Source organism: Streptomyces sp. NPDC058741 (genome assembly GCF_042746715.1).
Taxonomy (GTDB): Bacteria; Actinomycetota; Actinomycetes; order Streptomycetales; family Streptomycetaceae; genus Streptomyces.
Genome location: NZ_JBHYQH010000022.1, coordinates 1 through 55089, shown reverse-complemented (window position 1 = coordinate 55089; position 55089 = coordinate 1). Strand labels below are relative to the sequence as shown.

At 73.4% G+C, this 55089-nt stretch carries 52 protein-coding genes and 8 pseudogenes; 32 read left to right on the top strand and 28 right to left on the bottom strand.

The window, feature by feature from the left end:
• The first annotated feature begins 48 nt into the window (after positions 1-48).
• Positions 49-789 (top strand): LysR family substrate-binding domain-containing protein, encoded by a 741-nt coding sequence (locus ACFW6P_RS19335; protein WP_386424219.1) that lies wholly within the window; start codon positions 49-51, stop codon positions 787-789.
• Positions 790-805: 16 nt separating this feature from the next.
• Here the strand turns inward: ACFW6P_RS19335 and ACFW6P_RS19330 are convergent, their stop codons facing one another.
• The gene (locus ACFW6P_RS19330) at positions 806-1567 is read right to left on the bottom strand and encodes a DUF4142 domain-containing protein (RefSeq protein ID WP_386354071.1); all 762 of its coding nucleotides are present in this window, start codon (positions 1565-1567) and stop codon (positions 806-808) included.
• Positions 1568-1926: 359 nt separating this feature from the next.
• Complete coding sequence (locus tag ACFW6P_RS19325) at positions 1927-2403, bottom strand: Lrp/AsnC family transcriptional regulator (protein ID WP_386354070.1); 477 nt, start codon at positions 2401-2403, stop codon at positions 1927-1929.
• Positions 2404-2599: 196 nt separating this feature from the next.
• On the opposite strand from ACFW6P_RS19325, the gene ACFW6P_RS19320 reads away from it, so the two are divergent.
• Entirely contained in the window at positions 2600-4090 is a 1491-nt protein-coding gene (locus ACFW6P_RS19320) for an FUSC family protein (RefSeq protein ID WP_386354068.1), read from the top strand.
• A gap of 136 nt (positions 4091-4226) precedes the next feature.
• Positions 4227-5249, top strand: coding sequence for a lactonase family protein (locus ACFW6P_RS19315; protein ID WP_386424217.1), 1023 nt, complete (start codon positions 4227-4229; stop codon positions 5247-5249).
• A gap of 85 nt (positions 5250-5334) precedes the next feature.
• Here ACFW6P_RS19315 and ACFW6P_RS19310 read toward each other — a convergent pair whose 3' ends face one another.
• The 4 genes from ACFW6P_RS19310 to ACFW6P_RS19295 all read right to left on the bottom strand — a co-directional run bounded on the left by ACFW6P_RS19310 (position 5335) and on the right by ACFW6P_RS19295 (position 9358).
• Positions 5335-6258, bottom strand: a complete 924-nt coding sequence (locus ACFW6P_RS19310; protein WP_386424215.1) for a sirohydrochlorin chelatase — start codon at positions 6256-6258, stop codon at positions 5335-5337.
• Positions 6259-6455: 197 nt separating this feature from the next.
• The gene (locus ACFW6P_RS19305; RefSeq protein WP_386354062.1) at positions 6456-7439 is read right to left on the bottom strand and encodes an N-acetylglucosamine kinase; all 984 of its coding nucleotides are present in this window, start codon (positions 7437-7439) and stop codon (positions 6456-6458) included.
• Positions 7436-8113: a uracil-DNA glycosylase gene (locus ACFW6P_RS19300; RefSeq protein WP_386354061.1), complete on the bottom strand. Its 678-nt coding sequence runs from the start codon at positions 8111-8113 to the stop codon at positions 7436-7438. Before ACFW6P_RS19300 ends, ACFW6P_RS19305 begins: the two co-directional genes overlap by 4 nt.
• 87 nt (positions 8114-8200) lie before the next feature.
• Complete coding sequence (locus ACFW6P_RS19295) at positions 8201-9358, bottom strand: WD40/YVTN/BNR-like repeat-containing protein (protein WP_386354059.1); 1158 nt, start codon at positions 9356-9358, stop codon at positions 8201-8203.
• 166 nt (positions 9359-9524) lie between these two features.
• On the opposite strand from ACFW6P_RS19295, the pseudogene ACFW6P_RS19290 reads away from it, so the two are divergent.
• A pseudogene (locus ACFW6P_RS19290) lies at positions 9525-10116 on the top strand (hypothetical protein).
• Between the two features lie 63 nt (positions 10117-10179).
• On the opposite strand, the gene ACFW6P_RS19285 reads toward ACFW6P_RS19290, so the two are convergent.
• Together ACFW6P_RS19285 and ACFW6P_RS19280 are read right to left on the bottom strand one after the other, a co-directional pair.
• A complete protein-coding gene (locus ACFW6P_RS19285) occupies positions 10180-12354 on the bottom strand; it encodes a HEAT repeat domain-containing protein (protein ID WP_386354141.1) in 2175 nt (724 codons plus the stop codon).
• Positions 12355-12663: 309 nt separating this feature from the next.
• A pseudogene (locus ACFW6P_RS19280) lies at positions 12664-13123 on the bottom strand (IS110 family transposase); the annotation flags it as partial.
• A 335-nt stretch (positions 13124-13458) separates the two neighbouring features.
• Here ACFW6P_RS19280 and ACFW6P_RS19275 point away from each other — a divergent pair.
• Positions 13459-13599 (top strand): annotated as a pseudogene (locus ACFW6P_RS19275) (cellulose binding domain-containing protein); the annotation flags it as partial.
• Between the two features lie 21 nt (positions 13600-13620).
• On the opposite strand, the gene ACFW6P_RS19270 reads toward ACFW6P_RS19275, so the two are convergent.
• Positions 13621-14700, bottom strand: a complete 1080-nt coding sequence (locus ACFW6P_RS19270; protein ID WP_386424214.1) for an NADH:flavin oxidoreductase/NADH oxidase — start codon at positions 14698-14700, stop codon at positions 13621-13623.
• A gap of 120 nt (positions 14701-14820) precedes the next feature.
• Here ACFW6P_RS19270 and ACFW6P_RS19265 point away from each other — a divergent pair, with 120 nt between their 5' ends.
• Complete coding sequence (locus tag ACFW6P_RS19265) at positions 14821-15171, top strand: ArsR/SmtB family transcription factor (RefSeq protein WP_386354055.1); 351 nt, start codon at positions 14821-14823, stop codon at positions 15169-15171.
• Between the two features lie 83 nt (positions 15172-15254).
• On the opposite strand, the gene ACFW6P_RS19260 is transcribed toward ACFW6P_RS19265, so the two are convergent.
• Positions 15255-16589, bottom strand: coding sequence for an FAD-dependent oxidoreductase (locus tag ACFW6P_RS19260; RefSeq protein WP_386354053.1), 1335 nt, complete (start codon positions 16587-16589; stop codon positions 15255-15257).
• A gap of 211 nt (positions 16590-16800) precedes the next feature.
• On the opposite strand from ACFW6P_RS19260, the gene ACFW6P_RS19255 reads away from it, so the two are divergent.
• Both ACFW6P_RS19255 and ACFW6P_RS19250 read left to right on the top strand, forming a co-directional pair.
• Positions 16801-17253, top strand: a complete 453-nt coding sequence (locus ACFW6P_RS19255; protein WP_386424212.1) for a DUF6214 family protein — start codon at positions 16801-16803, stop codon at positions 17251-17253.
• Positions 17254-17335: 82 nt separating this feature from the next.
• Positions 17336-17749 (top strand): annotated as a pseudogene (locus ACFW6P_RS19250) (hypothetical protein); the annotation flags it as partial.
• Here the strand turns inward: ACFW6P_RS19250 and ACFW6P_RS19245 are convergent.
• From ACFW6P_RS19245 to ACFW6P_RS19225, 5 genes are all read right to left on the bottom strand, one after another.
• Positions 17737-18423, bottom strand: a complete 687-nt coding sequence (locus ACFW6P_RS19245; protein WP_386354049.1) for a TetR/AcrR family transcriptional regulator — start codon at positions 18421-18423, stop codon at positions 17737-17739. The pseudogene ACFW6P_RS19250 and the gene ACFW6P_RS19245 sit on opposite strands and share 13 nt — an antisense overlap.
• 187 nt (positions 18424-18610) lie before the next feature.
• Entirely contained in the window at positions 18611-19300 is a 690-nt protein-coding gene (locus tag ACFW6P_RS19240; protein WP_386354047.1) for an HAD family hydrolase, read from the bottom strand.
• A 9-nt stretch (positions 19301-19309) separates the two neighbouring features.
• Positions 19310-20005: a phosphatase PAP2 family protein gene (locus ACFW6P_RS19235; protein WP_386424210.1), complete on the bottom strand. Its 696-nt coding sequence runs from the start codon at positions 20003-20005 to the stop codon at positions 19310-19312.
• A gap of 79 nt (positions 20006-20084) precedes the next feature.
• Entirely contained in the window at positions 20085-21020 is a 936-nt protein-coding gene (locus tag ACFW6P_RS19230) for a M56 family metallopeptidase (RefSeq protein WP_386354043.1), read from the bottom strand.
• Between the two features lie 131 nt (positions 21021-21151).
• Positions 21152-21715 carry a DUF5134 domain-containing protein gene (locus ACFW6P_RS19225; protein WP_386354041.1) on the bottom strand — a complete coding sequence of 188 codons (564 nt, stop codon included), beginning with the start codon at positions 21713-21715 and terminating at the stop codon, positions 21152-21154.
• Positions 21716-22019: 304 nt separating this feature from the next.
• Between ACFW6P_RS19225 and ACFW6P_RS19220 the strand changes: the two are divergent.
• A pseudogene (locus tag ACFW6P_RS19220) lies at positions 22020-22445 on the top strand (FUSC family protein); the annotation flags it as partial.
• Positions 22446-22633: 188 nt separating this feature from the next.
• Positions 22634-23179 carry a MarR family winged helix-turn-helix transcriptional regulator gene (locus tag ACFW6P_RS19215; RefSeq protein WP_386354139.1) on the top strand — a complete coding sequence of 182 codons (546 nt, stop codon included), beginning with the start codon at positions 22634-22636 and terminating at the stop codon, positions 23177-23179.
• A gap of 144 nt (positions 23180-23323) precedes the next feature.
• On the opposite strand, the pseudogene ACFW6P_RS19210 reads toward ACFW6P_RS19215, so the two are convergent.
• Positions 23324-24062: pseudogene (locus ACFW6P_RS19210) on the bottom strand (VOC family protein); the annotation flags it as partial.
• A gap of 393 nt (positions 24063-24455) precedes the next feature.
• Positions 24456-24848, bottom strand: coding sequence for a VOC family protein (locus ACFW6P_RS19205; RefSeq protein WP_386354039.1), 393 nt, complete (start codon positions 24846-24848; stop codon positions 24456-24458).
• Positions 24849-24920: 72 nt separating this feature from the next.
• Between ACFW6P_RS19205 and ACFW6P_RS19200 the strand changes: the two genes are divergently transcribed.
• Positions 24921-25466, top strand: coding sequence for a GNAT family N-acetyltransferase (locus ACFW6P_RS19200; RefSeq protein ID WP_386354037.1), 546 nt, complete (start codon positions 24921-24923; stop codon positions 25464-25466).
• On the opposite strand, the gene ACFW6P_RS19195 is transcribed toward ACFW6P_RS19200, so the two are convergent.
• Complete coding sequence (locus tag ACFW6P_RS19195) at positions 25463-26149, bottom strand: glycerophosphodiester phosphodiesterase (protein ID WP_386354035.1); 687 nt, start codon at positions 26147-26149, stop codon at positions 25463-25465. The genes ACFW6P_RS19200 and ACFW6P_RS19195 overlap by 4 nt on opposite strands.
• Positions 26150-26399: 250 nt before the next feature.
• On the opposite strand from ACFW6P_RS19195, the gene ACFW6P_RS19190 reads away from it, so the two are divergent.
• From ACFW6P_RS19190 to ACFW6P_RS19175, 4 genes and pseudogenes are all read left to right on the top strand, one after another.
• Positions 26400-27797 carry a DUF6421 family protein gene (locus ACFW6P_RS19190; protein WP_386354033.1) on the top strand — a complete coding sequence of 466 codons (1398 nt, stop codon included), beginning with the start codon at positions 26400-26402 and terminating at the stop codon, positions 27795-27797.
• Between the two features lie 50 nt (positions 27798-27847).
• A complete protein-coding gene (locus tag ACFW6P_RS19185) occupies positions 27848-28597 on the top strand; it encodes an SDR family NAD(P)-dependent oxidoreductase (protein ID WP_386354136.1) in 750 nt (249 codons plus the stop codon).
• Entirely contained in the window at positions 28594-29664 is a 1071-nt protein-coding gene (locus ACFW6P_RS19180) for a threonine aldolase family protein (protein WP_386424208.1), read from the top strand. Before ACFW6P_RS19185 ends, ACFW6P_RS19180 begins: the two co-directional genes overlap by 4 nt.
• Before the next feature lie 158 nt (positions 29665-29822).
• A pseudogene (locus ACFW6P_RS19175) lies at positions 29823-30524 on the top strand (B3/4 domain-containing protein).
• A 17-nt stretch (positions 30525-30541) separates the two neighbouring features.
• Here ACFW6P_RS19175 and ACFW6P_RS19170 read toward each other — a convergent pair.
• The gene (locus ACFW6P_RS19170; RefSeq protein ID WP_386354029.1) at positions 30542-31270 is read right to left on the bottom strand and encodes a lysophospholipid acyltransferase family protein; all 729 of its coding nucleotides are present in this window, start codon (positions 31268-31270) and stop codon (positions 30542-30544) included.
• A gap of 390 nt (positions 31271-31660) precedes the next feature.
• Between ACFW6P_RS19170 and ACFW6P_RS19165 the strand changes: the two genes are divergently transcribed.
• The 4 genes from ACFW6P_RS19165 to ACFW6P_RS19150 all read left to right on the top strand — a co-directional run bounded on the left by ACFW6P_RS19165 (position 31661) and on the right by ACFW6P_RS19150 (position 34617).
• Positions 31661-32038 carry a TlpA family protein disulfide reductase gene (locus ACFW6P_RS19165; protein WP_386354027.1) on the top strand — a complete coding sequence of 126 codons (378 nt, stop codon included), beginning with the start codon at positions 31661-31663 and terminating at the stop codon, positions 32036-32038.
• Positions 32039-32100: 62 nt separating this feature from the next.
• On the top strand, positions 32101-32592 hold the full coding sequence (locus ACFW6P_RS19160; protein ID WP_386354025.1) for a flavin reductase family protein: 492 nt from the start codon (positions 32101-32103) through the stop codon (positions 32590-32592).
• Between the two features lie 218 nt (positions 32593-32810).
• Complete coding sequence (locus ACFW6P_RS19155; RefSeq protein WP_386424207.1) at positions 32811-33599, top strand: electron transfer flavoprotein subunit beta/FixA family protein; 789 nt, start codon at positions 32811-32813, stop codon at positions 33597-33599.
• A gap of 55 nt (positions 33600-33654) precedes the next feature.
• On the top strand, positions 33655-34617 hold the full coding sequence (locus tag ACFW6P_RS19150; protein ID WP_386354022.1) for an electron transfer flavoprotein subunit alpha/FixB family protein: 963 nt from the start codon (positions 33655-33657) through the stop codon (positions 34615-34617).
• Positions 34618-34678: 61 nt separating this feature from the next.
• Here the strand turns inward: ACFW6P_RS19150 and ACFW6P_RS19145 are convergent, their stop codons facing one another.
• Positions 34679-35584, bottom strand: coding sequence for an endonuclease/exonuclease/phosphatase family protein (locus ACFW6P_RS19145; RefSeq protein ID WP_386354020.1), 906 nt, complete (start codon positions 35582-35584; stop codon positions 34679-34681).
• Positions 35585-35777: 193 nt separating this feature from the next.
• On the opposite strand from ACFW6P_RS19145, the gene ACFW6P_RS19140 reads away from it, so the two are divergent.
• Positions 35778-37079 carry a DUF6986 family protein gene (locus ACFW6P_RS19140; RefSeq protein ID WP_386354018.1) on the top strand — a complete coding sequence of 434 codons (1302 nt, stop codon included), beginning with the start codon at positions 35778-35780 and terminating at the stop codon, positions 37077-37079.
• Here ACFW6P_RS19140 and ACFW6P_RS19135 read toward each other — a convergent pair.
• Both ACFW6P_RS19135 and ACFW6P_RS19130 read right to left on the bottom strand, forming a co-directional pair.
• Positions 37076-37928: pseudogene (locus ACFW6P_RS19135) on the bottom strand (hypothetical protein). The gene ACFW6P_RS19140 and the pseudogene ACFW6P_RS19135 sit on opposite strands and share 4 nt — an antisense overlap.
• 7 nt (positions 37929-37935) lie before the next feature.
• Complete coding sequence (locus ACFW6P_RS19130; protein WP_386354016.1) at positions 37936-38973, bottom strand: LacI family DNA-binding transcriptional regulator; 1038 nt, start codon at positions 38971-38973, stop codon at positions 37936-37938.
• Positions 38974-39192: 219 nt separating this feature from the next.
• Between ACFW6P_RS19130 and ACFW6P_RS19125 the strand changes: the two genes are divergently transcribed.
• The 7 genes from ACFW6P_RS19125 (at position 39193) to ACFW6P_RS19095 (ending at position 45642) form a co-directional block, all read left to right on the top strand.
• The gene (locus tag ACFW6P_RS19125; RefSeq protein WP_386354014.1) at positions 39193-40146 is read left to right on the top strand and encodes an ROK family protein; all 954 of its coding nucleotides are present in this window, start codon (positions 39193-39195) and stop codon (positions 40144-40146) included.
• Positions 40147-40403: 257 nt separating this feature from the next.
• Positions 40404-40850, top strand: coding sequence for a helix-turn-helix transcriptional regulator (locus ACFW6P_RS19120; RefSeq protein WP_386354012.1), 447 nt, complete (start codon positions 40404-40406; stop codon positions 40848-40850).
• Between the two features lie 10 nt (positions 40851-40860).
• Positions 40861-41277, top strand: a complete 417-nt coding sequence (locus tag ACFW6P_RS19115; RefSeq protein WP_386354010.1) for a VOC family protein — start codon at positions 40861-40863, stop codon at positions 41275-41277.
• Between the two features lie 139 nt (positions 41278-41416).
• The gene (locus ACFW6P_RS19110; protein WP_386354008.1) at positions 41417-43822 is read left to right on the top strand and encodes an ATP-binding cassette domain-containing protein; all 2406 of its coding nucleotides are present in this window, start codon (positions 41417-41419) and stop codon (positions 43820-43822) included.
• A gap of 145 nt (positions 43823-43967) precedes the next feature.
• Positions 43968-44192: a hypothetical protein gene (locus ACFW6P_RS19105; protein ID WP_386354007.1), complete on the top strand. Its 225-nt coding sequence runs from the start codon at positions 43968-43970 to the stop codon at positions 44190-44192.
• Between the two features lie 67 nt (positions 44193-44259).
• Complete coding sequence (locus tag ACFW6P_RS19100) at positions 44260-44457, top strand: hypothetical protein (RefSeq protein ID WP_386354005.1); 198 nt, start codon at positions 44260-44262, stop codon at positions 44455-44457.
• A gap of 141 nt (positions 44458-44598) precedes the next feature.
• Entirely contained in the window at positions 44599-45642 is a 1044-nt protein-coding gene (locus tag ACFW6P_RS19095) for an NUDIX domain-containing protein (protein WP_386354003.1), read from the top strand.
• On the opposite strand, the gene ACFW6P_RS19090 is transcribed toward ACFW6P_RS19095, so the two are convergent.
• Both ACFW6P_RS19090 and ACFW6P_RS19085 read right to left on the bottom strand, forming a co-directional pair.
• The gene (locus ACFW6P_RS19090) at positions 45612-45926 is read right to left on the bottom strand and encodes an MBL fold metallo-hydrolase (RefSeq protein WP_386354001.1); all 315 of its coding nucleotides are present in this window, start codon (positions 45924-45926) and stop codon (positions 45612-45614) included. The two genes, ACFW6P_RS19095 and ACFW6P_RS19090, sit on opposite strands and share 31 nt — an antisense overlap.
• Positions 45927-45993: 67 nt before the next feature.
• The gene (locus ACFW6P_RS19085) at positions 45994-47349 is read right to left on the bottom strand and encodes a dipeptidase (protein WP_386353999.1); all 1356 of its coding nucleotides are present in this window, start codon (positions 47347-47349) and stop codon (positions 45994-45996) included.
• 134 nt (positions 47350-47483) lie between these two features.
• Here ACFW6P_RS19085 and ACFW6P_RS19080 point away from each other — a divergent pair, with 134 nt between their 5' ends.
• Positions 47484-48743 (top strand): geranylgeranyl reductase family protein, encoded by a 1260-nt coding sequence (locus ACFW6P_RS19080; protein ID WP_386353997.1) that lies wholly within the window; start codon positions 47484-47486, stop codon positions 48741-48743.
• Here the strand turns inward: ACFW6P_RS19080 and ACFW6P_RS19075 are convergent.
• Positions 48727-49176, bottom strand: a complete 450-nt coding sequence (locus ACFW6P_RS19075; RefSeq protein WP_386353995.1) for a nitroreductase family deazaflavin-dependent oxidoreductase — start codon at positions 49174-49176, stop codon at positions 48727-48729. The two genes, ACFW6P_RS19080 and ACFW6P_RS19075, sit on opposite strands and share 17 nt — an antisense overlap.
• A 300-nt stretch (positions 49177-49476) precedes the next feature.
• On the opposite strand from ACFW6P_RS19075, the gene ACFW6P_RS19070 reads away from it, so the two are divergent.
• Positions 49477-50217 carry a TetR/AcrR family transcriptional regulator gene (locus ACFW6P_RS19070; protein ID WP_386353993.1) on the top strand — a complete coding sequence of 247 codons (741 nt, stop codon included), beginning with the start codon at positions 49477-49479 and terminating at the stop codon, positions 50215-50217.
• Here ACFW6P_RS19070 and ACFW6P_RS19065 read toward each other — a convergent pair.
• Positions 50189-51097: a GNAT family N-acetyltransferase gene (locus tag ACFW6P_RS19065; protein ID WP_386424205.1), complete on the bottom strand. Its 909-nt coding sequence runs from the start codon at positions 51095-51097 to the stop codon at positions 50189-50191. The genes ACFW6P_RS19070 and ACFW6P_RS19065 overlap by 29 nt on opposite strands.
• 132 nt (positions 51098-51229) lie before the next feature.
• Here ACFW6P_RS19065 and ACFW6P_RS19060 point away from each other — a divergent pair, with 132 nt between their 5' ends.
• Together ACFW6P_RS19060 and ACFW6P_RS19055 are read left to right on the top strand one after the other, a co-directional pair.
• Entirely contained in the window at positions 51230-52489 is a 1260-nt protein-coding gene (locus ACFW6P_RS19060) for a sensor histidine kinase (RefSeq protein ID WP_386353989.1), read from the top strand.
• Positions 52486-53151: a response regulator gene (locus tag ACFW6P_RS19055; protein WP_386353986.1), complete on the top strand. Its 666-nt coding sequence runs from the start codon at positions 52486-52488 to the stop codon at positions 53149-53151. Before ACFW6P_RS19060 ends, ACFW6P_RS19055 begins: the two co-directional genes overlap by 4 nt.
• Here the strand turns inward: ACFW6P_RS19055 and ACFW6P_RS19050 are convergent.
• Together ACFW6P_RS19050 and ACFW6P_RS19045 are read right to left on the bottom strand one after the other, a co-directional pair.
• The gene (locus ACFW6P_RS19050) at positions 53112-53396 is read right to left on the bottom strand and encodes a DUF6332 family protein (RefSeq protein ID WP_386353984.1); all 285 of its coding nucleotides are present in this window, start codon (positions 53394-53396) and stop codon (positions 53112-53114) included. The genes ACFW6P_RS19055 and ACFW6P_RS19050 overlap by 40 nt on opposite strands.
• A gap of 8 nt (positions 53397-53404) precedes the next feature.
• Complete coding sequence (locus tag ACFW6P_RS19045) at positions 53405-53950, bottom strand: tetratricopeptide repeat protein (protein ID WP_386354133.1); 546 nt, start codon at positions 53948-53950, stop codon at positions 53405-53407.
• A gap of 640 nt (positions 53951-54590) precedes the next feature.
• Between ACFW6P_RS19045 and ACFW6P_RS19040 the strand changes: the two genes are divergently transcribed.
• A complete protein-coding gene (locus ACFW6P_RS19040; protein ID WP_386424203.1) occupies positions 54591-54995 on the top strand; it encodes a hypothetical protein in 405 nt (134 codons plus the stop codon).
• The last annotated feature ends 94 nt before the right edge of the window (positions 54996-55089 follow it).

The following is a 55089-nucleotide window of genomic DNA, read 5'->3' as shown; positions in this document are numbered from 1 at the left end:
GTATCGAGCGCGTGCCCGCCCTCCGACCACGGCCGGTAGCCTGGCCAGGTGACAGGCTCGGAAGCACCTCCCTCGTTCCGCCTCGCGTACGTCCCCGGGGTGATGCCCGACAAATGGGTGCGCATCTGGAACGAGCGGCACCCCGGGGTCCCGCTGACGCTCACGCAGGTGCCCGCGATGGCGGCGGCGGGGCAGCTGCGCGACGGGGAGGCCGACGCGGGCCTCGTCCGGCTGCCCGTGGACCGCACGGTCCTCAGCGCGATCCCGCTCTACACCGAGCAGACGGTCGTCGTGGTGCCCAAGGACCACCTGGTCACCGCCGTCGACGAGGTGGCGCCGGAGGACCTGTCCGACGACATCGTGCTGCACCCCCTCGACGACGTCCTGGACTGGGAGCGTGGCCTGCCCGGCCGGCCCGCCTTCGAACGCCCCGCCACCACGGCCGACGCCGTCGAACTGGTCGCGGCCGGTATCGGCGTCCTGATCGTTCCCCTGTCGCTGGCCCGTCTCCACCACCGCAAGGATCTCACCCACCGGCCCCTCACGGACGCCCCCGAGTCGAGCGTGGCCCTGGCCTGGCCCGAGGACGCGACGACGGACCACGTGGAGGACTTCATCGGCATCGTCCGCGGCCGGACGGTCAACAGCACCCGGGGCCGCCGACAGGATCCGGTCCAGGGGAAGCCGAAGCGCACCCCGCAGCCCCAGAAGCCGTCGGGAGCGAACCGTCGCGGTGCCTCGGGCGCCGCCAAGGGCGGCCGACGGGGCAGGCCCCGCCGCCGCTCCTGAGCCCGGCCGCCCTCGCTCAGCCAGCCGTCGGAGTCGGCCCCGGTCCGAAGGACGGGTTGGGGGCGACCGTCTGGAAGTCCTTCAGGTCCTCGGGGACCGGCAGCACCCGGACCGGCGCACCCGCCTGCGGAGGCGGCGGCGTGGTCTGGTCCTGGGGCAGCTTGGCCGGGGCGGTGATCTGGAAGGCGACCTGCTCGTGGTTGACCAGGCCGGTCTTCTCCAGAATCGTGATGTGGTCCAGCACGGTGTCGTTGGTCTGGTCGGCGAGCGCACGCACGAGGCTGTTGCGCGTGGTGGCCCGGATCTTGGCGATCGTGGGGAAGATGCCGCCGTGCGCGACGCGCATGATGGTCACGGCGGTGGAGTCGAACTCCTTGCCGGTGCTGCCTTCCGCCGTCGCCACGAACTGCTGCTGCTGCGGCGACGGTTCGTTCGGCAGGCTGATGTTCATGTCCGTGGCGATCTTGCGGCAGGTCGCGTCCAGCCGCCCGTGCCCGACGAGCAGGTGCTTGGCGACCTCCTTCATCGCCGGCGTGGTGCCCCGCTCCATCGCCATCTGCCCCAGGGGGTACTCCCACAGGCCGGCCGCGCGCACACGTACCACGAAGTCCCGGTCCGCCTCGGTCAGTGGGCCCCACTGGGTGCTGGCGATGATGCGGTCCTGGCCGGAAGCCGTGTTCTGCACGCCCAGCATGCTGGGGTAGGCGAGAGCGGAGAGCGTAAGGATCAACGCACCGCCCACGAACGCGGTTCCTGCCGTGCTGCGCGAAATGCGCATCGTGCCTCCTGGGAAAGAAACGGCCCAACACCCAGTGGTACGGACGCCGACGGCGAAACAATCACCGTCGCCGCGAAAACGTTCGGCGACCCGCGCTCAGCCGCCCTGGGAGGCCGCGGCCGCCGTCCGCACCATCCGGTCGCCGTCGGACCTGGTCGGCAGCCCGGCCGTCGCCCACGTCCCGGCCGTGGAACCGCACCCGCGCCACCGGGTCGGTCTCGTCGTCCGGGACAGCCCGGCCAGGCCCTCCCAGCCGTCCGGGCCGTGTCCCGCCGAGGTCGAAGACGACCGCGAGGCCGCCGGGAAGGCGCATGGTGTCAGCACGTCGAGGAGCGCGGTCCGTGACGGGGGAGGAGGGGTCAGGAGCGTGCCTTCCGGCCGATCGACCGCACCAGCGGCAGGAGCCGGTGCGGCACGCGTTCGCGCAGGGCGACCTCCGTGCGGGTGCGGACCACCCCGGGCATGCTGATCAGCTTCTGGACGACGTCCTCCAGGTGCGCGTTGTCCCGCGCCACGACCCGGGCCAGCAGATCGCCGCCGCCCGTGATCGAGAACGCCTCGACGATCTCCGGCACCTCGGCCAGCTCGTCGCCCACCTCGTCGAGATGCCCCTGGGTGACCTCGATGTGCACGAACGCCAGCACCGGATGCCCGAGGGCGGCGGGGGACAGGGCCGGAGCCGTGCCGGTGATCACCCCCTCGCGCTCCAGCCGGTCGAGCCGCGCCTGGAGGGTGCCCCGGGCCACCCCCAGGATCCGGGCGTACTCGCGCACGCTGGTGCCCGGCTGCTCCAGCAGCAGCCGCAGGATGCGGGTGTCGAGCTCGTCCACGGGCATGGCGCGCCTCCTCGTCCGTTGGCTCTGTCGTGGCCGTTCCTGGGCGGCCTGGGCTGTGCCAATGGACCAGTCTAGAAGGAGCGAGTTGAGCCAGTGGTGCCGAAGGTGCTCCCATGGGGGAGTCAATGGCGCTGCGGACCCCGCGGCGCCCTTTTCATGCTTTCTCCGGGCCATCGTGCGAAGGGGGCGGTAAGCGGTGCTGAAGAGGGTGTTCGTGGCTTCGGATCCGGGGCGGACGCGGTTGCGGTTCGCCACGCGTGCCGTCGTAGGCATCGCGCTGGCGGTCGCCGTCGGCGGCCTCGCCGGGCACCCCCTCACGGGAGCCGTCACCGGGGGCCTGGCCGCCCTGCTCGCCCTCTTCACCGTCACCGACGCCACGGTCCGGGGCCAGGCGGTCACCACCGCCCTGCTGCCCGTGGTCGGCCTGCCGGTGCTCACCGCCGCGGCCGGGCTCCACGACCACCCGGTGGCCCGGGACCTCACCTTCCTCGCCGTGGTCGGCGCCGGGGTGTACGCCCGCCGCTGGGGCCCGCGCGGGCACAGCCTCGGCGTCTTCGCCTTCATGACCTACTTCGTGGCGCAGTTCCTGCACGCCACCCGTGACCAGCTGCCCGAGCTCCACGCGGCGGTCCTGCTGTCCGTGCTCGCCGCCGCCGCGGTGCGCTTCGGCCTGTGGTGCTACGAGCGCCGTCTGCCCCCGGCCGCCGCACCCGCCCCACCGGGCGGCACCGGCCTCGCCCGCGTGACCACCCGCCAGGCGATCCAGGCGACCGCCGGGGCTGGCTTCGCCCTCGTCGTGGGCCAGCTGGTCTCCGGACAGCGCTGGTACTGGGCCGTCGGCGCGACCTGGTGGATCTTCGTCAACACCACCTCCCGCGGCGAGACCCTCGTGCGCGGCTTCCGCCGGCTCCTCGGCACGGTCATCGGCATCGGCCTCGGCCTGCTGGTCGCCGTCCCCGTGCACGGCGACCCGGCCCTCACGGCCCTGCTCGCCGCCGTCTGCGTCTTCGGCATCTTCTACACGGCCGCCGTGTCCTACACCTGGATGATGCTCTGGGTGACCCTGCTCGCGGGGCTGCTCTACGGCCTCCTCGGCGTGCTCTCCCCGGGGCTGCTCGCCCTGCGGCTCGCCGAGACCGGCGTCGGGGCGCTCGGCGCCGCCCTGGCCGTGCTCTTCGTCCTGCCCGTCACCACGCACAGTGTCACCGACGCCTGGATCCGGCGGGCCCTGCGCTGCGTGCACGCCTGCGCCGTCGAGACCGCCCGGCGGCTCGCGGGGGCGCCGGACGCCGATCCGGCCCCCCGGGTCACCGAGCTGGAGCAGCTGCTCGCCCGGGTACGGCTCTCGGTCGCCCCGCTGGTGCACCCGCTCAACCCGATGCTCGGCCGCAAGCGCCGGGCCCGGCGCGTCCTCGACCTGCTCGACGCCTGCGCCGGGGAGATCCGCGGCCTGGTCGCCGTCGCCGCCGACCCCGAGGCCTCGCACGACGCCCGCCTGGCCACGGCCTGCCGGCGCGTGGAGGCCGCGGTCGAGGCGCTCACCGAGGGCCGGGACATCACCGTTCACCCGGACGGGGCACCCCTCGCGGAACCCGCCCTGGCCCATCTGCACGGCCTGGAGCGGGCCCTGGCCGAACTCGCCCGCCCGCTGCGCACCCCGTCGGGCTCGCCGCTCGCCGGGGCGTGAACCCGGCCCCGACGCTTGACCCTTTGGTCTAGACCGCGCATGATCGGCTGCGCGGTTCCGGCGGACGGCGGCACACGGCCCTCCCGGGCGGCGCGCACCCGGCACGCGGACGGCGCGACGGCGAGAGGGGACAGCGGTGGCGGACGGCAGGCGGGCGTTCATCGGATCGTTCACGGCGGCCGGAGGCCCCGGCATCGTGACGGCGCGGGTCGACGCCGGCAGCGGCGCTCTGACCGTCCTGAGCACCCTCGACGACGTTCCCGACCCGTCGTACCTGGCCCTGTCTCCCGACCGGCGGACCCTGTACGCGGTCAGTGAGACGGCCGATGGCGCGGTGGTCGCCTACCGCGTGCACGGGGACGTGCCCGAGCCGGCCGGCCCGCCCGTGTCCGTCGACGCCGACGGCCCGACCCACCTCGGTCTGTTCGCCGGGCACGTCCTCACGGCCAACTACGGCTCCGGCAGCGTCACCGCGATCCCCGTCCGCCCCGACGGCACGCTCGCCCCGGACGCCTCGGGCGTCCTGCGGCACACCGGCTCCGGCCCGTACACCCCGCGCCAGCAGGGCCCGCACGCCCATCAGGTGCAGCCCGACCCGAGTGGCCACTGGGCTGTCAGCGTCGACCTCGGTACCGACTCGGTGCGGGTGTGCACCCTGGCGGACGGCGCCCTGGTGCCGCACCGGGAGACGGCCCTGCGGCCCGGCTCCGGACCGCGCCACCTGGCCTTCAGCCCCGACGGCGCGCACGCCTACGTCGTCCATGAACTCAGCCCCTCCGTCACCGTCTGCCGCTGGGACGGAGCCGACGGCGTGCTGAGACCGCTGACCGAGGTCCCCGTGCTGCCCGGCGCCCCGGCGGGCGACGCCCACCCCTCGGGGATCGCCGTCTCACCCGACGGCCGCTTCGTGTGGACCGCCACCAGGGGCGAGGACGCCCTGTCCGTCCTGGCCGTGGAGGGTGACGCGCTGCCGCTGGTCACCACCGTCCCCTGCGGAGGCCGCTGGCCGCGTGCCCTCACCGCGTCCGGAGGTTTCCTTTACGTCGCCAACGAGCGCTCGGGGGACGTGACCTGGTTCGCCACCGACCCGGACACGGGGGTGCCGGCGCGCCGCGGCTCCCTCGAGGTGCCGGCGGCGTCCTGCGTGGTCGTCGGCTGACGGGGCCGAAGGGCTCGCCTCCCCTTCGCGACGGCGAAGGCCCGCTCCGGGCACGGAGCGGGCCCTTCCGAGTCGTACCGGGGCGTCAGCGTACCGGCGCGCCCTGCGGCTGCTGCGGCGTGATGCCCAGCGCCGTCGTGTACTTGGCCAGGGCCAGCTTCCCGATCGCCGGGTACGGTCCGAGCGACTCGGACGCGGAGCACTCCGCCTCCTTCGCCGCCTCCTCGACCAGCCCCGGCTCGATCTCCGGGCCGATCAGGTACGGCGCGAGGGCCAGCTGCCGCGAGCCGGAGGACCGCAGCTGCTCGGCGACGGACGCGATGGAGCCCTCCTGGTCCAGGGCCGCCGCCATGACCGGCACCGCGAGGCGCGCGGCGAGCAGCATGCCGGTGATCCCGGCCGCCTGCACGGCCTCGTCACCGCCCACGGACGCCAGGATGATGCCGTCGGCCGCGGTCGCCACGGTGAACAGGCGGGCGCGGTCGGCGCGGGCCAGGCCGGCCTCCGAGAGCCGCACGTGCAGCGCCTCGGCGAGGAGCGGGTGCGGGCCGAGGACGTCGGTCAGCTCGGCCGCGATACGGCTCTCCATGACGGCCTGGCGCACGCGGCGCAGCAGTGCGCTGTCCGGGCCGGCGAGCAGCGGCACGACGACAGCGACGGGGCCTTCGGGCGCCCTGACGTCCATGCCGGCGGCACGCGCCTGCTCGAAACGGGCCGTGCGCTCCTCGGCGGCGCGCACGAGGACGCCCTGCAGCGACGGGAAGTCCGCGTCGTCCCCGTCGAGGTAACCGATGCGGGCATCGAGGCCGGGCAGCTCGGAGCGGCCGATGCTCACGACCTCCTCGGCGAGGCTGCGCGTGGCGCTACTGGGCGTCCCCGGCACGGCGAGGACGAGCGCGGGCGCGCCCTCGGGAGCGACCAGAGGCTCGGGACGGCGGTGCCGTCCGGGCTGGCGGGGGCGCGGCATTCGTACGGGCAGGCCATCCGCGGGCCCAGTAGGGGAACTCATGGCGCCGCATGTTACTGGCTTCCTGGGCTCCCCTGTTCGGGGAGGGTGCAGGTGAGCGGTATCCGTCCGGCTTTGTCTGATGAGTTGCGTACGGTTCGGGTGTGATCGGATCCATTCATCCCTTCGGGCCCGTCGCGGTCAGTGACGACTCGTCCCCACGGGCCTGTCGCGACGGGCCTGTCGCGGTCCCTGACGACTCATCCCCACGAGCCCGTGACGGTCAGCATCGACGCGTCGCCGGGCAGCCCGAGCGAGCCGGTGCTCAGCTCGGCGGCCATGCGCACCGCGCCGTGCAGCGGATCGCCCTCGGCGGGCACGCGTCGCGCGCGCGGGATCCGCTCGGCCAGCTCCTCGTCCAGGGGGCCGAGGAGCGCGTCGCCCATCCGGAACAGTCCGCCGGTGACGGCGACGAGCGGCTCCCCGGCGGAGGGGCACACCGCGCGCGCGGAGTCGGCCATGTGCCGGGCGGCCGCCCGCAGGATGCCCGCAGCGATCCCGTCCTCGTCCGCGCAGGCGGCCACGGAGGGTGCGAAGGAAGCGAGCACGGCCGACCGGTCCGCGCGCGGGTACAGCACACCGGGCAGCCCGCGCATGGGCCCGAACATCTCCTCGGCGCGCGCCAGCAGTCCGGCCGAGCCGCCGTCGCGCCCGTCGTGGGCGCGCAGCGCGGCCTCCAGACCGGCCCGTCCGATCCAGGCCCCGCCCCCGCAGTCGCCCAGCAGATGTCCCCAGCCGTCCGCGCGGCGCCAGCCGGCCGGGTCCATGCCGATCGCGATCAGCCCCGTACCCCCGGCGATCACCGCGCCCGGCCGGGACCCGAGGGCCCCCGCGTACGCGGTGACGGCGTCGGCCGCCAGCGCGACCCTGCGCACACCCATCTCCCGCGCCAGGGCATCCGGCAGCTCGGCGCGCAGCGCGTCACCGAGCGAGGCGAGCCCGGCCGCGCCGACGACCGCCGCCTCCAGCCGCAGCGGCCCGGTCTCCTCGGCCAACGCACGGACCAGCGGGAGGAGCCGGGCCATGAAGTGCTCCGGGTCGATGCCCCGGTCCCCCGTGCGGACAGGATCCCCGGAGGTGCGCCGGGCGAGCGGTCCCCGCTCGGCGGTGCCCACCACCGCGCGGAGCCCCGACCCGCCCGAGTCCACGGCGAGGAACCCGGAGCCGCCCGCCGCCCCGGTCACGGCAGGCGCCAGTCCACCGGTTGGCCGCCCTGGCGGATCAGCAGGTCGTTGGCCCGGCTGAACGGGCGGGAGCCGAAGAAGCCCCGGTCCGCCGACATGGGGGAGGGGTGAGCGGATTCCACGGAGGGCAGATCGCCGAGCAGGGGACGCAGGTTGCGGGCGTCGCGCCCCCACAGGATGGACACGAGCGGCTTGCCGCGCGCGGCAAGAGCGCGGATCGCCTGCTCGGTGACCTCCTCCCAGCCCTTGCCCCGATGCGCGCCCGGCTTGCGCGGGGCGGTGGTGAGGGCCCGGTTGAGCAGCAGCACGCCCTGCCGCGTCCACGGCGTGAGGTCGCCGTTGGACGGCTGGGGCAGGCCCAGGTCGGCGTTCAGCTCGCGGTAGATGTTGATGAGGCTGCCGGGCAGCGGCCGCACCTCGGGCGCGACCGAGAACGACAGTCCCACCGCGTGCCCCGGGGTCGGGTACGGGTCCTGACCGACGATCAGGACGCGCACCTCGTCGAAGGGTTGCTGGAAGGCGCGCAGGACGTTCGGCCCGGCCGGGAGGTAGGTGCGTCCCGCGGCGATCTCCGCGCGCAGGAAGTCCCCCATCGCGGCGACGCGTTCGGCCACCGGTTCCAGGGCCTTCGCCCAGCCCGCTTCGACGATCTCATGCAAGGGTCGTGGTGCCACGGCGTCACCCTACTGTCGTAAGGGTGGCGGAGATCAACCGGTGGCCAAGGCCCGTCCGGGGCCGCGCCGGACGCGAGGGCTCCCGCCTCATCCCACGACCGCGGCCCGGACGCAGAGCACGTCCGGCAGGTGCGAGGCGAGCTGCTGCCAGCTGTCACCGTCGTCCGCCGAGGCGTACACCTCGCCGTTGCGGTTGCCGAAGTAGACGCCCGCCGGGTCCGCGTCGTCGGTGCACATGGCGTCGCGCAGCACCGTGCCGTAGTGGTCCTCCCGGGGCAGACCCGCCGAGAGAGGCTCCCAGGTCCTGCCCGCGTCCGTCGTCCGGTAGACCCGGCAGCGGTGGCCGGCCGGGACCCGGTCGGCGTCGGCGTTGATGGGGAAGACGTACGCCGTGTCCCCTCTGCGGGGATGCGCCACCGCCGCGAAGCCGAAGGTGGAGGGCAGGCCCTCGCCGATGTCCGTCCAGTGCGCGCCCGCGTCGTCGCTGCGGTACACGCCCCAGTGGTTCTGCAGGTACAGTCGGTCCGGGTTCGCCGCGTCCCGGGCGACCTTGTGCACGCACTGGCCGAACTCCGGGTTCGGGTCGGGCAGGAACACCGCGGAGACGCCCGTGTTGGAGGGCGTCCAGCTCGCGCCGCCGTCCAGGGTGCGGAACACCCCGGCCGTCGAGACGGCGACCGTCACCGCCAGGGGGTCGCGCGCGTCGGTGAGTACCGTGTGCAGGCCCTCACCGCCGCCGCCCGGCACCCACTTGGACCGCGTCGGGTGCTCCCACAGCGGCCGGATCAGTTCGAACGTCTCCCCGCGGTCCTCCGAGCGGTACAGCGCGGCCGGCTCCGTGCCCGCGTACACCACGTCCGGCTCGGCCGCGGCCGGGTGCAGCTGCCACACCCGCTCCAGCGAGGCGCCGGTGTCCTTGGGGAACTTGACCGCGGGCCGAGCCGGTTCGGTCCAGGTCCGGCCGAGGTCGTCGGAGTGGAAGACGGACGGGCCCCAGTGCGCGCTGTCGCCGCCGGCCAGCAGCCGCGGGGTGGCGGCGCGGGTGTCGATCGCGACCGAGCACACGGCCTGCGCGTTGAAGTAGGGACGCTCGTCGAACTCCCAGGGGCCGCCGCCCCGCCTGCGCCCGATGAACAGGCCCTTGCGCGTACCTACGGCGAGCAGTACCTCGGTCATGCCGATCACCTCCGCGGCGTCGTCGTCGACGCCTTCGTCCAGGACATCGGACAGTCTGCACCCCACCACTGACAGCGACCCCTCCGTGCGGCTCCGCTCCAGGTCAGGGCGGTGTCGGAGGCCGCCCACCAAGGCGGGACCTGTGAGAGCGCCCACGCCGGGCGGGTGCGGTGAGCGTGCGGGGGCGATCTTCCGTACGGGGAGGGCGGCGGAAGGTCATGCGCTCGTGAGGAGGATGCCCACGACGGCGTTGCGTGGTCCGAAGGTGTGGCTGTGGCGCTGGCGGCGCAATCCGCTCAGGCGCCGCTCGGACAGGGTCGAGGCCTGCATCGTCCTGGGCGTGTGGGCACTGACCGCGCTCACCGGGGTGCTGGCCGGTTCGTCGGTGAGCCGCTCGGTCGAGGCCGCTGGCCCGGGAGCGCGTCGAGTCGCGCCCCGTGGGGGCCCACCTCGCCGAACGCGCTCCCGGGACGCCGGCCGGCGACGGCCGCGCGGCCCGCGCCGGGCGGGTGTGGGCGGAGGCGACCTGGACCGCCGGGGACGGCACCGCGCGCTCCGGGCAGCTCCGTGTCCCGGCGGGGAGCGCGGCCGGGACCCCGGTCACCGTGTGGACGGACCTCGAGGGCCGCCAGGTCACCCGCCCCGGCACCGAGTCGCAGGCCCGCCTGCGGGCCGTCCTCATCGGCGGCGTCGCGGGCCTCAGCGCCGCTGCCGTCCCGCTGCTCGCCGGCCGTGCCCCGCGCAGCCGCCTGGAGTGCCACCGCATCGATCAGTGGGACGCCGAGTGGTCCCGCTTCGGACCGATGTGGGGGCGCACCACGGGGTGAGGCGGTACCCGAGCCGGCACGCCCCGGCAGGGCCGGAGGACTGCCGGCCCCGGGCAGGCAGCCCTACCCGGGCCACGCCCCGGCCGGCACGCCTGCGCACACCCGCATCAGCTCCAGATCGGCCCGGATGCCCTGACCGCCGACGTCGCACCGATGCCGCCTCGGGGATACCAGCTCCGCGCGCAGCAGGTCGTGCAACGGCGCGCCGGCCGGCCCCAGGGCGGTGACGCATCCGGCGATCGCCGTCCGCGTGTGAGGGTGCTCGTTCCACGCGACGCGCAGCAGCGCGAGGACCTGGTCCGGCTGCCCGGACACGCGCCATACCGCACAGGCGGCCGCCGTCCGCTCCAGCGGGTCCGCGGAGCCGGTCATCCCGCGCAGCGCGGGCAGGGCCGTACCGGCCGCCGGCCCCATGCGGCCGAGGAGGTCCGCTGCGGCCACCCGACGGGACCGGCCGGCTGTGCCCTCCACGGACGCCGGGGCCGCCAGGGCGCGGGAGGCGCCCCCCTCGGTGCCCGTCGCCGTCCGCGCCGAGGCATCCGCAGTGCCGACGACATCCGCGGTGCGGGCCGCGGAGTCACAGGATCCGGCACCGCTCCAAGTCAACTCCCGCACCAGCAGGGGCACCAGCCCATCCGCGCCGCCGCCCGTCACCGACCACAGCGCCTCGGCGGCGGTGACGGCGCAGTCGGTCTCCAGCAGCTCGCGCAGGTCGGGTATCGCCTCGCGTGCGGCGCCGCCGAGGGCGCCGAGGGCCCGGGCGGCCGCTTCCGCGACGGCATCACCGGGGCCCCCTCCGCCCGGGCGGCCCCGCAGCAGGCGCAGCATCGACGGCACGGACCCGGCGTCCCCCAGAGCCCCGAGCGCCGTCAGCAGCGGCACGGCCCGTTCCCGCACACCGGGCCCGTCCAGCGGCACCCGTGCGAGACGCCGTCGCAGGGCCGGGGCGAGGGGCGCGGCGGCGCGTCCCAGGTGGGGCGTCACCAGCCCCAGGTCGTCCGGCACGACCGGTCCCGCGAGCACCTCGGCCAGCATCGGCACGGCCCGTGGATCACCCGTCCTGGCCAGGGCCTTGAGCGGGCCGCCCAGCCTCGGCGCGCCCCGCTCGCCGTGACGTACCCGGAGCCCCGGGCGGTAGGTCAGCAGCGCGTGCAGATGGTCCGCGGCCGGAGCGGCCAGCGCGAAGAGGTCCAGCAGGACGGTGACGGCAGCGTCGTGCAACCGGCCCTCCTCGGAACCTAGTTGGGCCCCTATGAGGGTGATGGGCTCCGTGTGGCCGGCGCGCCACTCGCGGAACAGCGCGGCGGCCATCCACACGGCGTTGCACCGGTCGAGAGGGTCCGGACTGGTCAGCTGCCCGCGCAGCAGGGCCACCCGGTCGGCCAGCCGGCTGCCGAGGGCGCCGTGCAGGGTCCGCAGCAGTTGCGCGCCCTCCTCGTCCGAGGGCCGCAGCCGCCGCAGCCGCACGGCGATTGTGTCGGAGCGCGGGCAGTCGCAGGCGTGTCTCGCACGCGTGCGCTGCCCGGATCTGTCCCGGAGTAGCCGCACGACGGTCGGCACGAGCTCCGGAGGAAGCAACTGCGGTGCGCAATACGCGAGTTGACCCAACGCGGCGAGTCGCAGCCCGGGCCCGTACGGGGGCTCGCTCAGCTCGGACAACAGACCCACCACGTCGGCCGTCCGCACCGCGTCGGCCGTCTGCACCGCGTCGGCCGCCCGGTATCGCCGGGCGAGCAGGCCCAGCGCCTCGGCGAGGGCGAGCAGCACCCGGTCGTCCCGCTCCACCTTGATCCGCTCCCGCAGCAGGGCCAGCACCCGGGCCGGTTCGTCGAGAAACAGCACGAGCGCCGCCGGGACGGTCCGGCGCACCCCGGCGTCGGCGTCCCCGGCCAGCCGGACGAAGACCTCGGCGTCCGCGCGCAGGGCGGCACGGGCGCGCGCGGCGAGGTCCCCGCGGGCGCCCTCCATGTCGCCGATGCTGACGAGGAGTTCCACGACCCCCGCCCGGTCCCGGACCTCCTCGCGGCCGGCGAGCGCGAGGAGGAACGGAACACAGGCGAGGGTCGCCTCGTACACGTCACCCCGGTGGTGCACGGCGCCGTACATCCCGTCGAGCGCGGTCTGCCGCTCGGCGGGATCGGCGGAGGCCAGGCCCCGCAGGAGTCCGGGCACGTCCTCCGCGCTGCCGTACGCATGCCGCATCGAGGCCCAGTCGACCTCGTCGATCCCCCTGAACACGTTGTCCTCCCCTGGCGAAGTACCGACTGACGGGGAGTCTGCACCACGGCACCGACAACCAAGCGGAACCAGCCGATGACGGTGCGCGAACTGTGTGCCGGTTCGCTGACTGTCGTTCAGTGCCCGGTGGGCGGCGGGCGCTCCAGCAACCGGTCCGGCCCCTCGGCGGAGCCCGGTTCGCGGTTCAGTGCCGCGGCGCGCCGAGCACATCGACGTTCTCCGAGCCCTCCCGGACGACCGGGCCGGTACACGTGCGCGTGGGCGTGCGGGCGCACGACGCGAGCTGCCGTGCGAAGCGCCCGCCGGGATGGACGTGCGGGGTGCCTCGGCCGCGAGGTTCTGGTCGAAGCCCACGAGGACGGTGAGTTCGGCGGTGATCTCGTCGGGCAGTTCCAGGGACCGCAGGTGTGCGGCATGGTGCGGGCCGCGTCCGCGATGACCGCGGTGTCCTTCGCGTCGGTCGTGGCCTCGCCCGGGTAGAGATCGGCGATCCGGCGCATGGCAAGCCCGGGCAGGTAGGCCACCTGGCAGCCGGCGTCGCGGGCGACGGGCAGCGGCAGGGCGCCGATCGAGGCGGGGTGATCGACGATCGCCAGGACAGTGCCGAACTTGTCGCGCAGCTTGTCGAGGACGGCTCGCAGCCTGGGCTCGCTGTCGGGCAGCGGCCTGTCGAAGACCTTCTTCCCGGCCGCGGTCAGCCCGCGCCGTGGTGGGCACTCTTGCCGACATCCAGGCCCAGGAACACGCCCACGTCTTCGGGCTCGGACATCGCGCCCCTTCCCAAGGGGTGTTGACGGTGCCGGCCTCGGCGTCGGTGTCGTACGCGCGCATCCACGCTGTGCGGACCTGCCATCCGCGAGCTGTCCGGCATAGCGCCGGACCGGGTGGCGGCCGGACCTCTGATCAGCGTCTCCGACGGCGCCTCCCGGGCCAGGGGACACCACTCCCCAGGTCATCCGTTTCGAAAGGGGGACGCAGCCATGCCGGGCCCGGAGGCCGGCGGCCCCGTTGCAGGACCGCGGAGAACATGACTGTGAGAGTTGTTCTGCGGCCCGGGATGGGGTGCTGCCAGGCTCGACGTTCGTGATCCGGCATGACTCGGGGGTGATCGCGACGAACGCGTCGTACAACGGCACGATCGCGCCGGGCGCGAGTGTCGGCGTCGGCTGCCAGGCCGGGCACGGCGGCAACAGCGCCGCTCCGGCCGCGTTCACCCTCAACGGGACGGCGTGCGCGGCCGGTTGACGTACGCGGGAGGGAGCAGGCTCAGACCGATCGGTGGTACTGCTCCGGCACCCGCACCTCACCGCCGAGTTCCCGGGCCGCGTGCCGGGCCCAGGACGGGTTGCGCAGCAGCTCCCGGCCCAGCAGGACGGCGTCCGCCTCGCCGTTGGCCACGATCTTCTCGGCCTGCTCGGCGTCCGTGATGAGCCCCACCGCGGCGACGGGCAGAGCCGTCTCGTTCCTCACCCGGGCGGCGAAGGGGACCTGATAGCCGGGGCCGGTGGGGATGCGGACGCCGGAGGCGTTGCCACCGGTGGAGACGTCCAGCAGGTCCACGCCGTGCTCGCGCAGGTCGGCGGCGAGGCGGACGGTGTCGTCCGGGGTCCAGCCGCCCTCGTCGAGCCAGTCGGTCGCCGAGACGCGGAAGAACAGCGGCTTGTCCTGCGGCCACACCTCCCGTACGGCGTCGACGACTTCGAGTGCGAAGCGGGTGCGGTTCTCGTACGAGCCGCCGTAGGCGTCGGTGCGGTGGTTGGAGTGCGGGGAGAGGAACTCGTTGATCAGGTAGCCGTGGGCGCCGTGGATCTCGGCGACCTCGAACCCGGCGGCGAGGGCGCGACGGGCCGCGGCGGCGAACTGCTCGACGGCCTTCCGAATCTGATCGACGGTCAGCTCGGCCGGGGCCGGGTGCCGCTCGTCGAACGGGATCGCGCTCGGCGCGACGGAGTCCCAGCCGTGGGCCTCCGGGCCGACCGGGGCGCCGCCCTTCCACGGGCGTTCCGTCGAGGCCTTGCGGCCGGCGTGCGCCAGCTGGATCGCCGGCACCGTGCCCTGCGCGGCGAGGAAGGCGGTGACGCGGCGGAACGCCTCGACCTGGGTGTCGTTCCAGATGCCCAGGTCGTACGGGGAGATCCGGCCCTCCGGGGACACCGCGGTGGCCTCGACGATGATCAGGCCGGTGCCGCCGGTCGCGCGGGCGGCGTAGTGCGCGAAGTGCCAGTCCGTGGGAGCGCCGGCCCGCGGGCCCTCCGGCGCCGCGGAGTACTGGCACATCGGAGGCATCCACACGCGGTTGGGGATCGTCACATCACGCAGGGTCCAGGGCTCGAAGAGCGCGGTCACGGCAGACTCCAATCGTCACGGGGGCCGAGGTCGACTCGTACGATAGGCATCGTAGTACGGTGGATGTCAAACTACGAGGGTTCTCGTACTATAGGGGTCCCCGAGGAAGTGGAGTCCGCCGTGACCGCCCCCGCCGTCAGCAGCCGCGACCTGCCGCATCCCGTGCGTGACGAGATCCGGCTGGAGGATGTGCTGCACGCGCTCTCCGACCCGATGCGGCTGCAGATCGTGCGGGAACTCGCCGCACGCGAGGCCGAGTTGTCCTGCTCGGAGTTCGAGCTGCCGGTCACCAAGTCGACCACCACGCACCACTTCCGCGTGCTGCGGGAGAGCGGGGTGATCCGGCAGGTGTACCGGGGGACGTCCAAGATCAACGGGCTGCGGCGGGACGACCTGGAGGAGCTGTTCCCGGGGCTGCTGGACGCACTGCTCGGCGCGGCGCAGCGGCAGGCCGACCGGGGGAGCGGCTGAACGGGCCGGGCCGCGGGCGGCTGCCGCGCGGTCCCGTGCTGCGTCCCGCGCTCTGCGGGGCGGACGGGGTCCGGCGGCGGCTCTCAGGGGCGGGCGGCCCTCAGCAGGGACGGCCAGTCCGGGAGTTTGACCACCGCGCGGCCCAGTGAGGCGCCCAGTTCCGCCTCCGCCCGTTCGATCGACTCCCAGCCCGCCCAGGCGACCGGGTCGGCGCCCGCCGCGCGCAGGGCCGGAAGGGCGTCGTCGGGCACGGGCCTCTTCCTGAGCGCGGGGGCGTCCTCCAGGAGCGATGCCGCCGTCTCCTTGGCGCAGGGCCGGTTCGTGCCGATGACCCCCGTCGGGCCGCGCTTGATCCAGCCGGCCACGTACGTGCCCGGCAGGACGGCACCCTCGCGCAGGACCCGGCCGAACCGGTTCGGTACCGTGCCGGTCGCCGCGTCGAACGGGAGGCCTTCCAGAGGCACCCCGCGGTAGCCCACCGAGCGCAGCACCAGCTGGGCCTCGATCTCCTCGTACCGGCCCGTGCCGGTCACGCCGCCGTGCCCGTCCGGTGCGGTCCGCTCGAAGCGGACCGCGCGGACCCGGCCGCGCTCGGCGAGCAGTTCGACCGGGCGGAGGAAGAAGCGCAGGTGGATCCGGCGGGCCGCACTCCTCGGCGGCGTCTCGGCCCAGCCGCGCAGGACCTCCACGTTGCGGCGCTGCGGCGTGGGCAGCCCGGCCGGGTCGGCGTACCCCGGGTCCGCCGCCAGGTCCGCGGGATCCAGGGCGACGCCGGTCTCCGGCAGGGTGGCCAGCTCGCGCAGCTCCTTGGTGGTGAAGCGGGCCTGGGACGGGCCGCGGCGGCCCACCATGTGGATCTCGCTCACCCGGCTCGCCGCCAGCGTGTCCAACGCCGCCTGAGGCATGTCGGTCGGGCGGAGCTCGGTGAGGCCCCGGGCGAGCATCCGGGTCACGTCCACGGCGACGTTCCCCACGCCGATCACCACCGCCGAACGGGCGTCCCGCAGGAACCCGGTGTCCACGGAGTCGGGATGGGCGCTGTACCAGGACACGAACTGGGTCGCCGACCAGCTGCCCGGCAGGTCCTCACCCGGAACGCCCAGACGCCGGTCCGTGGCGGCACCCACGCAGTACACCACCGCGTGGTACAGCTCCCCGAGCCGCGCGACCGGTACCCCGCCGGGGCCGACCCGCACCCCTCCGAGGAACCGGACCCGGTCGTGCCGCAGGACCGCGCGCAGGTTGTTCTGCAGCGACTTGATCTTCTCGTGGTCGGGAGCCACGCCGTAGCGGACCAGGCCGTACGGGCACGGCAGCCGGTCCAGGACGTCGACCCGCACCCCGGATTCCTGCTGGACCAGGCTCTGCGCGGTGTAGCACCCGCTCGGCCCGGAGCCTACGACGGCGACGCGCAGCACGGCGGAACTCCTCACCCGGGCAGAACCCGACGGATCCCTGGGGAGCGCTGACGCCTCCAGCATCGCACCGGCCCGGCTCCGCTGACAGGGTGCACTGCTCCGCCCGGGGTGCGTGTCCGATCTGGAGGGAATGTGATCATGCGGTTACGTTCCGTGTGTGCTGGAAGCATCCATTCTTCAACTTTCTGATCGCTCTCCGGCGGACGGCGCGGTGTCCGTGCGGCCCGCGTGGGAAGTGCGGGAGAACGAGTCGGCCACCCGGTGGTTCGAGTTCCGGCTGGCCTTCGCCGACGGCGCACGCGTCGACGCACTGGCCCTCGTGACCGGCCGAAGCGTCTGTGTCGAGGAGGTGCGCGCTCAGCCCGCGCTGTCCCTGGACGACCTGGCCGTGCTCGCCGCCTGGATCGAGGAGGCGATCGCCGACGTGTGCGGCACCGGACCGGGGCACGGCGGAGGACAGGGCCGCCGCGCCCGGCCGGCCTGGCCGCACGGTGAGGAGGGGTGCCGGCTGGTGGCGCAGGAGTACCGCGCGGCCCAGCGGCACGGCACCGACCCGGTCCTCGCCGTGATGGGCGCGACCGGGCACGGCCGCCGCACCTCGCTGCGCCTGATCCGCCGGGCCCGGGACGCGGGCCTGCTGCCCCCGCGCCGTGCCCGGCGGTGAGAGGGGCGGCCAGGCCGGGCGCGGGTCCGAACCACACTCCGCTCGACGTACACACCCGGCGAAGCAGGCCCCCTGAGGTCCGATCAACGACATCATCGGCAAGGGCGACCGGCGCAAGCTCGTCTTCCGCAGCCACTTCAAGATCCCCCGCCACCAGGCGGACACCGAGAACTGCGTCGCCCACAACGGCTCGCTGATCCCCGTCAAGGGCAGGGACATCATGGTCCAGGCCTGGTACCGGGGCGGCGTCTCCGTCTGGGGCTTCACCGACTCCGCCGATCCGAAGGAGATCGCCTACTTCGACCGCGGCCCGCTGACCACCGACACGATCAGGACGGGCGGCTCCTGGTCGGCCTACTACAACGGCCACATCTACTCGAACGAGATCGCCCGGGGCTTCGACGTCCTGAAGATCGACGACCGGCGCACGGCACCGGCCCGCTGGGTCCGGATGCATGAGCTGAACGTGCAGACGCAGCCGGACTACCTCGACTGAACCGGTGGGCCGCAGCGCGGTGCGGCCCCCGTGGCGAAGAACCGCGACACGTCCGTGTCGCCCGTCCCGCCGGAGGCCCCGGCCCCCGGCGGGACACCCAGCTCCGTGTCGAGCCGGTAGCGCTTGAACAGCTCCGCCCGCAGCACCGGCACCGGCATCGGCGCCCCCGGCACCAGGGCCGCGTACACGGCGCCCATCAGCAGGGCGCGCAGCATCGGGTAGTCCTGGTCGACGTCCCGCGAGCCGTGCCGTACGACGGTGTCCCGCAGCAGCTCCGCCAGCCGCCGCTGCTCGGGGCAGGGCACGAAGCCCTCGGCCTGCAACAGCCCGGCCATGTGCTGGCGCATCAGCACGGGGTGATCCCGGGCCAGGCCCAGGATCGCGTCGACGGCCCGGGCCATCCGCTCCCGCCCGTCCTCGGCGGGCGGCTCGCGCTCCAGCGCCTCCTCCAGCGTGCGGTGCATCAGCCGGTGCACGGCGGACTGCACGAGCTGGCGCTTGCCCGGGAAGTAGTACGAGACCAGCCCGCGTGCCGAACCCGCCCGGTCCGCGATGTCGCCGAGCGTCGTCGCCTCGAAACCGCGCTCGCCGACGAGCTCGACCGCAGCCTGCAGAAGCCGCTCCTTCGAACGTCTCCGCAACTCTTCGTTGACCGAGGCGGTGCGCGGGGACATGCTGTAACTCCTGCGTTGACTGGCTGCCAGCCAACTATACTCGGAGCTTCCGGCCCGGCCCGTGCGGCCCGGGCCGGAGATGCCGTCTGCCTCGGGCGACACGGGGGATCGTCCGAGGCGGACGAGCAGTCGGCCGGCCGTCCGTCCCGCCGGTGGATGGCCGGCCACCGCAGCGCGGCGCGCCCTCTCAGCCCACCAGGTCCAGGACCGGCCGCAGCCCGTCCGGCCGGGCGCTCGCGGGCAGGTGGTCCACGAAGTGCACCGCGCAGCCCAGGGCGGTCGCGCCGCCGTCGGCCCGGCGGTCGTCGCCGACCATGAGCGTCCGTCGCGGATCGGCGCCGAGCGCCTCGCAGGCGGTGGCGAAGAGCCGGGGATCGGGCTTCTGGACGCCGTGCTCGAACGACAGGACGTACGCGTCGACGTAGGGGTCCAGGCCGTGCTCGCGGAAGACCGGGCGCAGGTCCCAGCCGATGTTGCTGACCACCCCGACGGGGATGCCACGGTCCCGCAGTGTGCGCAGCACCTCGACCGCGTCCGGGTACGGGGCCCATGCCGCCGGGGTCATGTGGCGGTCGTACAGCGCGTCGTGCAGCGCCGGGTCGGGCAGCGTGACCTGCCGGGACAGTCCGGTGTAGGCGGCCCGGTGCAGGGCGGCGCTGCTGTCCCGCACGCCCCAGGTCGCGGCCAGTTCCTCCGGCACCCGCGCGGGGTCGCCGCCGCCCGGCAGCGCACCGACGGCCTCCAGCGCCCGCGCGGCGGCGGTCACCTCCGCCTCCGTCAGTGAGACTCCGGTGGCGGCGAGGGTGCCGCGCAGCCAGGAATCGGTGGACTCGACCCGGAAGAGGGTCCCGGAGAAGTCGAACAGCGCGGCGGTCATGGGCAGATCCTACGAATCCCCGGCGTCCTGCGGGGCCCGTTGCGGCCGGAGCCCGTGCACCCACACGGCCAGGGCCACCACCGTCGCGCCCAGCAGCCAGCCGCCCACCACGTCCGTCGGCCAGTGGACCCCGAGCCAGACGCGGGTCAGCCCGACACCGACCACCGAGACGATCCCCACGGCCAGCGCCGTGCGCCACACGACGGGGGTGACGCCGTGCCGGTGCAGCAGCCACAGGAGCAGGCCGCACGCGAGCGTCGCGGTCATGGCGTGGCCGGAGGGGAACGCCGCGAAGTGCGCCGAGTCCACCGGGTCCGGCCACACCGGGCGCGGGCGGTCCACCGCCGCCTTGACGCCCTGCTGCAGCAGCGAGCCCAGCGCGACGGTGAGCGCCAGCCACACCGCCGTCCAGCGAGCCGCGAGCCGCACCACCAGCCACACCACGACCACGGCGCACAACAGGCGCATGGTCCACGGGTCCCACACCCAGTCCGTCAGGACGCGGCACGCCTGGGTGATGCCGGGTTGGTCGACCGCCCAGTGGTGCGTGGTCGCGGCGATGTCCCGGTCCGCGCTCATCAACGGGCTCCATCTCGCCGCGACGAGCGTCAGCAGGAGGATCGAGCACGCGGCGAGGACGCCGGTGAGCCCGGCGGCTGTGCGGTGATCCGGACGGGGCGGGGAGTCGACGGACGGGGTGTGCATACCGCGATCCTCGCCGAACCGGGGGGTGAGTATCCAGCACGCGGACGATCTTCGGCCGCGCGGTGGCGGACCCGCGCCGTCAGCCCAGCGCCCGCAGCCCCGGTACGAAGGCCACCAGCACCGGCACCACGGGCACCAGGGCGGCCGCCGCCGTGAGGCGCAGGCGCCGGGCCGCGGTCAGCCGGTCCGGGGGAGCGAGCAACCGGTGCACCCGGGCCGGGACATGGGCCTGCGGCGTCGGGCAGGGGCCGAAGACGCCCCGGTGCTCGTTCAGTTCGACCAGGGCCAGGGCCGTGGTCAGACGGCCGAAGCGACGGGAGGCCGTGTCGTCGGCGGCGAGTTCGACCAGACGGTGCATCTCGTCGCGGAACGCGGCGAACACCGGCACCTGCGGAAATCCGCCGGCGAGGGCGGAGGAGCACGTCAGCAGCCAGTCGTGCCGGGCCCGCGCGTGGCCCTGCTCGTGCGCCAGCACCGCGTCCAGCTGCCGGCTCTCCAGCCGCCGCAACGCGGCCGTGGTGACGACCGGTTGCGGCGGGGTACCGGGCAGCCACCAGGCGTCGGGCCGGTCGCTCTCCAGCACGACGAGCCGGCCGGACAAGGCCACTTCGCCGGGCAGCAGCGGGGCGCGTTCCAGCAGGTCGGCGCGCCGGCTGCGGCGCCGGGCCCGGGCCCGGACGGCCTCGCGGACCAGCATCGCAGCGCTCCACAGCGCGCCGCAGGCCAGTGCCACCGCCGTCGTCGCCGCCCAGGGGCCGGCCGTGCCGATGACGTAGGCCTCGACGACGGCGCTCGGAGCCGTCGAGAAGAGCTGTCCCGCGACCACGTGCCAGGCCGCCGCCGCGCTGAGCGCCATCGACAGCGCACAGCACACGAGCACGGCCGCCACCACGCACTGCCACATCCACAGCGCCACCACCGGCTCACGGTCGGGCCAGTCGGCCCGTGCGAGCAGCCGGGGACCGGCCACGGCGGTGAGGGTGCCGAGCAGCAGCAGCGCCGCGGGGAGCATCATGGGGGGCAGCCTATGAGCGCGGGGCCGCCCACGGTTACGGCTCCCGGCGCCGAAGTGACGCAGGCAACGGACGCCGCAACGGACGCCGCAGCGGGCGCGGCGAGACCGGCGGGCTCCGCCCGCACCCCCCGCTACAGCGTCAGCAGCATCGCCACCATCGCGATCCCCATGGACAGCCGGCAGGCCCGGACCACCTCCGGCCGGTCGCCCAACGCACCCGGGGCACCACTGCCCGCCACCGCCGCCACCGGCACCAGCCGGACGCCGCTCAGCAGCACGTATCCGGCGAAGTAGAGCAGCAGCGCCCCCGTCAGGAGCGGGACTCCCGATCCGCCCCGGCCGTGGGCGTGCGCCGGGCCGGCGGCCATGACGACGGACATGTAGACCATCGCCCCGGCCCCCACCAGATGATGGAGACGGTGCGCCGCGTGCGGAGCGGTCCCCGCCCGCGCCGACCACAGCGCGTGGACGCCCGCCGCACCGAACACCACCGCGTACCCGGCCCAGACCCACGAGGGCGGGGTGAACACCACCGCCGGCACCGCCATCGCGGCCATCCCGAAACTCATCAGCGCCTCGCCGCCCGCAGCACCGCGCTGCCGGCGCGGACCGCTGCGCATCCGCGCCAGGCAGACGGCGCCGGTCATCACGCAGAGCGCCACCAGCAGCCAGCCGGACGAAGCCGGACCGTGCACGCGCACCTCCCCGCTCGAGTCGGTCATTCGATGCCCGGGCCACGCGGCGCGCACGCGAGCGCAGAGGAGTACACGGGGAGCGTGGGCCGGAGCACAGCGGGTGAGAGCGGCTTCGCGCGAGATGCTTCACGAGTGCAACACCTGCTGAGGTTGTGTCGTATGAGCAGCGCGACCCCCGATCCGGCCCCCGTGCCCCCGCCCGCCCGGCGTCTTCCACTGGCCGGTGTGCTGCGTCTCGGGCGGCCCCCGGACATCTGGTTCAAACCCGCGCTGAGCGTCGGCGCGGCGATCGCCCCGCCCCTTCACCGAGGTCGCCGGGTACCAGCAGCCCGGTGAGCTGATGACCGAGCGCGTCGTGGACGCGGTCGTCGGGGCACTGGTCGGTTTCGCCGCAGCCGTGGCCGTCACCGACCGCCGCGCGGGCGACCGGGTGGAGCGTGCCCTCACGGCCGCCGAGCGGGCCCGCGAGCACGCCGCCCGGCCGCTGGCCGGTCCGGACCCCGCTCCGGCCGCCCTGGAGTCCGCCCGCCCTTGTCTCGCCGCCGCCCTCGCCGGCCTCCGCGCCACCGCCGACGCCGTGGCCGGCGCATGGCGGCAGCGGGCCCTGCCCGAGGAGCGGGTCGTGCTCGCCGAGCAGTCCGGACACCGTACGCTCGCCGCTACGGCACGACGCCAGGGGCTGCTCCCGGACCGGAGCCCGGACACAGACACGGAGGACGCACGGCCATGACGCCGACGGATGGACCACCGCCGATGCGGAGCGTCTCGGGGCCACACCCGCGGCCGGGAGGCGACGTGGCCCCGGCCGACGAGTCCGCGGCCGGAGCGGACGTCGGGGACGGCGATGCCCCGCGCGCCGGGGGCCCGGCGGACGCGGCGGGCCCGCAGTCCGGCGTCTCCGCAGCCGCGGAGGACCCCTTGGAGGGACGGACCGCCGGCGAGGACCCGGCCGGCGGGCGGCGCGGCGACACCGTCGCCGCCGTCGTCCGGCAGTGGCGGGCCGTGCACCCCGGGCTCGACACCGGGCCGATGGAGATCATCGGACGCCTCAACCGCTGCGCCGCGCTGCTCCAGCAGGCCGAGGACGCGCCGCTGCGGAGGGCGGGGCTCAGCCGTCCGGAGTTCGATCTGCTCGGGGCGCTGCGCCGGACCGGTCATGAGCTGACGCCCGGGGAGCTGGCCCGCGAGACCTTCTCCTCGGGTGCCGCCGTCACCAAGCGCGTCAGGCAGCTCACCGAGCGCGGTCTGGTCGAACGCCGTGGCGACACCCGGGACCGCCGCGTCGCCCACCTCCGCCTCACCGACTCCGGGCGCGACCTCGTCGACGGCATCCTGCCCGCCCAGCTCGCCTACGAGACCGCAGTCCTGTCCGGTCTGGACGGCCCCGAGCAGGGCGAACTCTCCGCCCTGCTGGGGGAGTTGCTGGGCCAACTGGAGGGCAGGCTGGGCGCGCTGCGGGCTTGAGCCCTTCATGGCCTCGTTATCCGGGCTGACCGAGCTCATCGGGCTCCCCTGGCTCGCCGGGCTCCCTTGGTTCCCCGGGCTGACCGAGCTCCAAGGGGCTCCCCGGGACTTACCTGTGTTCCAAGGAGCCCCAGGCCTCGTCACCCGGTACACCCCGAACATCGCCCCTGCGGATCCCGCAGCACCGCGATGAGCGGGCCGCCGGGCACGGAGGTCGGCACCATCAGGACCGTGCCGTGCCGCTGGACGACGGCCGTCGCGGCGTCGACGTCCCCCACCGCGAAGTACGGCAGCCAGTGCGCCGGAACCTCGGGCGGGAACTCGTCGCCCATCGTCACCGCGCCGCCGAGGTCGGCGCCGTCGACGCCCCACTGCGCGTAACGCTCCCCGGCGCCGGCCGTCCAGATACGCGCGTGTAGAAGGCCACGGCCTGTGCGGGATCGCGGGTGAACAGCTCCCCCCAGCCCAGCGCGCCGGGCCCGTTGAACAGCCCGGCACCCGGGAAGGCCCCGGCCTGCCACAGCTGGAAGACCCCGCCGCCCGGGTCGGCGGCCACCGCGAGGCGGCCGACGTCGGACACGCCCACCGGCCCGAACAGCATCGTCCCGCCCGCCGCCGTCACCTCTCGACCGTGGCGTCCGCGTCGGGCACCGCGGACGACGCGTTCCAGGCGACCGGCTGCGACGGCTGGTACAGCGGGGCGAGGGCGGCCACGGCCGCGTCCGGCGAGGTGCGCGACCGTGTAGCCGCCCGTCTCCTGACGCGGGTCGGTCCCGGGCCGCCAGCCGAACACCCGCGTGCAGAACCGCAGGGCCGTTTCCAGGTCGCTGGTCCCCGGCTCGACCCGGCAGGACCTGCCGGTCACCGGTGTGTCGAGCTTCACGGCGTTGCTCCCGCGAGCGGCGAGCAGCCCCCTCCAGCACGCCAAGCCGCGGCCCGGGGCGCCTGCCATCCGGGCGCAACCGGCGGTGTGCCGCGCCGGCGCCGCCCTCCGCCGACCCGCGCTCGTCCCGTCCCGCACCCGCGGGGCGCGGCCTGCGCGTAGACCCCCGCGGTACGGCACCGGTCCGGACACCGGCTCCTCGCGCGGGCCGTCGACCTGCCCGGCCTGAGCGGCGTCGCCCGGCTCCGCCTGAGCACCGCCGACCGGCTCGCCGCCCAGGGAAAGGCCTGCGACGGCGCCCTGCGCGCCCTGCCGCGGGACGCGGGCTTCCGTGAACTCACCCGCACCGACCGGGGCCGGAGCACCGCCCGCAGAGACCTCGGCCGGCCCGCCTCAGAGCCCCGGCCGGTACCGCATCGGATGGTCCGCCGGTACCTCCACCAGCACGACCGGTGTCCCGTCCGGGTCCGCGATCCACATCTCGACCAGCCCCCACGGCTCCTTCACCGGGGGCCGCACGATCGCGACGCCCTTCGCACGCAGCTCCTCCTGTGCCGCCGTCACGTCGTCGACCTGGAGCCAGAGCCGTAGGGCGGGGTCCGGGGGCGTCTCGGCCCGGCCCGAGACCTCCAGGAACCCGCCGCCCATGAAGTAGACCGTGCCGCGCTCGGGGCCCGTGCCGAACTCGCGGCAGACGGCGAGGCCGAGCTGCTCGCCGTAGAAGGCGCGGGACTTCTCGGGGTCGGAGGGGCGGAGCAGGATGCGGCTGCTGAGTACATGCACCATGCACGGGAGCCTAGTGGGAGGGTTACGCTCGTCCCTGCCCGAGCCACGCCAGAACGACGGAGACGTACGCCCATGGACACCGCCGCCATCACCACCGACCTGACCTTCCGCGACGCGACCGACGCCGACGTGGACGAACTGGTCGCGCTGATCGAGTCCGCGTACCGCGGCGAGCCCAGCCGGGCGGGGTGGACCACCGAGGCGGACATCCTCGAAGGGCGGCGTACCGACCCCGAGGGCGTGCTGGCCGTCGTCAAGTCGCCCGGCAGCCGGCTGCTGACCGTGGAGCGCGAGGGCCGGATCGTGGCCTGCTGCCAGCTGGAGCACCGCGGTCCTCACGCCTACTTCGGGATGTTCGCGGTCAGCCCCCGGCTCCAGGGCGCGGGTCTCGGCAAGGCCGTCATCGCGGAGGCCGAGCGGCAGGCGCGTGCGACCTGGGGCGCCTCGCAGATGCACATGACCGTGATCTCCGTCCGCGACGACCTCATCGCCTGGTACGAGCGGCGCGGCTACCGCCGTACGGGACGGATGACCCCCTTCCCGTACGGCGACGAGCGCTTCGGCATCCCGCGCCGCGACGACCTGCGGTTCGAGCTCCTGGTCAAGGAACTCGCCTAGCAGGCGGTGAAGCGGCCCGTGCGCTTGATGTCCGGGTGGTCGGTGGTCGCGCCGTCCAGGCCGAAGGCCCGCACCAGCCGCAGCTGGTCCTGGGTGTTCACCACCCAGCCGATGATCCTCAGGTCGGCCTCGCGCGCCCGCTCCACGATCTCCAGGGTGAGCCGCCGGATGTTCAGGCAGACCGTCCCGGCACCGGCCGCCACGGCGCGGTCCACGACGCCGGTGCCGTAGCGGCTCGCGATCAGGGCGGTGCGCACGCCCGGGACCAGGTGGGCGATCTCGGCGACCGCCTGGTCGTGGAAGGAGGACACCTCCACCCTTTCGGCCAGCCCGCGCGCCTTCATCACCTCGGCCAGGGCCCGCGCCGCCTGCACGTCCTTGATCTCCGCCTGGAGCGGCGCCTGCACGGCCTCCAGGACCTCCTCGAAGACCGGCACCCGCTCGCCCCGGCCCGCGTCCAGGGCCCGCAGCTCGGCGAGGGTTTTCTCGGCGATGGGCCCGGTGCCGTCGGTGGTGCGGTCCACGTCCGTGTCGTGCATCACGACGAGCGCGCCGTCCTTGCTCAGATGCAGATCCAGTTCGATGGCGTCGAGGCCCGCCTCCTGGGCGGCCACGAAGGACCTGAGGGTGTTCTCGGGCTCCACACCCATGACTCCGCGGTGACCGATGGTGAGGAAGTTCACGACGCGACTCTCTTCCGTCGACAGGCGGCACTGGGGGGCCTGGCGGCCCACCCGACCGTATCGCCTGCGCCCGCCCTGCGCGGAGAGCCACGGCATGGTCCGGGCGGATCCGGGAAAGAGCAGGATCGACAGGAAAAAGTGCGGTGAAGGCCGGGGTGGGGCAGGATAATTTCCCGGGGTGACCCTTGCTGGGAGGAACCTCGTGTGTATACGGTCTGACTACGTGAGATTCTCCCGTGGAGGCTGTGACATGACGGAAATTCTTGTGCAGGTGGGTTCGGAGGAGGAGGTTCCTCCCGTGACCAGGGTGGTGGAGCACCCGGCATGGCCCGTGCTCAAGGATGCCGTGGAGCGGATCCGGCCGTGGCAGTCCAAGGACGGGTCGATCGACTTCGAAGCCGAGGGTGCGCCCGACCCCGCCGACGCCGAGCTCGCCGTGCGCCGGGTCGTCGATGCCGTGCTGGAGCTCTCCCCGCTGCTGCCGCATGACAGCGCCTACCACGAGGCCCTGGTCAAGGACCTCGGCCGGTGGGCCGACAGCGGCTTCCAGGTGCCCGACTTCCTCGACTCGCTGCTGGCCTTCCAGCCCGCCGCCCACCGCGCCGACGGCCTGCAGCACCTGGTCGTCTTCCCGATGTACACGCAGAACGGCAACCCGGACCGCAACCTCGAAGCGGTCGTGCTGCGCATGGTCTGGCCGGACTGGCTGGCCGAGCTGGAGCGCACCCGCTACGACAACCCGCTCTTCTGCGGCATCACCTTCGAGGACTTCACGTCCGGCTACGACACCAACTCGGCCGTCCTCTTCCCCGAGACCATCGCCGTGCGCGAGGCGCCGGAGCGGTTCACCTGGGGCGGCATCTTCTGCGACCGTGAGGCCGCCCGCTTCCGCCGCGTCACCGAGGCCGCCGTCGACATCCTGGGCCTGGAGCTGCCCGAGGACGTCGCCGCCATGGTCCACGACCAGAAGCGCTGCGAGGAGGCGTTCGTCCTGTGGGACATGGTCCACGACCGCACCCACAGCCACGGCGACCTCCCGTTCGACCCCTTCATGATCAAGCAGCGCCAGCCGTTCTGGATGTACGGCCTGGAGGAGCTGCGCTGTGACCTCACCGCCTTCAAGGAGGCCGTGAAGCTGGCCGGCGAGGGCGTCCCGCAGGCCCGTGACGTCCAGGTCGCGGTGCTCTTCGACCGCATGTTCCGCTTCCCGGTCACCGGCGAGCGCGTCCGCAACTACGACGGTCTGGGCGGCCAGCTCCTCTTCGCCTACCTGCACAAGCACGACGTCGTCCGCTGGACCGACAACAAGCTCAGCATCGACTGGGAGCGCGCCCCGCAGGTCACCAACCAGCTGTGCGCGGAGATCGAGGACCTGTACCGCGACGGCATCGACCGCCCCAAGCTCGTCCACTGGTTCGCCGGCTACGAGCTCGTCTCCACCTACCTCGCCCCGCACCCCGGCTCGAAGTGGGCCAAGGGACCCGAGGCCCTGGACGTCACGCTGCCCCCGCGCAAACTCGTCGATGACGTGCTTCCGGACGAGTTTCCGCTGAGCATGTTCTATGAGGCACTGTCCAGGAAGCTGAAGAACGTGATCGCCTCCACCAAGGGCATCACGGCGGACGGCGCCGAGCGGATCGCCGCGTGAGCGGCGGAGCCTTCCGCGACACCGGGACCACTGCTCAGGAGGCGAAGAAGATGGCGGGGAACGGAGCTCTCAGCGGTGCGGTGATCGCGGTGGCCGGCGCGGGCGGGCCCGCCGGCCGGGCGGCGCTGATGCGACTGGCCGAGGCGGGGGCGACCGTCGTCGGCGCGGACAACGATCCCGAGCGCCTCGCGGAGGCCGTCGACGCGGCGCGGTACGCCTCGGGCGGCGCGACCGTCACCGGCGAGACGGTCGACCTGCTGGACCTGCAGTCCACCCGGGACTGGGCCGACCACATCGAGAAGGACTTCGGCCGCGTCGACGGCCTGGTCCACCTCGTGGGCGGCTGGCGCGGCAGCGAGACCTTCATCAAGACCAGCCTCGACGACTGGGACTTCCTCGAGCTGCTGCTGATCCGCACCGTGCAGCACACCTCGCTGGCCTTCTTCGAGGGCCTGCAGCGCAGCGACCGCGGACGGTACGTGCTGATCAGCGCCGCCGGGGCCTCCAAGCCGACGGCCGGAAACGCCTCGTACGCCGCCGCCAAGGCCGCCGCCGAGGCCTGGACGCTCGCCCTGGCCGACGCCTTCCGCAAGGCCGGGGGCACCGCCGGCCCGACGTCCGCGGCTGCGATCCTGGTGGTGAAGGCACTGGTGCACGACGCCATGCGCGCCGACCGCCCCAACGCGAAGTTCGCGGGCTTCACCGACGTCGAGGACCTGGCCGAGGCCATCACGAAGGTCTGGGAGAAGCCCGCCGCCGAAGTGAACGGAAACCGTCTGTGGCTCACCGAGAAGCCGTGAACCCTCCGAAGACCGACGCCCGTCGCCATCACGACCCCGAAGTCCGCGGATTCGCCAGCGACAACTACGCAGGCGCCCACCCGGAGGTGCTCGCCGCCCTGGCCCTGGCCAACGGCGGGCACCAGGTCGCCTACGGCGAGGACGCCTACACGGAGAACCTCCAGAGCCTCGTCCGCAGCCACTTCGGGGCCACGGCCGAGGCGTTCCCGGTCTTCAACGGCACCGGCGCCAACGTCGTCGCGCTCCAGGCGGTCACCGACCGCTGGGGCGCGGTGATCTGCGCGGAGAGCGCGCACATCAACGTCGACGAGTGCGGGGCGCCCGAGCGGGTCGGCGGCCTGAAGCTGCTCACCGTCCCCACGGCCGACGGCAAGCTCACCCCCGAGCTCATCGACCGGCAGGCGTACGGCTGGGACGACGAGCACCGTGCCATGCCGCAGGTCGTCTCGATCGCCCAGGCCACCGAACTCGGCACCGTCTACACGCCGGACGAGCTGCGTGCCCTGTGCGAGCACGCTCACGCGCACGGCATGAAGGTGCACCTGGACGGCTCCCGCCTGGCCAACGCCGCCGCCTCCTTGGACGTGCCGATGCGCACGCTCACGGAGGTCGCCGGTGTCGACATCCTCTCCCTGGGCGGCACGAAGAACGGCGCCCTCTTCGGCGAGGCCGTCGTGGTCCTCGACCAGGACGCCGTCAGCCACATGAAGCACCTTCGCAAGCTGTCCATGCAGCTCGCTTCCAAGATGCGCTTCGTGTCGGTGCAGTTGGAGGCCCTGCTGGCCCGGGACCTGTGGCTGCGCAACGCCCGGCACGCCAACGGGATGGCCCAGCGCCTCGCGGAGGGCGTACGGGCCGTGCACGGCGTGGAGATCCTCTACCCGGTGCAGGCCAACGCGGTGTTCGCGCGCCTGCCCCACGAGGTGAGCGAGCGCCTGCAGCGGCGCTTCCGTTTCTACTTCTGGGACGAGGCCGCGGGTGACGTCCGCTGGATGTGCGCCTTCGACACGACCGAGGACGACGTGGACGCGTTCGTTGTGGCACTCAAGGAGGAGACGGCCCGCTAGGGCCGGTTCCCGCGCGCGGTCCAGCCGCGGGGCGGCGCCGATGCGCGCCCCGCGGCGTCTTTCTCGCCTTCATGGTCTATTAGGCTGGACTGCGGAGTCCTGCATGCCGCACTGCACCCGGCAGACGCTCCGCACCGCACCCCGAGGCAAGGCCGACGATGACCCTCCCGCTCACCGTGTCCGACGACGTACGCGCCCTCGCCCCCGGCTTCACCCACGTCGCGATCGAGACCCACGGCCTGGTTTAACGGACCCAGCAACGAGGCCAGTTCGGCGCTGCTGGACGATGCCACCCGGCGGCTCGCCACCCGCCTGGACGGCCGGGCCCCGCACGAGGACCCGCACATGGCGGCCTGGCGCGCGGCCTACACGGCCTTCGGCTCGAAGCCGTCCCGCACCCGCAACTCCGCTGAGGCGCTGGCCAAACGCGCCCTCTCGGACGCCGGGCTGCCCCGCATCAACCTGCTCGTCGACCTCTACAACGCCATCAGCGTGGCGTACCTGATCCCCGTCGGCGGCGAGGACCTCGACCTCGTGCGGGGCGACATGCGCCTGGTCCGAGCCACGGGCGAGGAGGAGTTCGTGACCGTGGCCGGCGGTGAGGAGACCGTCGGGCACCCGGACGCGGGCGAGGTCGTGTGGTGCGACGACGCGGGAGTGACCTGCCGCCGCTGGAACTGGCGCCAGGGCCCGCGCACCCGGCTCACCGAGCGGACCACCTCGGGCATCGTCCTGCTGGAGGGCTGGCCACGATGCCCATCGCCGAGATGGAGGCCGCCGCAGCCGAACTCGCCGCTCTGCTGGCCGAGTTCAGCTCCGGCGCGGACATCGACGTACGCACTCCGCAGTCCTCGGTCTGAGGCGGCCGCCCGGCGCGTCAGCGTGCCTCGGCCTCGCGCACCTGCTCCGGTGTCGGGGCGGTGCCGCCGAGGTGCGCCGGCATCCACCACGTGTCGTCCGGGCCCTTCGGGCGCACCGGGTAGGCGCGCTGGGCGGCCTCGAGGAGTTCCTGGACGCGCTCGCGCACCTGCCGCGTGATCGCGCCCGCGTACTTGTCCCGGGACGCCTCGATCGCCTCGCCGACGCGCATGGTGATCGGGATGTGGCTGCGCTTGAAGTTGCGCGGGTGCCCCTTCGTCCACAGCCGCTGCGTGCCCCACACCGCCATCGGGATCAGCGGGACACCGGCCTCCTGCGCCAGGCGCGCGGCGCCCGACTTGAAGCTCTTCAGCGTGAACGACGGCGAGATGGTCGCCTCCGGGAAGACGCCGACGATCTCACCCGAGCGCAGGGAGTCCAGGGCGTGCGCGTAGGCCGCCTCGCCCTGCGCGCGGTCCACGGGGATGTGCTTCATCCCGCGCATCAGCGGACCCGACACGCGGTGCCGGAAGACGGACTCCTTCGCCATGAAGCGCACGAGTCTCTTCTGCGGCAGCGCCGCCAGCCCGTTGAACACGAAGTCCAGGTAGCTGATGTGGTTGCTCACCAGCACGGCGCCGCCCGAGCGCGGGATGTTCTCCGAACCCTGACAGTCGATCCTGAGGTCCCACACCTTGAACAGCGTGCGGGCGAAACCGACGACGGGACGGTAGACGAGCTCTGCCATGGGCGGGCCGGACCCTTCCTGCTCTGCCTGGGAAGGGATTCCCAGTGGATACGTCATTGGATAAGTTACGCAGCCGTAGGTTCACGGCTTGTCGCAGATCGTGCCCCAAGAACGGCCGGGGAGCCAGTCCTCGTGCCCCGAGCCGACGAGATTCTCGTCACGTCACCGCCGGACCCCACCTCGTGCTTTTGAGCTCGCATTACTCTGTGCGCACTCTTCCCCCACGCCCCGGGCGCCACAAGCCCCGGCTTGCCACCGGGTGATCGCGAAGTGCCGGGCCGGCCGCTTCGGCGACGTTCGCGGGAAACGGCCCGGCCGGAGCGGCGCAGGGGCGGGCGGGAATCCTCGCGCCCGCGCGAACGCTTGCGGAGATGATGACCTGTCCGGTCGGTGGGCGGGCGGCGGAGCGGAGGAGAGCGGGTGCGCGTGCGGGACGACGGCGAACGGCTCGATGCGGCGGAGCTGGGCGCGGACCTCGGCGAACGGGCCACGCTCGTGCAGTTCTCCAGCGCCTTCTGCGCGCCCTGCCGGGCGAGCCGGCGCATCCTCGGCGAGGTCGCCCGGATGGTCCCGGGCGTGGCCCATGTCGACATCGACGCGGAGGCCCACCTGGACCTCGTGCGACGGCTGGAGATCCTCAAGACCCCCACCGTCCTCGTCCTAGGCTCCGACGGCCGGATCGTGCGGCGGGCCACCGGGCAGCCCCGCAGGGCGGACGTGATCGCCGCGCTGGGGGAGGCGGTGCGAGGAGCCGGACCTCGTCAGTGAGCCATCTCCTACTTCACGGAACGAACTTGACTGCACGTACCATTTATCGTCAGCCTGACCCCATGCCTTCGGACCTCCTCTCCACGACCGACCTCCTGCGCTCGGTCTTCCGGCGGCACGCGGCGGGGGTCGCCGTGATCACCGCTCGTGGCGAGAACGGCCCCGTGGGCTTCACCGCCACCTCTCTCACCTCCGTCTCGGCCGAGCCTCCCCTGCTCTCCTTCGGTGTCGGCACCGGCGGCTCCAGCTGGCCCGTGATCGCGGAGGCCGGGCACGTCGGGGTCCATGTGCTCGGTGAGCACCAGCAGGAGCTCGCCGCCACCTTCGCCCGCAGCGGGGCAGACCGGTTCGCGGCGCCCACCGCCTGGCGGCAGGGGCCCGAGGGCGTCCCCGTGCTCGACGGCGTGCTCGCCTGGCTGGTGGGCCGGATCGTCGCGCGCGTGCCCGCCGGGGACCACCGCCTCGTGATCGCCGAGGTCGTGCACGGCGACCCCACCGGCACCGGCCGGCCCCTCCTCTACCACCAGGGACGTTTCCAGCGCCTGGGTGACTGACGGGCCCGCGTCCCGGGCTGCGTGACCGTCGAGTTCCGGTTACGCTGCGTTGCGAAGGTCACAGTTCAAAGCGCTTGCTTAGCGGGAACGAACTGGGTGTACTGGCGAGTAATATTTCGCTCGGAGCGTGGGCCGCCCCGACCGGGATCGGCTGCTTGAGGCGCCTATGCTGCCTGGAAGCAGGCACCGAGAAATGACGATGCAGTAGGAGAGCCGGCGTGAGCTTGAGGATCGTTGTCACTGTGAAGTACGTGCCCGACGCCACTGGCGACCGGCACTTCGCCGATGACCTGACCGTCGACCGGGACGACGTGGACGGTCTGCTCTCCGAGCTCGACGAGTACGCGGTCGAGCAGGCGCTGCAGATCTCCGAGAACTCCGACGACGACGTGGAGATCACCGTCCTCACGGTGGGCCCCGAGGACGCCAAGGACGCCCTGCGCAAGGCACTGTCCATGGGCGCCGACAAGGCGATCCACGTCGAGGACGACGACATCCACGGCACGGACGCCATCGGCACCTCCCTGGTGCTGGCCAAGGCGATCGAGAAGGCCGGCTACGACCTGGTGATCTCCGGCATGGCCTCCACCGACGGCACCATGGGCGTCGTCCCCGCGCTGCTGGCCGAGCGACTGGGCGTGCCGCAGGTGACGCTGCTGGCCGAGGTCTCGGTCGAGGACGGCACGGTCAAGGGCCGCCGCGACGGCGACGCCGCCTCCGAGAGCCTGGAGGCCTCCCTGCCGGCCGTGGTGTCGGTGACCGACCAGTCGGGCGAGGCGCGCTACCCGTCCTTCAAGGGCATCATGGCCGCCAAGAAGAAGCCGGTGGAGTCCTGGGACCTGTCCGACCTGGACGTCGAGGCCGGGGAAGTGGGCCTGGAGGGCGCGTGGACCAAGGTCGACGACGCGGCCGAGCGTCCCGCCCGTACCGCGGGCACGATCGTCAAGGACGAGGGCGAGGGCGGCAAGCAGCTCGCTGAGTTCCTCGCGGGCCAGAAGTTCGTCTGAGCCCCGCAGTCGCGATCCGTCCCTCATCTTTCGCAAGCAGGAGAGAAGAAGTCCCATGGCTGAAGTTCTCGTCTACGTCGACCACGTGGACGGTGCCGTCCGCAAGCCCACCCTGGAGCTGCTGACCCTCGCCCGTCGCATCGGCGAGCCCGTCGCCGTCGCACTGGGCAACGGCGCCGGTGACACCGCCGCGACCCTCGCCGAGCACGGCGCGGTCAAGGTCCTCACGCACGAGGCCGCCGAGTACGCCGACTACCTGGTCGTCCCGAAGGTGGACGCCCTGCAGGCCGCGCACGAGGCCGTCTCCCCGGCCGCCGTTCTCGTCCCGTCCTCGGCCGAGGGCAAGGAGATCGCCGCCCGTCTGGCGCTGCGCATCGGCTCCGGCATCATCACCGACGCCGTCGACCTGGAGGCCGGCGCCGAGGGCCCGGTGGCCACCCAGTCGGTGTTCGCCGCCTCCTACACCACCAAGTCCCGTGTCTCCAAGGGCACCCCGGTCATCACGGTCAAGCCCAACTCGGCCGCCGTCGAGGCCGCCCCGGCCGCCGGCACCGTCGAGGCGCTGACCGTGTCCTTCTCCGCGCAGGCCACCGGCACCAAGGTCACCGGCCGCACCCCGCGCGAGTCGACCGGCCGTCCCGAGCTGACCGAGGCCGCGATCGTGGTCTCCGGTGGCCGCGGTGTCAACGGCTCGGAGAACTTCGCGATCATCGAGGCGCTCGCCGACTCCCTCGGTGCCGCGGTCGGCGCCTCGCGTGCCGCGGTCGACGCCGGCTGGTACCCGCACACCAACCAGGTGGGCCAGACGGGCAAGTCCGTCTCGCCGCAGCTGTACATCGCCTCCGGCATCTCCGGCGCGATCCAGCACCGCGCCGGCATGCAGACCTCGAAGACGATCGTGGCGATCAACAAGGACGCCGAGGCCCCGATCTTCGACCTCGTCGACTACGGCGTCGTCGGCGACCTCTTCGACGTCGTCCCGGCCCTGACCGAGGAGATCAACACCCGCAAGGGCTGATCGCCCCCGGGCCGCAGCAGGAGGCCCTCGTGACCGCGCGAACGGTCACGGGGGCCTCTTCTCATCCCAGGGTCAACGAGGCCTGCACCGGCAGGTGGTCGCTCGGGTACGTCCCGTCCACGCTGAACGTGTTCATCCCGGCCCAGTGCGTGGTCACCCCGGGCGTGGTGAGGATCCAGTCGATGCGCCGCCCGTCCGGCCTGAGCCTCCGGTAGCCGTGGTACGTCCCGTACGCGGGGCCCCGCGAGGCCGCCGCGTCCCAGGCGTCGACCAGTCCGATGTCCAGCATGAGGTCGTACACCCGGTTGTCGTGGGCGCACGCGTTGAAGTCGCCGGTGACGATCACCGGCAGTGACCGGTCCCACCCGGCGATCGTCTCGCCGATGAGCCCCGCCGAGCGTTCCCGGGCGTACTGGCTGACGCTGTCCAGGTGGGTGTTGAGGACGTAGAACTCCCTTCCTCCGTCGGCGAGATCGGCGAAACGGACCCAGGTCACCATGCGCAGCCAGTCCGCGTCCCAGGTGTTCGAGGCGATCGTGTAGGGGGTGTCGGACAGCCAGAAGTGGTCGAACTCGACCGGGTCGAGTCTGCGCGTGTCGTAGAAGACCGCCATGAACTCGTCCTTGCTGCCGCCTCCGCGTCCGGTGCCGATCCAGTCGTAGTGCCCGCCGAGGTCCTCCTCGATCATGCGCAGTTGCCGGTAGAGCCCTTCCTGGGTGCCGATGACGTGCGGCCGCTCGCGGCGCAGCAGTTCCCGCACCACCGGTCGGCGTACGGCCCAGCGCGGTGTGTCGTCGACGACGGTCGCGAAGCGCAGGTTGAACGTCATGGCGTTCAGGGCGCCCGTGTGCTCGCCCGCGGAAGCGGTCCGTGTGGAACCCGCGGTGGTGAGCAGCGGTCCCGCGACGGCGGCGGCCGCCGCTGCCTTGAGCCCGCGACGCCGCGTCACTCCGACCTCGTTCGGCACGTGGTCTCCCTCTCCTTGCCCGTCCGGGTGCAGCCTGCCTTCTGGGTACGTAACAGGAGGGCGGGTTGTCAGTGACCGAAGGTGAATCATGGGCAATCGCACGTCAAGACGGTGTTGACCAGCGGGAGGTCGCCCGATAACTTCGCTCTACGGATTGTTGATTCCGTACAGCGGAAAACGGGAGGGTCTGGGAATGGGTCAGGGCCAGCAGGAGAAGGTGGCGACGAGCCTCGCGGGCGCCGTCAGCGAGGAGATCAGCGCCTCCCTCGCCCCGGTCGACGCCGAGCTGGAGCGCCGCTACCCCGGAGACCCCGGCACCCGCCAGCCCGTCCACACCGTCTACGTACCCGGCGACGTCTTCGCCGCCGACACGGTCCGCTCCTGGGGCGACCGGGCCCTGGCCGCCCTCGACGAGCACGCCCCCGACGCCGCGTCCTTCGCCGCGGTCCTCGGCCTGTCCGGCGAACTCGCCGAGCCGGTCCACGCGCGCGTGCGTGCCAAGCTGGAGCGCGAACCGATCGAGGACCTGCGCGTCGACTTCGAGGACGGCTACGGCAACCGCCCCGACGCCGAGGAGGACGAGGCCGCCGCCCGCGCCGCCCGCATCATCGCCGAGGCGTACGCCGCCGGCGCCGCCGCCCCCTGCATGGGCATCCGCATGAAGTGCATGGAGGCGCCCGTGCGCGCCCGTGGCATCCGCACCCTCGACATCTTCCTCACCGGCCTGATGGAGTCCGGCGGCCTGCCCGACGGCCTGGTGCTCACCCTGCCGAAAGTGACGTACGCCGAGCAGGTCACCGCCATGGCGCGCCTGCTCGACGCCTTCGAGAAGGCCCACGGCCTGCGGCCCGGCCGCATCGGCTTCGAGATCCAGATCGAGACCAGCCAGTCCATCCTCGCCGCCGACGGCACCGCCACCGTCGCCCGCATGATCCAGGCCGCCGAGGGCCGCGCCACCGGCCTGCACTACGGCACCTTCGACTACAGCGCCTGCCTCGGCGTCTCCGCCGCCCACCAGGCCAGCGACCACCCCGCGGCCGACCACGCCAAGGCCGTCATGCAGGTCGCCGCCGCCGGCACCGGTGTCCGCCTCTCGGACGGCTCGACCAACGTCCTGCCGGTCGGCCCCACCGAGAAGGTCCACGCCGCCTGGCGCCTGCACTACGGCCTCACCCGCCGCTCGCTGGCCCGCGCCTACTACCAGGGCTGGGACATGCACCCCGGCCACATCCCCACCCGCTACGCCGCCGTGTTCGCCTTCTACCGCGAGGGCTTCGAGCAGGCCGCCGCCCGGCTCGCCCGCTACGCCAACCGCACCGGCGGCGACGTCATGGACGAACCCGCCACCGCCAAGGCCCTCAGCGGCTACCTGCTGCGCGGCCTGGACTGCGGCGCTCTCGACATCGGCGAGGTCGCCCGCCTGGCCGGCCTCACCCGCGCCGACCTGGAGACCTTCGCGGTCCCGCGCCGGGGTGACCTCACGGCGTCCGCCTAGCAGCCGTCCGGCGGCTCCCGCGCGGAGCCGGGGAGGGCGGCGGTCCGCCGGGGACCGCCGCCCGCGGTGCCCGGGCTCCCGGTCCGCCGAGGGCGCGCCGACCCCGCCGTGTACCGCTCCAGCCCCGAGGCCGTCACCAGCTTCTCCTCGACGAACAACCGCGTGCCCCGCTCGCACGACCGCCGGTCGGCCCGCGCCCGTGCGCAGAACTCCACCGGCACGACCCCGAACAGCTCCCGCAGCCGCGGCAGTTCGACGAGCAGGTCGGTGAGCAGCCGGCGCTCGCCCGGGTGGACGCGGTGCGCACCGGTGCCGTCGTGCAGCACCCCGTGCCGGTTGACGTAGGCGTACACGCCGGGCAGGCGGCCGCCGTCCGCGAGCGCGATCCGCACGTCGGGCGACGGCAGCCAGGCCCGGTCGAAGTTGCCGCCCGGCAGCGGCACGCCCTCGCTCGCCTCGATCACGGCGAGCTGCTCTGCGTCGAGCCAGAGGACGAGCAGCTCCCCCACCGTGCCCGGGGCGCCGACCGGCGACACCGAGACGTACCCCATGCGGCTCATATGCGACGAGACCCCGGCGTCGACGCCGGTCACCCGGGCCTTCACCATCGGCAGCGCGGACATGATGCCGGCCTCGCGCTCTTGTGGCGCAGCTGGCCCGGGCAGGCGTGGGAGCCGATGGCGAGGACCGGTGTGCGGTCGTCGTGCGCCAGGCGCTCCAGAGGCAGAAGACGGTCCCGTCGAGCAGACCGGAGTCCTCGGGCCACGCACCCGGATAGAGCAGGGGGTGCCCGCGCGGCGCCTCGGCGAGGCCGAGGGCTCTGAGGGGGCGAGCCGTGGCGTGGTCCATGGGCCGCTCAGTCCGCCGGGGGGAGTTCGCCCGAGCCGCGGGTGATCAGCCGGGTCGGCAGCTCGATGCGCTCGGGGGTGATCAGGGAGCCGTCCAGCTGCCGGAAGAGGCGCTCGGCGGCCGTGCGGCCGATGTCGGCGGAGTCCTGCGCGACGACCGTGACGCCCGGCTGCAGCAGGTCGGCCAGCTCGATGTCGTCGAAGCCGACCAGGGCGACGCGGCGGCACTGCTCGGCGAGCACCCGGATCACGGTGACCGTGACCCGGTTGTTGCCCGCGAAGATCGCGGTGACCGGGTCGGGCACGGACAGCATCTCCTCGGCGGCCCTGCGCACCCGCTCGGGGTCGGTGACGCCGAGCGACATCCAGGCGTCCGCCACCGGTATGCCCGCGTCCTCCATCGCGGCCCGGTAGCCGCGCAGCCGCTCGGCGGCCGTGTGGATGCGGGGCATGTCGCCGATGAAACCGATGCGGCGGTGCCCGTGCGCGATCAGGTGGGCGACGCCGCCGCGGGCGCCTCCGAAGTTGTCCGACAGCACCACGTCGGCGTCGATGCGACCGGCCGGCCGGTCCACGAACACCGTGGCGACACCGGCCCTGAGCTCCGGCTCCAGATACCGGTGGTCGTCACCGGCCGGGATCACCACGAGCCCGTCCACCCGCCGCGCGCACAGGGCCAGCACCAGCTCCTGCTCGCGCTCGGGGTCCTCCGCGCTGGAACCGTTGATCAGCAGCGCGCCGTGCGCGCGGGCCACCTCCTCGACCGACCGGCTCAGCGGCCCGTAGAACGGGTCCGCGAGGTCCTCCAGGACCAGGCCGATGCTCGCCGTGCGGCCCTTGCGGAGCACCCGCGCGCTGTCGTTGCGGCGGAAACCGAGGGCCTCGATCGCCTCCTGGACGCGCCGCTCGGTCTCGGGCGTGACCCCGGGCTCCCCGTTCACGACCCGCGAGACCGTCTTCAGGCCGACCCCGGCACGGGCGGCCACGTCCTTCATGGTCGGGCGGTTGCCGTAGCGCGTCGGGGCGCGGAGGTGGGTCTGGGGCACGGTGCGGCGTCCTGTCCTGTCGTCCACGGGGGTGCGTCGGTCCTTGGTTTGTACGACGATGTGGCGTCGAGCATAGAGCCTGGACAACGTTGTCAGGCTCGGGGAGACTGTCCACCGCACCGCCCGGGCCGCGCACCTCCGCGTGGCCGGTCCGCCTCGTGCGCCGCTCGAAGTCCATCCCGGCGTTCGTCTCAAGTCTGACGGGGAGATCCGACTCTGATGCACACCGACCCAGTCGCAGCGCTCGACATCGGCGGCACCAAGATCGCCGGCGCTCTGGTGGACGGCCACGGCCGGATCCTGGCCCGCGCCCAGCGGCCGACGCCCGCCCGGGAGGACGGCGACACCGTGATGCGGGCGGTGGAGGCGGTGCTCGGAGAGCTCACCGCGTCGCCGCTGTGGGAGCGCGCGAGGGCCGTCGGCATCGGCAGCGCCGGGCCGGTGGACTCCTCCACGGGCACGGTGAGCCCGGTGAACGTGCCCGGCTGGCGCGACTTCCCGCTCGTCGACCGGGTCCGGGCCGCGGCAGGGGGCCTGCCCGTCGAACTGATCGGCGACGGCGTGGCGATCACGGCGGCCGAGCACTGGCAGGGCGCGGCCCGGGGGCACGACAACGCGCTGTGCATGGTCGTCTCCACGGGCGTCGGCGGCGGCCTGGTGCTCGGCGGTCGGCTGCACACGGGACCCACCGGCAACGCCGGCCACATCGGACACATCAGCGTGGACCTCGACGGCGACCCGTGCCCGTGCGGCTCGCACGGCTGCGTGGAGCGCATCGCGAGCGGTCCCAACATCGCCCGCCGCGCCCTGGAGAACGGCTGGCGGCCCGGCCCGGACGGCGACGCCTCCGCCGCCGCGGTGGCCGCCGCCGCGCGGATCGGGGACCCGGCCGCCGTCGCCTCCTTCGAGCGGGCCGCCCGGGCCCTGGCCGCCGGGATCGCCGCGACCGCGACCCTCGTGGAGATCGACATCGCCGTCATCGGCGGGGGAGTGGGCAAGGCGGGCGACGTCCTCTTCACCCCGCTGCGCAAGGCCCTGAGCGCCTACGCGACGCTTTCCTTCGTCCGGCACCTGACCGTGGCGCCGGCCCGGACGGGCACGGACGCCGGGCTGGTGGGCGCGGCCGCGGCAGCCCTGGCGAAACGGCCCGACGCGACTGCGGCGGGAGTGTGAGGCGAGGGTCGCCCACCTCGGCAGGAACGTTCAGTCCGGTGGGGCGCGGATGACCGCCGGGGTCTCCGCAGGAGTTCCGGTGGGGATGTCCGGGAGGGTTGGGGGCCCGGACGGGCGCTGGGGGTCTCCGGAGGAGTTCCGGGAGGATGTCCGGGAGGGTGGGGCGCGGACGACGGCCGCCGGGGTCTCCGAAGGAGTTCCGGCAGGGATATGCCGAATTGGGCCGCGTGTCCGTGTGATGTGACACGATCACGCCTGTGAGCAGCAGCAGACCCGTCTCGGAGCAGCGCCGTCGCGATCTCGTCCGTCTGCGCCGGGTCAAGGACCGGATCGACCGGGAGTACGCGCAGCCCCTGGACGTGGAGGCACTGGCCCGGGGCGTGCACATGTCGGCGGGGCATCTCAGCCGGGCGTTCCGGCAGGCGTACGGCGAGTCGCCGTACAGCTACCTCATGACCCGCCGGATCGAACGCGCGATGACGCTGCTGCGGCGCGGGGACCTCAGCGTCACCGAGGTGTGCTTCGAGGTCGGCTGCTCCTCCCTCGGCACCTTCAGCACCCGCTTCACCGAACTCGTCGGCATGCCGCCCAGCGCCTACAAGCGCGAGGCCGCGCGGGCCACCGCCGGCATCCCCTCGTGCGTGGCGAAGCAGGTCACCAGACCGGTCAGGAATCGAGAAGCGCCCGAGACGAGCCGAAATTAGCGTGGTGGCCATGGACCTCACCCTTCACGCCACGTTCCTCCCGCACGACGACCCGGACGCCGCCCTGGCGTTCTACCGCGACACCCTCGGATTCGAAGTCCGCAACGACGTCGGGTACGAGGGCATGCGCTGGATCACGGTCGGCCCGGCCGGCCAGCCGGGCACCAGCATCGTGCTGCACCCACCGGCCGCCGACCCCGGTGTCACCGAGGACGAGCGCCGCACCATCACCGAGATGATGGCCAAGGGCACCTACGCCAGCATCGTCCTGGCCACCACCGACGTCGACGCCACCTTCGAGCGGCTGCAGGCGGGCGACGCGGAGGTGGTGCAGGAGCCGACGGACCAGCCGTACGGCGTGCGCGACTGCGCCTTCCGCGACCCCGCGGGCAACCTGGTCCGCGTCCAGCAGGTCACGTCGCGGTAGCGGCCCGCCGTTCGCCCCGCGCGGGATCCCGTACGGCCTCGTCGGCCGCCGGCTCCCGCACCCCGCGCCGTCCCCTCGGGGCGGCGCGGGAACGAGATCGTCCGGGCGGGAGCCCCGCCCCACGGGAGAGGAAGACACCATGAGCAAGGCCGAATCGGCGGACGGACAGCCGACCGGTCCGCACGTCGCCGACAGCCATGACGTGATCCGCGTGCACGGAGCGCGCGAGAACAACCTCAAGGACGTCAGCATCGAGATCCCCAAGCGCCGGCTGACGGTGTTCACGGGGGTCTCCGGTTCCGGCAAGAGCTCGCTGGTGTTCGACACGATCGCGGCGGAGTCGCAGCGGCTGATCAACGAGACCTACAGCGCCTTCCTGCAGGGGTTCATGCCGAACCGGGCACGGCCCGAGGTCGACGTCCTCGACGGGCTGACCACCGCCATCGCCGTCGACCAGCAGCGCATGGGCGGCGACCCCCGCTCCACGGTCGGCACCGCCACCGACGCCAACGCCATGCTCCGCATCCTCTTCAGTCGGCTCGGTACACCGCACATCGGCCCGCCCGGCGCCTACTCCTTCAACACGGCCTCCGTCAGCGCGAGCGGCGGGATCCGGGTCGAGCGCGGCGCCGAGAAGACCAGGACGGTGAAGGCGACCTTCTCCCGCACCGGCGGCATGTGCACCCGCTGCGAGGGCCGCGGCAAGGTCTCCGACATCGACCTCACCCAGCTCTACGACGACTCCAAGTCCATCTCCGAGGGCGCGTTCACCATCCCCGGCTGGAAGGCGGACAACGTCTGGACCGTCGGGCTCTACGCGCAGTCCGGTTTCGTCGATCCGGACAAGCCGATCCGCCGGTTCACCAAGAAGGAGATGCAGGACTTCCTCCACCGCGAACCGACCAAGGTCAAGGTCAACGGCGTCAACCTCACCTACGAGGGTCTGATCCCAAAGATCCAGAAGTCGTTCCTGTCCAAGGACAAGGAGGCGATGCAGCCGCACATCCGGGCCTTCGTGGAGCGGGCGGTCACCTTCACCACCTGCCCCGATTGCGACGGTACGCGGCTGACCGAGGCGGCCCGGTCCTCGAAGATCGACGGGATCAGCATCGCCGACGCCTGCGCCATGGAGATCAGGGACCTGGCCGAGTGGGTCCGGGGCCTGTCGGAGCCGTCGGTGGCGCCGCTGCTCACCGCCCTGCGCGGGACGCTCGACTCGTTCGTGGAGATCGGCCTCGGCTACCTCTCGCTCGACCGGTCCGTCGGCACGCTCTCGGGCGGCGAGGCGCAGCGCGTGAAGATGATCCGCCACCTCGGCTCCTCGCTCACGGACGTCACCTACGTCTTCGACGAGCCCACCGTCGGCCTGCACCCGCACGACATCCAGCGGATGAACAACCTGCTGCTGCGCCTGCGGGACAAGGGCAACACCGTGCTCGTCGTCGAGCACAAGCCGGAGGCCATCGCGGTCGCCGACCACGTGGTCGACCTCGGCCCGGGCGCCGGCACGGCGGGCGGCACCGTCTGCTTCGAGGGCACGGTCGAGCAACTGCGGACGGCCGACACCGTCACCGGCCGTCACTTCGACGACCGGGCGAAGGTGAGGGACGTGGTCCGCCGGGCCACCGGCGTGCTGGAGATCCGCGGCGCCTCGGCGAACAACCTGCGTGACGTGGATGTCGACATCCCGCTCGGGGTCCTCACCGTCGTCACCGGCGTCGCCGGCTCCGGCAAGAGCTCGCTCCTGCACGGCTCGATGCCCGTCGACGCGGGCGTGGTCTCCGTGGACCAGAGCCCCATCAAGGGCTCGCGCCGGAGCAACCCCGCCACCTACACCGGGCTGCTCGAACCGATCCGCAAGGCGTTCGCCAAGACCAACGGCGTCAAGCCGGCCCTCTTCAGCGCCAACTCCGAGGGCGCCTGCCCCACCTGCAACGGCGCCGGGGTGATCTACGTCGACCTGGGGATGATGGCCGGCGTCGACACCCCGTGCGAGGACTGCGAGGGCAAGCGGTTCCAGGCGTCGGTGCTGGAGTACCGCCTCGGCGGGCGCGACATCAGCCAGGTGCTCGCGATGCCGGTGTCGGAGGCGGTGGACTTCTTCGGAACGGGCGAGGCCCGCACCCCCGCCGCGCACCGGATCCTGGAGCGGCTCGCCGACGTCGGGCTCGGCTACCTCACCCTCGGCCAGCCGCTCACCACCCTGTCCGGGGGCGAGCGGCAGCGGCTGAAGCTGGCCGCGCACATGGCCGACAAGGGCGGCGACCCCAAGATCCTGGTCCTCGACGAGCCGACCACCGGTCTGCACCTCGCGGACGTGGAGCAGCTGCTCGGCCTCCTCGACCGGCTCGTGGACGCCGGCCGCTCGGTCGTCGTCATCGAGCACCACCAGGCGGTCATGGCGCACGCCGACTGGATCATCGACCTCGGCCCCGGCGCCGGCCACGACGGCGGCCGCATCGTCTTCGAGGGCACCCCGGCGGACCTGGTGGCGGCGCGCTCCACGCTGACGGGCGAGCACCTGGCGGCTTACGTGGGCGCCTGAGGCACCGCCCCCGGCGGTCCAGTGCCGGGGGCGGGCCCGGGTGGTCCGGCGCCGGAGCTGGCGCGGGTGGTCCGGCGCCGTGGGAGACCGACTGAACGGCCCATCCCGGCGAGCGGCCCACCGCGGGCTCCCGCACCCTGGTGGCATGGCGTCCGTGAAACCCGTCGTGGTCTACCCGCCCGCCTCGGACGGTGGCCGGCGGGTCCGTGTGGACGACCAGTTCCTCGGGATCGCGTATGGTCTGCTGGACATCGCCGAGTTCCTGCGGCGGGCGGGGATCGACGACGCCGACGAGACCTACGTGGCGGCATCGGGACTGATCGAGTGGCGGGGCGGGGGCCCCGGGGTGTGGACCCCGGACCCCGGATGACGGCCATGTGTCGTCCGGTCGCGGGCGGCTGCGTGACCCCGGGGCGTCCCCGGCAGTTGTGCCGGGCATGAAGAAGCGCAGCATGCTCACCATCGCCTCCCTCGCCACCGGCTTCGTCGTCGCGGCGGTCACCCCGTCCCACGCCCTCGGGGACAGCCTCGGCTCCCTCAGCGCGGATGACACCCTCCGGTCGCTCGACGGCACCGTGGTGGCCAACGACAGCCTCGCCCTGGACCGGCAGGACGGTGGGAAGGACAAGGGCTGACGAGCCGCAGGTCACGGCCCCGGCGCCGGCGCTCCCGCACGAGGGGCGCCGGCGCCGTCGTCATGCGCCCTCAACTGCGGCTGGTTTCCGTGGCAGGGTGGAGCGGGCAAGCCTCAGGGGGCCAACAGAAGAGGGGGACCTGTGACCGTCGTCTGGATCAACGGCGCGTTCGGTGCGGGGAAGACCACCACCGCACGGGAACTGATCGAACTGATCCCGAACAGCACGCTCTTCGACCCGGAGGTCATCGGCGCCGCGCTCGCCCACCTGCTGCCGCCCAAGCACCTCGCCGAGGTCGGCGACTTCCAGGACCTGGCGATCTGGCGGCGGCTCGTGATCGACACGGCGGCCGCCGTGCTCGCCGAGCTGGGCGGGACCCTGGTGGTCCCGATGACCCTGCTGCGCCAGGAGTACCGCGACGAGATCTTCGGCGGACTGGCCGCGCGCAGGATCGCGGTCAGCCATATCCTGCTCGCGCCGGCCGAAACGATACTGCGCGAGCGAATGGCGGGCCGCGAGGTGCCCCCGGACCCGCCGGACGGCGAGATCCGAATACGCCGGTGGTCCTTCGACCACATCGAGCCCTACCGGGCCGCCCTCGCCTCCTGGCTCACCGCCGACGCCCACCCCGTCGACACCAGCGACCTCACCCCGTACCAGGCCGCCGCCCGCATCGCAGAGGCCCTGGGCCGCGGCTCCGTGCCGGTCTGCGACATCGTGCAGACGCCCGAACCCACCGCCGAGACGCTCGCCGCCGGTGTGCTCCTCTTCGACGAACACGGACGGGTGCTGCTCGTCGACCCCACCTACAAGGCCGGCTGGGAGTTCCCCGGCGGAGTCGTGGAGCCCGGTGAGGCCCCCGCGCGCGCCGGGATGCGGGAGGTCGCCGAGGAGACCGGCATCCGGCTCGACGAGGTGCCGAGCCTCCTGGTCGTCGACTGGGAGCGCCCCGCACCGCCCGGATTCGGCGGACTGCGGCTCCTCTTCGACGGCGGCGTCCTGGACTCCGCAAAGGCCGCACGGCTGCTGCTGCCCGGCCCGGAACTGCGCGCCTGGCGGTTCGTCACCGAGGAGGAGGCGGCCGGCCTGCTGCCGCCCGTGCGCTACGAGCGGCTGCGCTGGGCCCTGCGGGCGCGCGAACGCGGGGCGGCGTACTACCTGGAAGCCGGAGTGCCGCTCGGCTGAACGCGGTTCACCGGTGGGCGGCGTCCGCAGCGCACGGGCCGCCTGCGCCCGTACCGGGTTCCCGTGACCGAAGCAGGCCACGTCCGCGTCCGGCTCCGCCAGCCGCGCGCAGGCGGTGAGGACCTGACCCCGGTCGAGGGTGGACACACCGGGATCACCGTGCCGTCCACGGGGGAGGCCGCGACCGTGTCGCCCGTGGACAGCACGCCGTGCCCGGGGAGGTGGAGCGCGATGCTGCCGTGCGTGTGGCCGGGCACAGGGACGACGTGCGCCCCGGCCGCCACCTCCAGGACCCCACCGCCGGCCGGCTCGGTGACCCGGGACGAGGTTCTTCTGCCGAGGGCAGAGCGGTCAGCCCGCCGCGTAGGCGCGCAAGAACAGCGCCTCCGCCACCGACAGCCGCTCCAGCTCCTCGGGGGACACGCTCTCGTTCACCGCGTGGATCTGCGCCTGAGGCTCGCTCAGCCCGATGAGCAGGATCTCCGCACGCGGGTACAGCGCGGCCAGCGTGTTGCACAGCGGGATCGAGCCGCCCTGACCGGCGTACTGCATCTCCTGACCCGGATACGCCACCGCCATCGCGTCCGCCATGGCCTGGTAGGCCGGGCTGCCGGTGTCGGCGCGGAAGGGCTGGCCCTGGCCGATCTGCTCGGTGCTCACCCGCGCACCCCACGGCGTGTGCGCCTCCAGGTGCGCCTGGAGCAGCTTGGTCGCCTCGGCCGCGTCCACGCCCGGCGGCACCCGCAGACTGACCAGCGCGCGGGCGCTCGCCTGCACGGACGGGGTGGCGCCCACGACGGGCGGGCAGTCGATGCCGAGGACGGTCACGGCCGGGCGCGCCCAGATGCGGTCGGCGACCGTCCCCGACCCGATCAGCCCCACACCGTCCAGCACCTTGGCGTCCTGCCGGAACTGCCCCTCGTCGTACTGCAGCCCGTCCCAGGACGTGTCCGCGGCGAGTCCGTCGACGGTCGTCGAACCGTCCTCGGCGCGCAGCGAGTCCAGCGCGCGGATCAGAGCGGCCAGCGCGTCGGGCGCGGCACCGCCGAACTGGCCTGAGTGCAGGTTGCCCGCGAGCGTGTCGACGCTCACCCGCACCAGCGTCATGCCCCGCAGGGTCGAGGTGACGGTCGGCAGGCCCACCCGGAAGTTGCCCGCGTCGCCGATCACGATCGTGTCGGCCGCCAGCAGTTCCGGGTGCTCCTCGGCGTACCGCTCCAGACCGCCGGTGCCCATCTCCTCCGAGCCCTCGGCGATCACCTTCACGTGCACCGGCACGCCGCCGTTCGCCTTCAGCGCGCGCAGCGCCAGCAGATGCATGATCACGCCGCCCTTGCAGTCGGCGGCACCGCGCCCGTACCAGCGCCCGTCACGCTCCGTCAGCTCGAAGGGCGGGGTGCTCCAGGTGGCCTCGTCCAGCGGCGGCTGCACGTCGTAGTGCGCGTACAGCAGGACGGTCTTCGCGCCCTCCGGGCCGGGCAGGAAGCCGTAGACCGACTGCGTGCCGTCGGGGGTGTCGAGCAGCGCCACGTCCTGGAAGCCCTCGGCGGTCAGCGCGTCCGCGACCCAGCGTGCCGCGCCCTCGCTCTCGCTCCTCGGGAACTGGTCGAAGTCCGCCACCGACCGGAAGGCCACCAGTTCGGCGAGCTCCTCCCTCGCCCTGGGCATCAGCGAGGCGACGGTATCGGCGACCGGATTCGACGACATGGGCACGCTCCTTGTGGGTGCGACGTTGTAGCGGTGAGTGCTGTAGATCCTCCCACAGCGGCCTGCGAGCGGGTCCGCCGTAGGATGCGGGAGACAGCAGCAGCGGGCGGCTTGATCGGGAGCAGTAGACCATCGTGAGCAGCGAGAACTCTTCGGCGGACGACGTGCGGCAGGTGTGGGACGTCGTCGTGGTGGGCGCGGGACCCGCGGGTGCTACGGCCGCGTACGCGGCGGCCGTCGCGGGCAGACGCGTGCTGTTGCTGGAGAAGGCCGAGCTGCCTCGTTACAAGACGTGCGGCGGCGGCATCATCGGCCCTTCGCGCGACGCCCTGCCGCCCGGCTTCGAGCTGCCGCTCAAGGACCGGGTGCACGCGGTGACGTTCTCGAACAACGGCCGCTTCACGCGCACCCGCCGCTCCAAGCAGATGCTGTTCGGCCTGATCAACCGGCCCGAGTTCGACCAGCAACTCGTCGAGCACGCGCAGAAGGCGGGCGCCGAGCTGCGCACGGGCGTCACGGTCCAGCGGGTCGAGCAGCACGGCTCGGCGGTGCCGGACCGGCGCACGGTCGCCGTCGTGCTGCAGGGCGGCGAGGTCGTGCTCGCCCGGGCCGTGGTCGGGGCGGACGGCAGCGCCAGCCGCATAGGCGCCCACGTCGGGGTCAAGGTCGAGCAGGTGGACCTCGGCCTGGAGGCGGAGATCCCGGTGCCGGACACCGTCGCGGAGGACTGGAAGGGCCGGGTGCTCATCGACTGGGGCCCCATGCCCGGCAGTTACGGCTGGGTCTTCCCCAAGGGCGACACCCTCACCGTCGGGGTGATCTCGGCCCGCGGTGAAGGCGCCGCCACCAAGAGGTACTTGGAGGAATTCATCGGCCGCCTGGGCCTGGCCGGCTTCGAACCGAGCATCTCCTCCGGGCACTTGACCCGCTGCCGCGCCGAGGACTCGCCGCTGTCGCGCGGCCGGGTGCTGGTCTGCGGCGACGCGGCCGGGCTGCTGGAGCCGTGGACCCGCGAGGGCATCTCCTTCGCGCTGCGCTCCGGGCGGCTCGCGGGGGAGTGGGCGGTGCGGATCGCCGAGGCGCACGACGCGGTGGACACCCGCCGGCAGGCCCTCAACTACGCGTTCGCCGTCAAGGCGGGCCTCGGTGTGGAGATGAGCGTCGGCAAGCGGCTGCTGACGGTGTTCGAACGCAGCCCCGGTCTCTTCCACGCGGTGCTGACGGGGTTCCGCCCGGCGTGGAAGGCGTTCAGGGACATCACCCGGGGCTCGACGTCACTGGGCGAGATCGTCCGCACGCACCCCCTGGCCCAGCGGGCCCTGACGGTGATGGACCGCCGCCCCGCCGTGACGGACGACGAGGCCGAACCGTCGCGGGTCAGCCCGTCATCGTGATCTCGAACACCGGGTGGTCGGGGGCGATGCGGCGCAGCTCCGCCTCGGGGGAGTCGGGCCCGACGCCGTTGAAGAAGACTCCGACCTCCGCCTTCCAGCGCTTGAGGTAGGCGCGCAGGACCGGAGCCTTGGCGTCGTCGGCCACCTCGGACGCGGTGAACGTGTCCACGTGCCCGCCCAGTCGCAGCTCGCCGCCGCCCGCGGCCCGCATGTTGTGCGTCCACTGGACGTGGCCGCGGGGCGCCACGAGGTACTGCCTGCCGTCGAGGGTGAGCAGGTTGACCGGGGTGGTGCGCCACTGGCCGCTCTTGCGGCCGCGGACGGCGAGCACGCGGGAGCCCCAGACGCTGACGCCGCGGCGGGTCAGCCAGGCGACGAACCGGTTCAGGACGTTGACCGTGAACCAGCCGGGCTTCTGCACGTGAGCGGACATGGGGTTCCCCTGGGGTAAGGAGCAGTGCTCACGCGTGTGAGCACTGCTCTCGCTCTGTTGGGGTCAGTTTGCCTGAGGTGGGGACGTTCTTCAAGAGCAGTGCTCTCACTTCGGTTCGGTGCTCTCGAATGCGGGCGGCGCTCCTGCTTGTGTGCACCGCTCTCGCTGGCGTCCGCCGCTCTCGCCGGTGTAGCGCTCTCCTGGGTGTGTGTGCTGCTCTCGTCGGTGTGCGCTGCTCTCATCCGTGTGCACTGCTCTCGTTTGTGTGCACCGCTCCGCATTCATGGCACACTGCCCCGCATGAGCTCCGCACACAGCGCCCGTGCCCGGGCCAGGATCGAAGTGACCGCGGCCATCAAGAACGAGGCGCGCAGGCAACTCGCGGCCGAGGGGGCCGCCCGGCTCTCCCTGCGGGCTGTCTCCCGTGAGCTCGGCATGGTGTCCTCGGCGCTCTACCGCTACTTCCCCAGCCGCGACGACCTGCTGACCGCCCTGATCATCGACGCCTACGACTCCCTGGGTGAAAGCGCCGAGAAAGGCCACGAGGCCGTCGCGGACGCCGGCGCCCCGCAGCGCTGGGTCGCGGTGTGCGAGGCCGTGCGGGGCTGGGCGCTCGACCACCCGCACGAGTACGCCCTGATCTACGGCTCGCCCGTCCCCGGCTACACCGCGCCCCAGACCACCGTCCCGGCGGCGGCCCGTGTCGGCCTTCTCCTGATCGGCATCGCGCGCGACGCCTACCGTGGTCCCGGCCTGGCGCGGCCCGTCCTCCCGGCCGACCTGCGCCCGGAGGCCGAGCGGATGGCCGCCGACCTCGCGCCCGACCTCCCGCCCGAGACGGTCACGGCTCTCGTAGCGGCCTGGGCCCAGCTCTACGGGCTGGTGGGGTTCGAGGTGTTCGGGCAGTTCCACCGGGTGGTGGAGGACCGGGCGGTCTTCTTCCGGCACGCGGCGGGACAGCTGGCCCACCAGGTGGGACTGGTCCACCGGCAGGACAAGCCCGCCTCTCGTGTCACGGAGTCCCGGCGGTTTCAGGGGTGAGGCGCTTCTCGAACCAGTGGTGGGCGTACGGCTCGTCGTTGAAGGCGGGGACCTCGGTGTAACCGGCGGTGCGGTACAGGCGGGTGGCCGCTTGCAGAGCCTTGTTGGTGTCGAGCCGCACCAGGTCGTGGCCGTGCCGTGCGGCGCGTTCCTCCAGTTCGGACAGCAGGCGCCGGGCCAGGCCGAGGCCTCGGGTGCCGGGGGAGACCCACAGCCGTTTGATCTCGGCGGGTGCCCCGGCCGGCAGCTTCAGCCCGGCGCAGCCCACCGGCTCACCGTGCAGCCGCGCGACGAGGAACAGGCCGCGCGGCGCCCGCAGTTCGCCCGGATCGGGGAGCAGGGTGCGCGCGGGGTCGAAGCCGCCCTCGAAGAGCTCCGCCAGTTCGGTGACGTAGGCCCGCAGGCAGGACACGGCGTCCGGATGGTCGGGGTCGAGCACCTCCACGGACACCACCGAGGCGGTGAGCAGCCGCTCGACCTCGGTCATGGCGGCGGTCAGCCGGTCCCGCTGCCCGGCGTCGAGCGGGTCGAGGAGGGATGCGGCGAGTGCGTCGCTGCGGTCGTCGAGGGCGGCGCGCTCCTTCCGCCCGGCCTCGGTCAGCCGCACGGTGCGCACCCGCCCGTCGCGGGGGTGGGGCTCGACGGCGACGAGTCCGTCGCGCTCCAGTGCCCGCAGCAGCCGGCTCGCGTAGCCGGAGTCGAGGCCGAGCCGGTCCCGGACGCTGCGGACGTCGTGCGTGCCCGCGTCGCCGATCTCCCAGAGCAGCCGCGCCTGGCCGTAGGGGCGTGTGCCGCCCAGATAGTGGTCGTGCAGCATGCCGACGCGCTCGGTGACCGTCCGATTGAAGCGCCGTACCTGATCCACCTGCTCCGTCGTCATTCTCTGACCTTAGTCAGAGAAAGTGGAGGAGGGCAACGTACTTCTCGGGGAGAACGTACTTCCCCGGGAGTACGGGCGACCGCCACGCCCGGGGGACGCCGCCGGGCGGGCACGGCGTCTAGCGTGGCCGGTATGGACGAGCAGCGCGTGCGGGGAGGCCCGCCGCAGTGGTGGCGGCACGGGCCTGGCCGGTGGGACCGGTGGGTGGACCGGGAGCGCGCGCCCCGCCTGCCCTGGCGGTCCACCCTTGTCGTCACGGCCTTCGTGCTGGTCGGAACACACCTCGCCGCCCACGGGCAGGAGGGCCGGCGGGCGGACCTGGACCTTTTCGCGCGCGTGCTGCTGCTCGTCGCCGGAGGCCTGCTGCTGTGGCGGAAGCGGCATCCGGTGGCCGTGGTGTTCGGCACGGCCGGCACCGTCATGGTCTATCTCGGGGCGGGCTATCCGTACGGTCCGGTGTTCCTCACCGTCGCGCTGGCGTGCTTCAGCGCGATCGTCGCGGGGCACCGCCTCGCCGCCTGGGCCGCGATGGGCATGCTCTGGGCGGGGCACGTCCTGGTGGCGCACTGGCTCTACCGGTGGCTGCCGCCGCCTGGGGACTCGGCCGTCTCCTGGGGTGAGGAGATCGTCGTCGCCACCTGGGTGGTGGCCATCGCGGCGGTCTCGGAGCTGTTCCGGGTCCGTCGGGAGCAGTGGGCGCGCGAACGGGCCGAGCGCGCCGCGGCCGCCCGCCGGCGGGCGGACGAGGAGCGACTGCTGATCGCGCGCGAGCTGCACGACGTCCTCGCGCACAGCATCTCCGTGATCAACGTGCAGGCCGGGGTGGGTCTCGCGCTGCTCGACACCGACCCGGAACAGGCCCGTACGGCGCTCACGACCATCAAGGCCCAGAGCAAGGAGGCGCTCGGAGAGGTCCGACAGGTGCTCGACACCCTGCGCGCGCCCGGCGACGCGCCCCGCGCCCCGGCGCCCGGTCTGGAGCGGCTGCCCGAACTCGTGGCCCAGGCGGCGAGCGCGGGGCTGGCGGTCGACGTCGAAGGCGAGCCGCCGCGCCTCGCGCCCGGCACGGACCTCGCCGCTATCCGGATCGTCCAGGAGGCGCTGACCAACGTCGTCCGCCACTCCGGATCGCGGCACGCGCGCGTGCACCTCACGCAGGAGGCGGACGTGCTGCGGCTGCGCGTCGACGACGACGGGCCGGCGACCGGGGCCGACGCGGGCGGCAGCGGCAAAGGACTGGCGGGGATGCGGGAACGGGCCGCCGCGCTGGGTGGCACCATCGAGGCCGGGCCCCGCCCGGACGGCGGTTTCCGGGTGCTCGCCGTGCTGCCGCTCAGGACGTCCGCCGGCCGGCGGGCCGCAGCGACCGCACCACGGGAGGAGGACCGGTGATCCGCGTACTGCTCGCCGATGACCAGTCGCTGGTCAGGGCCGGGTTCCGGGCGCTGCTCGACGCGCAGCCGGACATCGAGGTGGCCGCGGAGGCCGCCGACGGGGAGGAGGCCGTCCGCAGGATCCGCGAACTGCGCCCGGACGTCGTCCTGATGGACATCCGCATGCCCGGCCTCGACGGCCTCGCCGCGACCCGCCAGGTCACGCGGGACGCGGCCCTGAAGGATGTCAGGGTGGTCATGCTCACCACCTTCGAACTCGACGAGTACGTCTTCGAGGCACTCCGTTCGGGCGCCTCCGGGTTCCTGGTCAAGGACACCGAACCCGATGAACTCCTGCGCGCGGTCCGGGCGGTGGTCGCGGGCGACGCACTGCTGTCACCGGGCGTGACGCGCCGGCTGATCGCCGAGTTCGCGGCCCGTTCCAAGGAACCGGCGGCGGCCGACGCCCTGGCGCGGCTCACCGAGCGGGAGCGGGAGGTGATGGCCCTGGTCGGCATCGGCCTGTCCAACGAGGAGATCGCCCGCCGGCTGGTCGTCAGCCCCCTCACCGCCAAGACCCACGTCAGCCGCACGATGGTGAAGCTCGGCGCCCGCGACCGGGCCCAACTGGTCGTCCTGGCCTACGAGTCCGGGCTGGTACGGCCGGGCTGGCTGGGCTGAGCAGCCCCCCGGAACCGCACCAGCACGCTGACGACCCGGGCCGCGAACAGCACGGGCGCGAGCGCCGTCCCGGTACCCAGCAGCATCCTCTCCACGGTGCCGGGGAGGTCGAAGAGCAGGGCCGGACCGGCCACGGCCCCGAAGACGACCGCCGCCGCGAAGACCGCGCTGCACAGGGCGTACCCGATCTCGACGGTGATCGCGTCGCGCTCGGCCTGGGTCCGCCGTCCCCCGTGATGCGTCATACGGCGAGTCAAACAGCCGTGCGGCACAGGGGCAAGGAAGCCTGCCGGGTGCCCGTCCGCACCGCGCTGAGGCCTGCCCGCGTCAGTCCTCGTCGGGCACCGCGACCGCTCCGTCCCGGCTGTGCGTGCGATCGAAGATCGGGTTGGTGGCGGAGATGTCCCGCTCCACACGTCGGCCTCTTCGGCGCGGCCTTCCGCCAGGAGGGTGCGGATGACGTCGTGCTGACCGCGGCCTGGTTCCACGCGCAGGAACCCGCCCTGCAGACGTCCAGCACGGCGTCGAAGTCGGAATGGGCCTCCGGGTACCGGCCGAGTTCGCGATGGGCCACACCTCGCGGGTGACGGGCCATGGCGCCCGCGTAGGCATCGCCGGCCGCGGCGCAGGCGTTCACAGCGTGCGTGAGCGGTGCCTCGGCGTCCGCCGGACGTCCGGCGCGCAGATGCAGCCAGCCGACGTCCCGTTGGGTGTGCGCCACCCGCATCGTGTTGCCGAGCTGCTCGAACAACGTGATCGCCTCACGGGCGGTGGCGGCGGCGTCATCGAGTCGTCCCATACCGGCGAGGCCGCGGATTCGGGCGTTGTTGACCCGGCAGACCCGCAACCGTTCGCCCATCGGGCCCAAGATGCCCTCGGCCCTGCTGTGGCAGTCGAGTGCCTTCCGGCGCTCTCCGAGGAGCCGGTAGATCCTGCCGAGCGCGTACGCGGTGGCCTCCCTCCCCGCGGCGGTCGCCGAGGAGCCTGAAGTCGTCCCTCGCCGTCTCGAGGAGCGGGACCGCCTCCGTGGGGCGGCGCAGACAGCCCAGCGTCTCCGGCAGGGTGCGCCGCAGACGCGCCTGAGCTCTCAGGTCACCCGCTTGTCCGGCGATGCTCAAAGCGTCCCGCCGGCTCTGCTCACCCGGCTCGGGCCGTCCGTGCCAGCGCTGCAGCTCGCCCAGCAACTCCAGGGAACCGAGGGTGTGCCAGGAGTCGCCGGCCGCGCGTAGCCTGTCCGCCGCGGTCGTCATGCGATCGAGGGCGGTGCGGTCATCGCCCCGCACGGAGTGCGCTCGGGCCACGACCATCGCGTCCCGGCCCGTGCGACCGGGTCCCCGGAGCCCTCCGCCGCGTCGGGGCCGTGTGAGGCCAGGAGCGACAGCACCCTGTCCGGGTTGCCTTCGGCCACGGCAGCCCGCGCACGTGCCCTGCGCGGACCGGTGAGCACCCTGGGCCGGGCTTTCCGCGGGAGCGTCGAAGAGCCAGTCGGCCGAGTCCGGGGCGAGAGTGATGTCGTCGAGGAAGCACGACGGCGCCTCCCCGATCCCCGCCGCCGCGTTCAGCCCGAGGCTGCGCGCGCGGTCGATCGGCCAGAGGAGACGGTCCTGCTCTCCGGCGACCCACTCGGCGGCCGGTGCCGGCGCGTCCCGCAGGTCCGACACGCGCTCGGGGTCGATCTCGGCGCGCAGTTCGGGGGCGCACTGAGCCGCCCAGTGGACGACGGCATCCCTGTAGGCCCGGACCAGGCGTTCCACCGGAGCGTTCCGTTCCTCCGGCGGCAGCTCCTCGTACTGGCGGACGGCGAAGACGCGGATCAGGTCGTGGACGCGGTTGCCGCCGCCTGAGCTTGACGTTTATCCTCGGCGGGCTTCGTGTTCCTTGATGGTCTCGGCGCGTTTGACGGTCTTGCCGACGTCGTGGCGCTTGGCGCGGTGTCTG

Excerpts from the sequence above, each read along its gene's own strand:
- ACFW6P_RS19330 (WP_386354071.1), bottom strand. The coding sequence starts at position 1,567 with ATGCGCATTTCGCGCAGCACGGCAGGAACCGCGTTCGTGGGCGGTGCG.
- ACFW6P_RS19325 (WP_386354070.1), bottom strand. The coding sequence starts at position 2,403 with ATGCCCGTGGACGAGCTCGACACCCGCATCCTGCGGCTGCTGCTGGAG.
- ACFW6P_RS19310 (WP_386424215.1), bottom strand. The coding sequence starts at position 6,258 with ATGAGTTCCCCTACTGGGCCCGCGGATGGCCTGCCCGTACGAATGCCG.
- ACFW6P_RS19245 (WP_386354049.1), bottom strand. The coding sequence starts at position 18,423 with ATGTCCCCGCGCACCGCCTCGGTCAACGAAGAGTTGCGGAGACGTTCG.
- ACFW6P_RS19240 (WP_386354047.1), bottom strand. The coding sequence starts at position 19,300 with ATGACCGCCGCGCTGTTCGACTTCTCCGGGACCCTCTTCCGGGTCGAG.
- ACFW6P_RS19235 (WP_386424210.1), bottom strand. The coding sequence starts at position 20,005 with ATGCACACCCCGTCCGTCGACTCCCCGCCCCGTCCGGATCACCGCACA.
- ACFW6P_RS19230 (WP_386354043.1), bottom strand. The coding sequence starts at position 21,020 with ATGATGCTCCCCGCGGCGCTGCTGCTGCTCGGCACCCTCACCGCCGTG.
- ACFW6P_RS19205 (WP_386354039.1), bottom strand. The coding sequence starts at position 24,848 with ATGGTGCATGTACTCAGCAGCCGCATCCTGCTCCGCCCCTCCGACCCC.
- ACFW6P_RS19200 (WP_386354037.1), top strand. The coding sequence starts at position 24,921 with ATGGACACCGCCGCCATCACCACCGACCTGACCTTCCGCGACGCGACC.
- ACFW6P_RS19190 (WP_386354033.1), top strand. The coding sequence starts at position 26,400 with ATGACGGAAATTCTTGTGCAGGTGGGTTCGGAGGAGGAGGTTCCTCCC.
- ACFW6P_RS19185 (WP_386354136.1), top strand. The coding sequence starts at position 27,848 with ATGGCGGGGAACGGAGCTCTCAGCGGTGCGGTGATCGCGGTGGCCGGC.
- ACFW6P_RS19170 (WP_386354029.1), bottom strand. The coding sequence starts at position 31,270 with ATGGCAGAGCTCGTCTACCGTCCCGTCGTCGGTTTCGCCCGCACGCTG.
- ACFW6P_RS19160 (WP_386354025.1), top strand. The coding sequence starts at position 32,101 with ATGCCTTCGGACCTCCTCTCCACGACCGACCTCCTGCGCTCGGTCTTC.
- ACFW6P_RS19150 (WP_386354022.1), top strand. The coding sequence starts at position 33,655 with ATGGCTGAAGTTCTCGTCTACGTCGACCACGTGGACGGTGCCGTCCGC.
- ACFW6P_RS19140 (WP_386354018.1), top strand. The coding sequence starts at position 35,778 with ATGGGTCAGGGCCAGCAGGAGAAGGTGGCGACGAGCCTCGCGGGCGCC.
- ACFW6P_RS19125 (WP_386354014.1), top strand. The coding sequence starts at position 39,193 with ATGCACACCGACCCAGTCGCAGCGCTCGACATCGGCGGCACCAAGATC.
- ACFW6P_RS19115 (WP_386354010.1), top strand. The coding sequence starts at position 40,861 with ATGGACCTCACCCTTCACGCCACGTTCCTCCCGCACGACGACCCGGAC.
- ACFW6P_RS19110 (WP_386354008.1), top strand. The coding sequence starts at position 41,417 with ATGAGCAAGGCCGAATCGGCGGACGGACAGCCGACCGGTCCGCACGTC.
- ACFW6P_RS19105 (WP_386354007.1), top strand. The coding sequence starts at position 43,968 with ATGGCGTCCGTGAAACCCGTCGTGGTCTACCCGCCCGCCTCGGACGGT.
- ACFW6P_RS19100 (WP_386354005.1), top strand. The coding sequence starts at position 44,260 with ATGAAGAAGCGCAGCATGCTCACCATCGCCTCCCTCGCCACCGGCTTC.
- ACFW6P_RS19085 (WP_386353999.1), bottom strand. The coding sequence starts at position 47,349 with ATGTCGTCGAATCCGGTCGCCGATACCGTCGCCTCGCTGATGCCCAGG.
- ACFW6P_RS19075 (WP_386353995.1), bottom strand. The coding sequence starts at position 49,176 with ATGTCCGCTCACGTGCAGAAGCCCGGCTGGTTCACGGTCAACGTCCTG.
- ACFW6P_RS19070 (WP_386353993.1), top strand. The coding sequence starts at position 49,477 with ATGAGCTCCGCACACAGCGCCCGTGCCCGGGCCAGGATCGAAGTGACC.
- ACFW6P_RS19065 (WP_386424205.1), bottom strand. The coding sequence starts at position 51,097 with ATGACGACGGAGCAGGTGGATCAGGTACGGCGCTTCAATCGGACGGTC.
- ACFW6P_RS19060 (WP_386353989.1), top strand. The coding sequence starts at position 51,230 with ATGGACGAGCAGCGCGTGCGGGGAGGCCCGCCGCAGTGGTGGCGGCAC.
- ACFW6P_RS19050 (WP_386353984.1), bottom strand. The coding sequence starts at position 53,396 with ATGACGCATCACGGGGGACGGCGGACCCAGGCCGAGCGCGACGCGATC.
- ACFW6P_RS19045 (WP_386354133.1), bottom strand. The coding sequence starts at position 53,950 with ATGGGACGACTCGATGACGCCGCCGCCACCGCCCGTGAGGCGATCACG.